Below are 46,969 nucleotides of genomic sequence, written 5' to 3'. Positions count from 1 at the left end.
TACGACGGCATGATGGTGATACCGGCCGACGACGCGGGGACATCCCCTCGTGGTGCCGGCTGGGCGGAGGCATGGCGATGCTGCGCTCGGCCGGTTGATGTGCCGGGCGTGTTCGATTCGTTCATGTACGACGGCATGATGGTGATACCGGCCGACGACGCGGGGACATCCCCTCGTGGTGCCGGCTGGGCGGAGGCATGGCGATGCTGCGCTCGGCCGGTTGATGTGCCGGGCGTGTTCGATTCGTTCATGTTCGACGAGGCGGCATGGCGAGCGGGCCGTCCAGCCATGTGACGTTTGCGGTTGCGTCCCAGGGCGTTGTCCCTGGATGGAGCTTTCAGACGTTCAGGCTGCCGGAGAACACCGTTACGGCCCGGCCGGCCAGGTGGACGCGGTCGCCGTCGTGGGTCACGTGTACGAGGCCCCCTCTGGCCGACACCTGGGCGCCCACCAGGGAAGGGCGGTCGAGGCGGGACGACCAGTACGGAGAGAGCGCGCAGTGGGCCGAGCCCGTCACCGGGTCTTCTGGGACGCCGACATTGGGGGCGAAGAAGCGGGAGACGAAGTCGGTCTCCGTGCCCCGCGCGGTGACGATGACGCCTCGCGCGTCGATGGCGGCGAGAGCTGAAATATCGGGGGTCAGTGACCGTACCGATTCCTCTGAGTCGAGCTCGACCAGCAGGTCGAGGTGGCTTTTTCCGACCTGAACCGGGGTCGCACCCAGCGCTTTCTCCAGGCCCGCGGGAACGGTGGAGGGGGTCACCTCCTTCGCCGGGAAATCCATGGTGATCATGCCGTCGGAGCGGCGATTCACGGTAAGCGTCCCGCTGGCCGTGGTGAATTCGACCCGGCCGCTCGCCGCTCCGGTCGAATAGAGGACGTGGGCGGTCGCGAGGGTGGCGTGACCGCAGAGCGTGACCTCGACCACGGGCGTGAACCAGCGCAGAGAATCTCCGAGCAGGTAGGCGGTCTCGGAGAGGTTCATCTCGGCGGCTACGCTCTGCATCCATCGGTCAGTAACCGGAGAGTCCAGCAGGCAGACCGCTGCGGGATTACCCTTGAAAGCTGTGTCCGTGAAGGCGTCGACAGTGAAGAGGCGCATGTGCTCGATGCTATCCAGGGGTCGGATATCCAGCTGCAACCGGGCTGCAAGCCGTACAAAATGGAATTAGTCCTGGGCGTGTCGCGTGGCGAATGCGGAATCGTCGGTTACCGTCCAATGTGTAGGGACGTGCCGATTACGGTGAGTTCCTGAGGAAAGGACAAGCCGATGGGGGCAGTGCGCAAGGTGGTGAGCTACCTTGGCCTGGGCGGAATCGACCAATACGACGAGGGCTACGACGACGACGGGCACTACGAGGACGAATACGTGCCTGCTACGGAGCGTGCCGCCAGACGGTGGCGCGCGAACGTCGACTCGTCACGCATCGTGATGGTCCAGCCGCTCAAGTACAACGACGCGCCGATGATCGGTCAGCACTTCCGTGACGGGCAGACGGTGATCATGGACGTCACGGGCATGCCCATGCCCGAGGCGACGAGGATGGTCGACTTCGCCGCAGGGCTGGCCTTCGGGTGTGAGGGAAGGATCGAGCGCATCGCCGACCGCGTCTTCCTGCTCGCGCCGGCACACGTGGAGATCGAGGTTTCGTAGGAGACCCGCTGTGATGCGGGCTGCGGGTCTCCAGGCGGGACGAGGGCTCCTTGTCGCGTGCGGGCGCGACGGGACGGCGGCCGGGTCACTCCGGGAACGGGCTGCGATGCGGTCGCGCGTACAGCCCTGCAGGTCAGGCCGCGATGGCGGGCCGGTGAAACCTTACGTGCGGGTCTCGACCCCACGTGCGGGCGGGAAGCCCGATGCGGGCCCTGAGACTCCGTACGAGCAGAGAAGCCTGCTGCGGGCCCATGAACCTCCGAGCGGCCGAGGACGGCATGTCCACTACGGGCAGGTAAGTCCGGTGCGGGCGGGAAGTCTGGCTCGGTCGGGAAACCCATGTGAGGCGCGAGCCCCGGAATGCGGGGCGGGAAGCCTGTGTACCGAGCGTGACGGGTCCGTTGACGAACTCCCTCGTACGGGCAGGCAAGGTGGTGTACGGAGCGTGATGGATCCGGTGGTGAACTCCCTCATAGGGGCCTTGGGTAGATCGTGTACGGAGTGTGACGGGTCGGTTGGCGAACTCCTCGCACGGGGCTGGGAAGGGCGTGTGCGAGGGCGGAGGGTCAGCCTGCGCGCGGGCCGCGGCGGATCAGCCGGGCCAGCTCCACCGCGTCGTCGGCGGCCTGCTTCGCGCGGGCGTCGGCTTCGCGGGCGTAGGCGTGCAGGGCCCACACCGCCCCCTCGGCCAGCTCTTTCAACTCGCCCACCTGGGCCGTCACGTAGCGGGCGTCGGCTTCGACGAGTTTGCGGCGCAGCCAGAGTTGCCAGCCGGCCAGGCCGATCATGGCCACAGCCGCCGCAACGAGCAGGTTGTTGAGGAAGACCGCTCCGACGAGGCAGGCGACGCCGGCGACGATCAGCACCATGGCGGCCCAGGGCCGGCCGCGGGGCACGACCCCGTCTGCGACGATGGCGTCCTCGGCGGCGGTCATCGACAGCTCGTCGGGGCCCTCGGGCCGCAGGTGGATGCGGTGGCCGAGCAGCGGCACAGTCAGCGTCTCCGGCGGCTCCAGGCGGCTGTCGGCCTCCAGCTCCTCGGCGACGCCCCGCAGGATGGGCGCGGCCACGTGGAGGGCGATCGCGGCCAGGTGCGGGTCGGCGCCGGGGCGCAGGTCGTCGATCAGGTGTGAGCTGAGCGAGGCCATCGGGCCTGCCGGTCCGCTCTGGCCGATCAGTGAACGCAGCACGGCGAGTGGTTCGTCCTCGGCCCAGGACGTGGCGGGGCTGCCGGTGCTGTTGTCGAGCGGGGCGGAGGAGTCGTGGTCGGACTGCCGGGCCGAGGTGATCTCGGAGACCCGGCCGCGCAACCTCGCCAGGCGGGCGGCGGCCACCGCGGGCCTGGCCAGCTCGGGAATCTCTGCCATCTCGGGGAAGTCGACGAGGGACGGCGGCACCACGACCGACGGCTCGTCCGGCACCAGCGCCTGCATCCACTGCTGCGGGTCGGCGTGTTCCTGCACGGCCAGAACGTCGAGCTTGCGCAGCACGAAGATCTTGCCGGCGGGGCCGTAGGCGCCTCTGGCGGCGGCCAGCCAGAGCGAGCGCTGCCCGTGGGTGACCGGCCGGTCGAGGGACAGTTCGCCGAAGGCGGTGCCGAGCCATGAGGCGTGGATGCGGCTGCCCTGCCCTGACACGGCCAGGGCCAGGCAGAGGAAGAGCGCGGTCTGTTGCTGGTCGCGCCCCGCCGCCCTGCTCAGCGGCTCAAGGGGGTCGTCGCCGGCGAGGATGGCGACCAGCGCCTCGACGGCCGGAGGCAGCCAGTAGCCGGGGATGTCGCGGAAGCCCGGTGCGGCGGGAGGTGCGGAGCCGTTGGCGGCGAGGTGTGCCAGCAACGCCTCCGCGTAGCGATGCACCTCCGTCGCTGCTTGGGGGCTCGCAGTCAGGTCCGTGCTCAAGGCAGAGAACTCCCCCATTTCGGCCTCAGTTCATGACCGCGTAAAGCCTAGCCGCTGGGGCGCGCCAACTCGGTGAAGGCGCGCCCACGACGGAACGGGAGCTTTGGGTCAACTGCGTGTCACATGCGCTCGGGGACAGGGACGCCCAGAAGGTCGAGCCCGGTCTCCAGCACGGCCATGGTCAGCGCGCACAACGCGAGGCGGGAGGTGCGCGTCTCCGGCGGCACGTCCGGCCGGAGCACCGGGCACTGCTCGTAGAAGGTGCTCAGCAGGCTGGACGTCTCGTAGAGGAAGGCGCACAGCCGGTGGGGCTCGGACTGCTCGGCCGCCTGCTCGACGAGCGAGCCGAAGCTGAGCAGATGGAGGGCCAGGGCGCGCTCGGCGGGGTCGCCCAGCAGGATCGGGCCCTTCGCGTCGGAGGGCTCGATGTCGGCCCGGCGGAAGATGGAGCGGATCCGGGCAGTGGCGTACTGCATGTAGGGCCCGGTGTTGCCGGTGAAGGCGAGCATGCGGTCGAAGTCGAGGACGTATTCGCTGTCGTGGCTGACCGACAAATCGGCATATTTCACTGCGCCCATGCCGACGGCACGCGCGATCTCGCTCTTGGTGGCCTCGTCGTAGCCCCGGTCGGAGATCGCCGCCGTGGCCCGGTCGATGGCCTCCTGCAGCAGGTCCATCAGCTTGACGGACTCGCCGGAGCGGGTCTTGAACCGGCGGCCGTCCTTGCCGAGCATCATGCCGATCTGGACGTGCTCGGCCGAGACCGTGTCGGGCAGCCAGCCCGACATGCGCGCCCCCGCGAACACCATGCGGAAGTGCAGCGCCTGCTCGGAGCCCACGACGTAGAGGATGCGGTCGGCCTTGAGGTCGTGGACGCGGTAGCGGATGGCCGCCATGTCGGTGGAGGCGTAGCCGTAGCCCCCGTCGCTCTTTCTGATGATGAGCGGCAGGGGCTTGTCATCGGAGCCGGTGAAGCCGGGCGGGAACACGCAGAGCGCGCCGTCGCTGATCACCGCCGCCCCGGAGACCTCCAGGTCGTCGCACGTCTTCTGGAGCATGGGGTTGTACATGCTCTCGCCGGCGAGGTCGGCGTCGGTCAGCGTGACGCCGAGCAGTTGGTAGACCTTGTTGAAATAGCGGACGGTGGCGTCCATGAACACGTGCCAGAGCCGCATGGTGTCGGGGTCGCCCGACTGCAGTGTGGTCACCCGCACCCGGGCCCGCTGCTTGAACGCATCGTCGCCGTCGAACTTGACCCGCGCCGCCTGGTAGAACTCGGTGCCCATGCCGGCCTCGAGCTGCTCGACCGCGGTCTCCTCGCCGATGTCGAGCAGGTGCTCGATGAGCATGCCGAACGGGGTGCCCCAGTCGCCCAGGTGATTCTGCCTGATCACGGTGTTGCCAAGGTGCTCGTGCAGGCGGGCCAGCGAGTCGCCGACGATCGTCGTGCGCAGGTGGCCGACGTGCATCTCCTTGGCCGCATTGGGCGCGGAGTAGTCGATCACCACGGTCTGGGAGGGTGTGATCGAGCCGACGCCCAGCCGCGGGTCGGCCAGCACGCGCTGGGCCTCGGACTCGATCCACGAGTCGTCGAGGGTGATGTTGAGGAAGCCGGGGCCGCTGACCTCGACCGTGCCGGGGAAGTCGGACAGCGCGCCCTCGATCGCCTCGGCGACCTCCCGCGGCGCCCGTCGCAGTCGCTTGGCCAGGCTCATCGCGACATTCGCCTGGAAGTCGGCGAACTGGGAGGGCCGGATCAGCGGGTCTGCGTCGGCGTGCTCGGGGCCGAACGCGTGCGCCAGCGCCTGCTGGACGCGCTCGGTGAGCACAATCTGCGGGTCGGTCATGCTTTAAGGGTACCGGCGAGCCTGACCGCGACGCTGATCGCCGCGGCCGCCACGACGGAGATGCCGACGGCCGTCAGGTCTCTGGCCACGTCGCCCGGCTGGAGCGCGAAGAACTCCCTGACGAAGGGCAGCGTCAAGCTGATGGCGAACAGCACGGCCATGGCGGCGACGAGGACCGTACGCCACCAGTTGAGCGGCCTGGCGATCAGCACGAGCACCCACCAGGTGGTGAGGAAGAGGGCGATCACCGCGGACGTCTGGGTCTGGACGAGCGTGGTCGTGCTGTCGTGCGCGACCCAGAACGCCAGCAGCACCGCCGCCGCGCACAACACCCCGGCGGGTACGGCGAAGCGCAGCACCCGGGGGACGAACCCCGGTCTGGCGCGTTCGAGCGTGGGTGTGAGCGCGAGGAAGAGCACGGGGATGCCGATGGTGAGGGCGTTCGTCAGGGTCGAGTGGCGCGGCGCGAAAGGGAACATCATCCCGGCCAGCCCGACGACCACCGACAACACGATCGCGTAGAAGCTCTTGGTGAGGAACAGGTGGGAGACACGTTCGATGTTGGCCAGCACCCGGCGGCCCTCGCCCACGAGGTGCGGCAGCGTGGCGAACTTGTCGTCCAGCAGCACCACCTGGGCGACCGCCTTGGTGGCCGGGCTGCCCGCGCCCATCGCGATGCCCAGGTCGGCGTCCTTCAGCGCTAGCACGTCGTTGACGCCGTCGCCGGTCATGGCAACGGTGTGGCCGCGAGACTGAAGAGCGGCGACGAACTCGCGTTTCTGCCTCGGGGAGACCCGCCCGAAGACCGTGTGAGAGTGCAGCAGCTCGCCGAGCTTGTCCGGGTCGTCGTGCGGCAACGTCCTGGCGTCGATCGAGTGTTCGCCGCCGGGGATGCCCAGGCCGGTCGCGATCGCCGAGACCGCGTCGGGGTTGTCTCCGGAGATGACCTTGACCGTCACGCCCTGCTCGCCGAAGTAGCGCAGGGTGTCTCGCGCGTCGGGCCTGACCCGCTGGGTGAAGGTGATGAGCGCGACGGGCTCAGGCTCTTCTAACGACGCGTCCGCCGGCAGGCCGTCCGTACGGCACAACAGCAGCACGCGGGTGCCGGCGGCGGCCAGCTCGGCGGCCCTGTCGTAACAGTCGCCCCCGTCGAGCAGCACGTCGGGAGCGCCCAGCACCCAGGTGCCGCGCTCACCGAAGTCGGCGCCGCTCCACTTGCGCGCTGAGGAGAACGGCACGGTCGCGCGGGCCACCCACCCGTCCTCGACCTCGGGGCAGCGGGCGCGGATGGCCCGGGCGGTGGCGTTGGGCTGCTGGTCGAGGTGGGCGAGGGCGGCCAGCGCCGCCTCGGCCGGCTGGTCGTCGCGCAGCGGCAGCACCTGGTCGAGGTCCATCCCGCCGGAGGTGAGGGTGCCGGTCTTGTCCAGGCAGAGCACGTCGACCCTGGCCAGCCCCTCGACCGCGGGCAGCTCCTGGACCAGGCACTTGCGCCGCCCGAGGCGTACGACGCCGACGGCGAAGGCGATCGAGGTCATCAGCACCAGGCCCTCGGGGATCATGGTGACGATGCCCGCGACCGCGCCGGTGACGGCGGTGCCGATGTCGGCGGAGTTGCTGAGCTGGCTGTAGAGCAGCAGGCCGCCCACCGGGATGAGGAGCCAGGAGACGTACTTGATGAAGCCGGCGATGCCGTCCCGGAGCTCGGAGCGGGCGAGGTGGAACGTGCTGGCCTCCTCCGCGAGCCGCACGGCGTACGCGTCGGTGCCGACCTTCGTGGCCACGAACGCGCCGGAGCCCGCCACCGCGAAGCTGCCCGACAGGACCTCGTCGCCCGGCCGCTTGTGCACGGGGTCGGCCTCGCCGGTCAGCAGGGACTCGTCCACCTCTAGCCCGTCGGACTCGACGACCTCGCCGTCGACCAGCAGGCGCTCGCCGGGACCGAGCAGGATGAGGTCGCCCAGCACGATCTGGCGGGGCTCGATCCGCTGCTCCCCGCCGTCGCGGCGGACGCGTACGGGCGCTTCGTTGATCACGGCGAGGCGGTCGAGCGTGCGCTTGGCGCGCAGCTCCTGGACGATGCCGATCAGCGCGTTGGCCACGATGATCAGCCCGAACATGACGTCCTGCCATTCGCCGAAGACGAGCACGAGGACGCTGAGCACGCCGATGACGAGGTTGAAAAGGGTCAGGACGTTCGCCCTGAGGATCGCGCTCAGCGACCGGCTGGAGCGGCGCGGGACGTCGTTGGTCTGCGCCCGCGCCACCTGTGCGGGAGTCAGGCCCCGCATCGTTGAGGCAAGCCCGTCCACCTATCCCCCTGTAGCTGTGGATCGGTCTCACACCCTAAAGGGTCACCACAACCTGTGGGAGCGATGCGTGGCGGCGATCCGCTCGCCGACATCGGTCACGATGCCGCTCGACGACAGGTCGTCCGCGAGCCGGCAGGCCGCGCTGATCCCCTGGGCCCTGGACGAGCCGTGGGCGATGACGACGGTGCCGTTCAGTCCGAGCAGGACGGCTCCGCCGTACGCCTCAGCATCGAGGCGGCGGCGCAGCTCACGCAGGCGCGAGCGTTGCATGGCGGCGCCGAGCCTGGCCAGCCTGCTGTCGCCGATGCTCTCCTGGAGCTCGGTGAACGCGTAGCGGACGGCGCCCTCCATGGTCTTGAGCGCCACGTTGCCGGTGAAGCCGTCGGTGGTGATCACGTCCGCCTGGCCGGTCAGCAGGTCGTAGCCCTCGACGTTGCCGGTGAAGTGGATGCCGGGTGAGCCCTGCAGCAGCTCGTGTGCGCGTTTGACGAGCTTGTTGCCCTTCTCGGCCTCGCTGCCGATGGTCAGCAGGCCCACCCTGGGCTGCTCGACGCCGTGGGCCAGCTCGGCGTACGCGGCGCCGAGATGGGCGAACTGGACCAGCATCTCCGGCTTGGCCTCGGCGTTGGCCCCGGCGTCGAGCAGCAGGGTGGGGTGCGGGAGCGTGGGCAGGGCGACGGCGATGGCCGGCTTGAGCACGCCCTGCTGGCCTTTGAGCCGGAGCCTGCCGGTGGCCACGATGGCCGCGGTGGAGCCGGCGGAGACCACCGCGCCGGCGTCGCCGCGGCGTACGAGGTGGCAGGCGACCGCGAGGCTGGAGCGGGGGCGGCGCAGGCTGGCCAGCGCGCCCTCGTCCATGGCCAGGGCCTCCTCGGCCCGGACGATCGGGATCTCCTTGGTCGCGTCGTGGTCGGCGAGCGCTTCGTAGAGCACGCGGGGCGAGCCGACGAGAACGACGTGCAGGCCGCGCTCGCGTACGGCGTGGACCGCTCCCGCCACGATCTCGTGCGGTGCGTGGTCGCCGCCCATGGCGTCGAGCGCGATGGGCCTGCTGTCGGACAATGATCACCTCGTACGGCATCGAGCCCGCCGTCATGGCTTGGCCGGAACGCGGGTTCGGATGTCCGCATCGTAGGCACGGCAGGTGCCAGGTTAACCGGCGGGTAGGCCCTCTTGGTTCCCGCATGGGCGGGTTCCAGTCGTGCCAGTCCCGCTCGCCGTCGCGGGGAGGTGCGGCGTTCGAGGATTCTTCCGGCGAGAGCCGTCAGCGCAGGTTCCAGTCGGACATTCCGCGCGACACGATCACCTTGGAGAACTTCGACGCTCCCGTGACCCGGATCAGCGGACCGTCGGCCTCGGAGCCGCCGGTCACGTTGCGCTTGCCGAACATCGAGCTGCCTTCGTCGATCACGTGGGCGTTTTCAGGGACGCGTACGATCATCTTGCTGAACCAGGCGTTCGTCTCGATCGTGATCTCGCGGCCGGGCAGGACGGCGTCAGACAGGTCGATGATCAGTGCGCCGAACCGTGCGGACAGCCTGGTGTTCCTGGAGGCGACCCAGCGGCCCTTGCGCACGACCTTGCTGAATTTCGAGTCGATGACCTGCTGCTCGATGGCGGTGGGCACGCCGGCCGCGGACACGTCAGGCAGGTCTTCGGTGATGGGGACGAGCTCACCGACCGTTTTCGCGGTGTAGGCGAGATCGAGGCGGTCGGCGTGCTCGACGCTGGTGAGTCTTCCTGCGGCGAGCGCTTCGGACAGCACGGCGGCCACGCGGTCGCGGTCGGCATCGGAGGCACGAAGGTCCGGATCGTCGGTCACAAGAGGAGTGTATGCCTATTCGCGATATGTCGCGAGTGCCGTCAAACCTCCAGAGAAACTTGGAGCCCGGTGGAACCGGTGACGCGGCTGGGAGCGTCCGGGTATTAAGAACCGTAGACGCGCGACAGGGTCGTGAGGTTTACATCAGATCGAACAAAAAAGATGGGACAGGCCTAGTGATCTTGAACCAGGCAGGCACCCGACGCTTCAAGGCGTACACGTCCAAGCATCTCGACGAGCTCCTGCAGCGTGCGGGGCTCGGCGATGAGGAGCGGCTGAAGGTTCGCGCCGTGGCCACGGTGTTGCCGTTCCGGACGAACGCCTACGTCGTGGAGGAACTCATAGATTGGTCGGCCGCGCCCGACGACCCGATATACCGGCTCGTCTTCCCCCAGGAGGACATGCTGCCCGCCGAAGACGTCGCCCGGCTGGCCGACCTGCTCAAGGCCGAGGCGCCCAATGCCGAGATCCAGGCTGAGGCCAACCGCGTCCGCGCACAGCTCAACCCGCATCCCGCGGGCCAGAAGGAGCTCAACGTCCCGAAGATCGACGATGAGCCGGTACCTGGCTTGCAGCACAAATATCCAGAGACCGTGCTGTTCTTCCCCAAGCAGGGGCAGACCTGTCACGCCTACTGCACCTACTGCTTCAGGTGGGCGCAGTTCGTCGGTGACGCGGACCTGAAGTTCGCCTCTGACGACATCGGCCAGATGGTGGGCTACCTTCGCAGCCATCCCGAGGTCACCAGCGTCCTGATCACCGGCGGCGACGCCATGATTATGGGCGAGTCCGTCATCAGGCGATATATCGAGCCGCTGCTGGAGCTGGAGCAGCTCGAGTCCATCCGCATTGGCACCAAGGCGCTGGCCTACTGGCCGCAGCGCTTCGTCACCGACCCCGACGCGGACGCCACGCTCGGCCTGTTCGAGGAGGTCACGAACGCCGGCAAGAACCTCGCGTTCATGGCCCACTTCTCGCACCCGCGCGAGCTAGAGTCGCCGCTGGTGGAGTCGGCGGTCAAGCGCATCCTCGGCAGCGGCGCCACGATCCGCACCCAGGCGCCGCTGATCAGGTCCATCAACGACGATCCCGCCGTGTGGACCCGCATGTGGCGGCGGCAGCTCAGGATGGGGCTGATTCCCTACTACATGTTCGTCGAGCGCGACACCGGTCCCCAGGACTACTTCGCGGTGCCGCTGGCCCGTGCGTACGAGATCTTCCGGGACGCCTACGCGTCCGTCTCCGGGCTCTGCCGCACGGTCCGCGGTCCGTCGATGTCCGCCACGCCTGGAAAGGTGTGCGTCGACGGCGTCACGGAGATCGCCGGGGAGCGGGTCTTCATGCTCCACCTCATCCAGGCGCGCGACCCCTCGCTGGTGGGGCGGCCGTTCTTCGCGCGCTACGACCCGACCGCGGTGTGGCTGAGCGACCTCCGGCCGGCCTTCGCCGATCGTTTTCCGTTCGAGCAGGAGGAAGCCCTGCTGCCCGTCTGACGGTCGCGCGCGTCCAACGCGACCGGAAAATTACGCCCCGGCCCGTGACATTTGTTTTCGCGACCCATTGTTCACGGGCCGAAGGGTGGTTATGAGGCGGCCCGCGCGAAGTTCACCGCGCGGGCGTGCACTATCAGAAACAAGACCCTCCTATTTCCGTTTTGTCTTCCCGCTCAACGCTCCCCCCTCACTCGGTAACCGTGCTGCAAACCCCTTCTACATGGGCATTCATGAGCCTGCGGCCAGTCACAGTGAGTGATAGAACTGCTGGCGTAGCTCAGCCGTGACGGCACGCCCGATGTGGTGCCCATAGCGCGTACGCCACGGCATTCGGGGGTTATCGATTCGCATTTCCATCGCATTCGAGAGCGATCGATCACGAGCCGGGAAGGCAATCATGAATCGAGTAGTCAAGGCGGCGGTAGCCGTCACAACATTTGGCTTGGCAGCGGCTTTGGCCGTGCCGGCCCAAGCGGACGTCCACTCCGGCAGCCGGAGCGGAGGCACCACCACCGCGACGAGCCCGATCGGCGGGATCACCGCTGATCTGGTGGGCGCGCTGTTCGGCGCCCCGGCCCTGCAGGAGCAACTGACAGAGGCCGAGAAGGACGCCCTGGCCGAGGCCAGGAGGAGGGCCGACAACCAGCGGCGGACCATGGGCACGCCCAACTCGGCAGAGGACGTCACCAAGCTGGGCGACCCGCTGCCCGAGCTGTCGCCGATCGTCGGCGGGATCCCGCTCAGCAACGGCCGCGACGTGACGTCGTCGCTGCCCCTGCTGTCGGGCGCGGCCCGCATGGCGGAAGCGTCGACCCCGTCGGTCAAGACGTTCAGGCAGGGCAGGAGCGAGGTCGCCACCCAGGCCGCGGCCGTGCACGGCGTCGTCGCCGCCATGGCCGCCCTGGCCGAGTCGTCCTTCGGCAGCGCGCTGGTCAAGCTGCCGGCCACCGACGGCGCACCCGTCAAGGGCGTCGCGGCGCAGACCTCGATGTCCGGCCTCACGCAGGCCGCCAAGAACGCGCTGCCGGGCATCCCCGGCGGACGGCTGTCCACGGTGATCGGGAAGGTCGCGCCCGCCGAGGCGGCCCCGGTCGCCGAGGCGCTGCCCGGCCTGACCCAGGCCGCCACCCTGGACGAGCTCACCCCCCTGGTCGAGGAGGCCGCGGGCACCGTCGAGGCCGGCGGCACCAAGGCCGCCGCGTCCCACCGCGACGTGGTGACCGCTCTCGGATGGTCCACAAGCGCGCTGACGAGTTCGGTGCGGCAGTCCTGGGACCGTGACTAGCCACGACGACTAGTCACGACGGGGCCGCCGGCGAGCGTGGCTCGCCGAGGGCCGGCATGAGGGTTCGCGGGCGTCACAGGTGCCGACGCAGGGAACCAGGTCGTGCCGGTGACCCGTACGCCGTCTCCCTGGCCGGAGGAGTGGCCTCCGGCGGGGACATCGCCGTCCACGGGCCGGGATCTCACCGTGGCCGGGACGCCGTCGCGCTGATGTGCCAGGTCGGTGGGGCGCTCACAGGTGCCGAGCGCTCCGGGCCGGCCGCGCGTGGGTCGCGAGGCGTCGCGCGTACGGGCCGCGCACGCGGTCTCATGACGGGCAAGGGCGGACGCGCCCGCGCCCGGGGGTGAGCTCGCGCACCGCGCCGCCACTGCAGGGCGCCGGCGCCGCACGAGCCGCCCGCCGCCGGCCCCACCCCGGGGTCGGCGGCATGCTTTTTCCTTCCTTCTTCCACGGCAAGGTCACCCGCCCGACGCACGTGGCTGAGGGTCTTCAGGGAGACGCCCTCTGACCGCCACGTGGCGGGCTGCCGACACGCGCGCGTCGCCGGCCGTCCAAGGACGGACCTGTCAGCCCGCACGAGCCCCGGAGCACGTTCACGACGGGAACGGCTCGATGAGCGGCGAGGGCATGAAGTGAGGGCACGTGTGGGCCCTTTCCCCTGACGTGGCGGACTCCTGGCATTCGTCTCGGCGGGACGGCGTGTCGCGGCGGGTCAGGTGAGACGGGCAGAGTGCGGGGTCAGGGGAGGCGGACGCCGGTGCGGCGGGCTATCTGGGCCTGCAGTCTGGCCATCTGCCAGTGCAGCTCCAGGAGTTGCTCGGCGAGCTGCATCCGCGGGATCTCGGACACGTCTTCGGTGGCCAGGTGGTCAATCGCGGCCGAAAGCTCTCCCATCGCGCGCTCCCACTCCATCGCCGTTCCCCAGATCGAATTGGCGTTCGAATTCTATCGGAACGGCAGGCTCGCTGTCAGTCATTAACCCCTCCTGTCGCCCGTGTTTCGCACACGAGATCGAAGCCTGGGCACGGCGGAAGGCGCCACGCCGGGGGGTCGGTGCGGCGGCGAGGTGAGAGCGGGGTCAGCCCTTGTTGTAGGCGGCGATGACCTCTTTCGGGTCGCCGTCCATCTTGATCTTGCCCTTGTGCAGCCAGATGACGCGGTTGCAGGTCTCCTCGATGACCTTGAGGTCGTGGGCGACGAGGAAGACCGTGCCGGCCGACTCGCGGATCTTGCGGATGCGCTCCTGGCTCTTCTTGCGGAACTCGCGGTCGCCGGTCGCCAGGGCCTCGTCGATGAGCAGGACGTCGTGGGTCTTGGCGGAGGAGATGGCGAAGCGCAGGCGGGCGCCCATGCCGGAGGAGTAGGTGGACATGGGCAGCTGGACGAACTCGTCGATGCCGGAGAAGTCGACGATCTCCTGGTATTTCTCACGGACCTCGGCGGGCGTCATGCCCATGGCGTAACAACCGAGGACGATGTTGCGCTCGCCGGTCAGCTCGCGCATGAGAGCCGCGTTGACGCCGAGCAGTGACGGCTGGCCGTCGGTGTAGACGGCGCCTTTGTGCGGCGGCAGCAGGCCCGCGATGGCCCGCAGCAGCGTGGACTTGCCCGAGCCGTTGCGCCCCACGATGCCGATGGCGTCGCCGTGGTAGGCCACGAAAGTGAGGCCCTTGACCGCGTGGACCTCTTTCATCTGCGGGCGCCCCTGGCGCTTCAGAAGGCGCGTGAGGGCGTTGACCGCGTTGCCCTTCTCGCCCTCCGAGGCCGCGCCGTAGACGCGGTAGACGATGTGGAGGTCGTCGACGATGACGGTCGGAGTGCCCGTGGGGACGTCAAGAGGCCGCTTGCCCGAGGGCTCCGGGTCGGGATGCACCTTCGCATCCTTGCCCGGGACGGCGGGCTTCTCGCCCTTCACCTGTGACAGCTCCTTGGTCAGTTCAGCCACGCCCGTACCTCTCCTCGGACCGCCAGAAGTACCAGAAGCCGAAGCCGAGAGCGAACACCGCCCAGAATACGCAAGACAGCAGCACCATCGCCGGGGGGTGGTGGCCGTACTGCTGGTTGTGTGACCCGATGAGGATCTCGCGCATCCACTCGATGTAGGAGGCGGCGGGGTTGAGGTACATCGCGTCCGCCACCCACTGCGGCAGTTTCGCGGCCCCGACGACCTTGTCCTGGATCGAGAAGAACACGCCCGAGGCGTAGAGCCAGGTGCGGGAGATGAACGGCAACAACTGGTTGAGGTCACGCATCTGCGCGCCGAGCCGGGCGACCACCAGGCCCGTCCCGACGTTGAACATCGTCTGGAGCAGCAGCACCACCGGGATCATCAGCCAGTACCAGGTCGGCGACTCGCCGGTGGCCCAGACGATGGCAAGGAGCACGCCCATGGAAATGGCGAGCTGCTGGAGCTCCTGGATCGTGTAGGCGAGCGGCAGCGAGGCCCTTGGGAAGTGCAGGGCCCGGATCATCGACAGGTTGCCGGAGATCGACTTGGCGCCGGCGGTGACCGTGCGCTGCGTGTAGGTGAAGATGAACATCCCGGTCAGCAGGAACGCCGGGTAGTTGTCGATGCCGTCTCTGCCGCCGAGGACGACGCCGAACATCACGTAGTAGATGGCGGCGTTGAGGAGGGGAGTCAGCACCTGCCACAGCTGGCCGAGCGCCGAGCTCGAGTATTTCGAGACGTTGCGCGAGGTCGCGTATGTCAGGATGAAGTGGCGCCGCTGCCACAACTGGCGCAGGTAGACGGGAAACCTCGGCCGCGCGATGGCACGGCGAAGCCCATAGCGCTTGGCGAGCTTGGCCAGCGGCTCCTGCCCGCTTCGGCCGCCCGCCTGGGCGTCCGCGACAGCGGATTCCGGCTGGCTCATGGCAAGGACTCTATTGGATCCCGGTCGGTGAGGTGCCTGTCGCACGTGTCGGCGACAGTCAGTTGGACGGAGTCTCGGGACGCTGGGTTCCAAGGCGTCGTCAAGACCCGCTCAACCGTAGCCCAGCCCGGCGGGGTGTGGCGGCAAGGGCGCGAGCGCCTTCGTGTAGGGGGTAATTTTCATCGACAATTCATGTCCCTGCAGTGCCTGCTTGGGACGTTCTGTACCGTTTCATGCTGATAGGGCTAAATGTCTGTGACGGTGGATAGGCGTACGTGTGACCGAACTGCAACGCGCCAGAGACGTCCTGGTGGCAAGTAGTGAGGGATAGTCGCGATCGACTGGCAGGGCGTCGGCTGGTTTGACCATGTCAGCCAAACTCGGGGGGATACCAGGACCCCCCCGTCAGGCTGCTCACGATCACCGCAGCTCAGCGCTTACGCCCACCTGTAGAGGGAGGAATTCTTTCACCATGCGTGTTACTAAGGGCGCACAGATCGTCGCCGGTACCGCGCTGCTCGCCCTCGCGGTTGCCGCGTGTGGCGGCGGTGCCTCGGACAGCGGTGGCACTGCCGCGGGCGGCGGGGACTCCACGCCGGTCCGCATGGAAATCGGAGAGCCTCAGGAGCTCCTGGTTCCGCAGAACACCACCGAGACCGAAGGCTCCGAGGTTCTCGCCGCGCTTTTCTCTCCGCTTGTCAGCTACGACGAGGAAAAGCAGCCAGTCGAGGAGGCCGCCGAGTCGGTCACGACGGAGGACAGCAAGGTCTGGACGATCAAGCTGAAGTCCGGCTACACGTGGCACGACGGCACCGCCGTGACCGCGGCCGACTACGCGCGCGCGTGGAACTATGCGGCACTCCAGGACAACGCCATGAGCGCGTCCTATTTCTTCGGGCGCATCGACGGTTATGAGGACGTCCACCCGGGCGAGGGCAAGAAGCCGACGGCCAAGGAGATGAAGGGCCTCAAGGTCGTCGACGACCTCACGCTCGAGGTCACGCTCGCGGCGCCGTTCTCGCAGTTCAAGACCATGCTGGGCTACACCGCCTTCTACCCGCTGCCGGAGTCGGCCATCGGCCCCGACGGCAAGGTGACCCAGGCTTACGGCGAGCAGCCGATCGGTCAGGGCATGTTCAAGCTGGACAAGCCCTACAAGAAGGGCACCGACGCGACCATCGAGGCGTCGGTGTACGACAAGTTCCCCGGCAAGAAGCCCTCGAACTGGACCAAGCTCCAGTTCAAGGTCTACACCAGCGCCGAGACCGCGTACAACGACCTCCAGGCCGAGAACCTCGACGTCGACGACTCGCTGCCTCCCTCCGCGATCGCCAGCGCCAAGGCCGCGCTCGGTGACCGCTACTTCGACGAGGCCGACGCCTCCATCGGCTACATCGGCGTCCCGCTGAAGTACAACCCCGACTTCCAGGACGTGCAGGTCCGCCGGGCCATCTCGCTGGCCATCGACAGGAAGACCATCGCCGAGACGGTCTTCTCCGGCACCCGCGCGCCCGCCGACGACTTCATCAACCCGGCCATCCCCGGCTACCGCGCGGGCGCCTGCGACGCCTGCACGTACAACCCGGCCGAGGCCAAGAAGCTGTACGACGAGGCCGGCGGCCCCAAGACCATCGAGATCGGCTACAACGCGGACGGCGGCCACAAGGAGTGGATCGAGGCGGTCGCCAACAACCTCCGCGCCAACCTGGGCATCGAGGTCACGCCCAAGCCGTTCGAGAAGTTCCAGGGCATCCTGGACGCGCTGGACGCCAAGGAGTACAAGGGCCTGTTCCGCATGGGCTGGGCGATCGACTACCCGGCGGCCGAGAACTACCTGACCCCGATCTTCGGCACCGGTGCCATCACATCCGGCTCCAACTACGGCGGCTACTCGAACAAGGAGTTCGACGAGCTGATCAAGAAGGGCGACCAGGCGACGGACGCCGCCGAGGGCCTGAAGTTCTACCAGCAGGCCGACGACATCCTGATCAAGGAGCTCCCGTACATCCCGGTCTACTTCTACCGGAGCAACTTCGGACACTCCACTAAGGTGAAGAACGTCAAGCTCAACCTGCTCAACCAGATTGACTGGGCAGACGTCGAGAAGGCCTGACGTCGTTCGCCGGGGTGGACGGCCTCGCCGTCCACCCGTCGGAGGGCTGAACTTGGAGGCAGCCACTCGAGCCGGGTAACTCACGGACTCCGAGGGCTGCCTCCAAGCGTGTACCGGAGGGCTTGAATGGGCCGTTATGTCATCAGGCGCTTGATCCAGGCGATCCCCGTCCTGTTCGGCGCCACGCTACTCATTTTCTGCATCGTCTTCGCGCTGCCCGGAGACCCCATCGCGGCGTTGTTCGGGGACAAGCGTCCCGACCCCGCGATCGCCGAGGTCCTGCGCGAGCAATACCACCTCAACGATCCGCTGCTGCTGCAGTACTGGTACTACATCAGCGGTGTGCTCTTCCAGGGCGACTTCGGCGTCAACTTCGCCGACGTCCCCGTATCCCAGATCATGGCGGGCAAGTTTCAGGTCACCCTGAACCTCGCGCTGACCGCGCTGGTCATGGAGGCCGTCATCGGCGTCGGCCTGGGCCTGTGGGCCGCGCTGCGCCGGGGCAAGGCCACCGACACCATGATCCTCGCCTCGACGCTGCTGTTCATCTCCGTCCCCACGCTGGTGACGGGATTCGTGTTGCAGCTCCTGCTCGGCGTGAAGCTCAAACAGTGGACGGGCGCGGACATCTTCCCCGTCGCCGGCACGTTCGCGGGCTGGCGCAGCTACCTGCTGCCCGGCTTCGTGCTGGCGGGAACGTCGATCGCCTATCTGACCAGGCTCACCAGGACCAGCCTCGCGGAGACCCTGAGGGCCGACTACATCCGCACGGCCACGGCCAAGGGCCTGTCGAGACGCCGCGTCATCGGCAGGCACGGGTTGCGCAACGCGTTGATCCCGCTGATCACCTTTCTGGGCGCCGACCTCGGCAACCTGATGGGCGGCGCGGTCATCACCGAGACGATCTTCAACCTGCAGGGAATTGGAAATCAGCTCTTCCAGTCGGTTTACTTGCGGGAACAACCGGTGGTCGTGGGCATCGTCACCATCCTGGTGCTGATCTACATCCTGGCCAACCTGGTCGTCGACATGTTGTACGCCCTGCTCGACCCGAGGATCCGCTATGAGTAACCCAACCCCGCCGGTCGGGCCCGGGCTCCCGGATACGCAGACCTTGGTCACGGAGCCCACCCAGGCGCCGGAACGCGAGGGTAAGAAGGTCAAGGGCGGCAAGCCCGCCAGCCTGTGGACCGACGCATGGTACGACCTCAGGCGCCGGCCGATGTTCATCATCTCGATGATCATCATCTTCGTCCTGCTGGTCATGTCGTTCTGGCCGTCGTTGTTCAGCTCGATCGACCCGTTCAACGCCAGGAGCTGCGACCTGTCGACGGCGCGTCAGGGGCCCAGCCCGGGCCACCTGTTCGGCAGGGACAACCTGGGCTGCGACCTCTACGCCAGGACGATCTACGGCGCGCGCAACTCGATCATCATCGGCGTGTTCACCACGATCGTCACCACGTTGATCGGCAGCCTGCTCGGCATCATCGCCGGCTACAAGGGCGGCGCCGTCGACGCGGTGTCCTCGCGGTTCACCGAGATCTTCTTCGCCATCCCCGCGATCCTCGGCGCGCTGCTGATCGCGGCCACCTTCCGCGGCAAGGCCAACAGCATCCTGCTGGTCATCGTCGCGCTAGGGGTGCTCGGCTGGCCGATGACGTACCGCATCATGAGAGCGGCCGTGATCACCGCGAAGAACCAGGACTTCGTGATGGCCGCCAGGGCACTGGGCGCGGGAGCGGGCCGGATCATGTTCCGTCACCTGCTGCCCAACTCGCTCGCGCCGGTCATCGTCGTGGCCACGATCAACCTGGGCGGTTTCATCGCCGCCGAGGCCGCGCTGTCGTTCCTGGGCGTCGGCGTGCTGTCCCCGGACATCTCGTGGGGTCTGATGATCGCCGACGCGCGCAACAGGTTCCTGGAAGCGCCGCTTCCGCTGGTGTTCCCTGCCGCGTTCCTGTGCGTCACCGTGCTCGCGTTCATCATGATGGGCGACGCGGTGCGCGACGCGCTCGACCCGAAGCTCAGGTAGAAGGGGGGATCACGTGAAGAAGACGTCAGCGGACGTGCTGCCTGGGCTCTCCGAAGGAGGGGCGCTGGGCGACCATCCACTGCTCGCGGTCGACAACCTGCACGTGGAGTTCCGCACCCGCGCCGGGATCGTACGCGCGGTCAACGGGGTGAGCTACACCGTCAACCCCGGCGAGACGCTCGCGGTGCTGGGCGAGTCGGGTTCGGGCAAGTCCGTGACCGCGCAGGCGATCATGGGCATTCTCGACATGCCGCCCGCGGTGATTCCCAAGGGGGAGATCCGCTTCAAGGGCACCAATCTGCTCCAGCTGTCGGAGGAGGCCCGCACGCAGGTGCGCGGCCAGCGGATCGCGATGATCTTCCAGGACGCGCTCTCCGCGCTCAACCCGGTGTTCACCGTGGGCTGGCAGATCAGCGAGATGTTCCGGGTGCACCGAGGCATGTCCAAGGCCGACGGGCTGAAGAAGGCCGTCGAGCTGATGGACCGCGTACGCATCCCGGCCGCCGGGCAGCGCGTCCACGACTATCCGCACCAGTTCTCCGGAGGCATGCGGCAGCGCATCATGATCGCCATGTCGATCGCGCTGGACCCCGAGGTGCTGATCGCGGACGAGCCGACCACGGCGCTCGACGTGACCGTCCAGGCGCAGATCATGGAGCTGCTGGCCGAGCTGCAGCGTGAGAGCCAGATGGGTCTCATCCTGATCACCCACGACCTGGGCGTCGTCGCCGACGTTGCCGACAGGATCGCCGTGATGTACGCGGGGCGCATCGTGGAGAACGCCCCCGTGCACGACATCTACAAGGGGCCCGCGCACCCGTACACGAAGGGCCTGCTGGAGTCGATCCCCCGGGTCGACCTCAAAGGCCACGAGCTGTACGCGATCAAGGGGTTGCCGCCCAACCTGCTCGACCTGCCGACGGGCTGCGCGTTCCACCCCCGGTGCCCCTACCGTCAGGACGACTGCGTGACCGACACGCCCCCGCTCCACGAGCTCAGCGGCACGCGGAGCAGTGCCTGCCACTACTGGAGGGAGGTCCTCGATGGCGAGCACCAGTGAGCGCATTCTTGAGGTGCGCGACCTGGTCAAGCACTTCCCGCTCACCCAGGGCATCGTGGTCAAGAGGCAGATCGGCGCCATCAAGGCCGTCGACGGCGTCTCGTTCGACCTGCACAAGGGTGAGACCCTGGGCATCGTGGGCGAGTCGGGCTGCGGCAAGTCCACCCTCGCCAAGGTCCTCATGGCGCTCGAACGGCCCACGTCGGGCTCGGTGACGATCAACGGCCGTGACATCGCCAAGGCCAGGGGCAACGAGCTCAAGCGGATGCGGCGCAACATCCAGATGGTGATGCAGGACCCGTACACCTCGCTGAACCCCCGGATGACCGTCGGTGACATCATCGGTGAGCCGTACGAGATCCACACCGAGGTGGCGCCCAAGGGCGACCGCCGCACGAAGGTGCAGGAGCTGCTGGAGGTCGTGGGCCTCAACCCCGACCACATCAACCGCTACCCGCACCAGTTCTCCGGCGGCCAGCGGCAGCGCATCGGCATCGCCCGCGGGCTGGCGCTGCAGCCGGAGATCATCGTCTGCGACGAGCCGGTGTCGGCCCTCGACGTGTCGATCCAGGCGCAGGTCATCAACCTGCTGGAGCGGTTGCAGAACGAGTTCGACCTGGCGTACATCTTCATCGCCCACGACCTGTCGGTGGTGCGCCACATCTCCGACCGGGTCGGGGTGATGTACCTCGGCAAGTTCGTGGAGCTCGGCAAGGACACCGAGATCTACGACCGGCCGGCGCACCCGTACACGCAGGCGTTGTTGTCGGCGGTGCCGGTGCCCGACCCCGAGGGGCGGGAGCAGCGCGAGCGCATCATCCTCCAGGGCGATCCGCCGTCGCCCGCCAACCCGCCGTCGGGCTGCCGGTTCCGTACGCGGTGCTGGAAGGCGCAGGAGATCTGCGCGGAGGAGGAGCCGCTGCTGCAGATCCGGCCGGGCACGGCGCACGAGAGCGCCTGCCACTTCGCCGAGACGCACGACGTGGTCCATGTCGGCTGACGTCGGCTGAACGATCGGCTGAACGGGTGGCTGAAACCGCCGCCGAAGGCCCTCCGAGCCAGGCTCGGAGGGCCTTCGCGCCGCCTGGGGTCAGAGGGTCGCGATGAGGGCGGAGCCGTGGCCGAAGAGGCCCTGGTTGACGGCCAGTCCGACGCGGGGGCGGAGGACCTGGCGAGGGCCCGCTCGGTCGCGCAGTTGGGTGGTGAGCTCGCAGAGCTGGGCGATGGCCTGGGCAGGGACGGCCTCGCCGAACGAGGCCAGGCCGCCCGACGGGTTGACCGGGACGCGGCCCCCGATGGCCGTCTCGCCCCCGCGCAGCAGTTTGTCCGCCTCTCCTGGAGGGCACAGGCTGGCGTCCTCCATCCAGTCCAGTTCCAGCGCCGTCGACAGGTCGTACACCTCCGCCAGGGAGACGTCCTCAGGCCCCACCCCGGCCTCCTCGTAGGCGGCGTGCGCGATGGCCGCCCTGAACGGCCTCTCGGGCGGCGGCGCGGCGGCCCAGGAGTCGGTGGCGAAGTTCGGCAGTTCCAGGACGGTGCTGGGGAAGGACGGGGTGACGGTGGCCACGGCGGCCAGGCGTACCAGGGGGGTCGTGCCGCGGCGGCGGGCGTACTCCTCCGAGGCGAGCACCACGGCGGCGCCCCCGTCGGAGGTGGCGCAGATGTCCATCAGCCGCAGCGGATCGGCGACCATGGGGGAGGCCAGCACCTCGTCCGCGGTGACGGGCCTGCGGTAGCGGGCCATGGGGTTGAGCGAGCCGGCCCGCGCGTTCTTGACCTTGACGGCGGCGAAGTCGGCAGGGGTGGAGCCGTGGACGGCCATGCGCCTGCGGGCGTAGAGGCCGAAGTACGCGGGGTTGGTGGCGCCGAGGAGCCGGAAGCGCAGCCAGTCGGGGTCGTCGGGCCGGTCGCCGCCCACCGGCGTGAAGAAGCCCTTGGGCGTGGAGTCCGCCCCCACGACCAGGGCGACCTCGCACAGGCCCGCCAGGATGCGGGTGCGCGCGATGTCGACGGCCTGGGCGCCGGAGGCGCAGGCGGCGTAGCAGGAGGCGATCCTGGCGCCCGACCAGCCGAGCGCCTGGGCGTAGGTGGCGCCCGCGACGAAACCGGGGTAGCCGTTCCTGATCGTGTCCGCGCCGACGAGGAAGTCCACGTCGGTCCAGGCCACGCCGGCGTCGCTGAGGGCCGCGCGGGCGGCCGCCACGCCGTACTCCACGAAGGGACGGCCCCACTTGCCCCAGGGGTGCATGCCCGTGCCCAGCACCACGACGCTCATGACGCCCGCCGCCACATCCACACGTGGGGCCCATCGGCCAGGGGGCCCGAGGTGAGCTCCAGCTCCATGCCCACCTCCAGCTCCGCCACCGTCAGGCCCGTGACCTGGCCGAGCACCACGATGCCCGCCTCGTCCAGCTCGACCGCGGCCAGGGTCACCGGCTCGTACGGCTCCGCCGCCACGTACGGCGCCGGCGGCGGGTAGCAGGCGTTCGTGTACGACCAGACCCGCCCGCGTCCCGGCAGCCTGACCTCGCGGAGCTCCGTGCCGCCGCAGCGGGGGTCGGGGCAGAGGCCGTGCCGCGGTGGGAAGCAGACGGTGCCGCAGTCCGCGCATCTGGTGCCGAGGAGGCGGACGCCGTCGTGGTCGATGGCGAACCAGCCGTCGATCGCAAACGTCATAGCCGGAGTATTACACAAGCGCTTGCTAGGTTACATCCCTTCGCCGCCTGCGCTGCGTCACCAGCACCCGCGCCGACATCGCCGCCACCAGCATCACCATGCCCGCGACCACCGGCGCCCTGGAGGACGGCGGCGCCTCGCAGAAATACGGTTCGGGGGCCGTGCCGCCTGGCGCGGGCACGTCCAGCCGGGCGGCCGCCCGCAGGGCGAGCACTGCGTCGACCACCCCGTGCCCGTAGGCGCGGCTGTGGCCGTCGGCCGGCCGCTTCCTGGTGCCGAGCTCGATGGCCCGCCGCACGTGGTACGGCGACAGGCTCGGATGCGCCGACCTGATCAGGGCCGCGACGCCCGCGACCATGGCCGCGGCCGAGCTGGTGCCGTCTCCGATCACGTACGAGCGGCGCCCGTCGGCCGTCACGATCTCCGTGCCCGGCGCGACCACCGAGACGTAGTCCTGCCTGTTGGAGAACCCGGCCACCGCGAGCCGCCGGTCCACGGCGCCGACGGCGATCACGCCGGGGTAGGCGGCGGGGAAGTTCTTCCTGTTGGCGGCGGCGCCGTCGTTGCCCGACGAGGCCACGAGCACGGCGCCCCTGGCGATCGCGTACTGGACGGCCTCCTCCTCCGTCGCCGAGCCCTCCCAGGCGCCTCTGCCGCCGCCGAGCGACATGCTGATCACTTCGGCGCCGTGGTCGGCCGCGTAGCGGATGCCCCTGGCCAGAGCGTTGCGCCCGCCCGAGCGCTGCTTCTTGCGCTGCGGGTCGCCGTTGTCCAGTGTGACCCTGACGGACAGCACCCTGGCCGCCGGCGCCACCCCGAGTACGCCGCCCTCGCGCTCGTCGCCGTGCCCGCGACCGGCGATCAGGCTGGCCATGGCGGTGCCGTGGCGCCCCCACCGGTGCGGGCTCCCGACCACCCCGGTCAGGTCGGGCCCCTGGATCACGGCGCCCGCCAGGTCGGGGTGGCGGCCGTTCACACCCGTGTCGAGCACGGCCACCACGACGCCCGCGCCCTTGCTCGTCCGCCAGGCATCGGGCAGTCGCATCGCGCCGAGCTGCCACTGGCCGGCCCGCGCGACCCGGTCGACGTCGTTGGAGGCGCTCGGAGCGGCGGCGCCCAGCACCGTGCCCACCGCCAGCGTTGTCACCAGGGCGGGCACGATGATCCTGCTCATCTGGTCAGCGCCCGGTGCAGTGCCGTCGCGAGCCGGCCCGCGGCGGCGCTCAGCCGCGGCTCGACCCCGTCGCCCGGCTGGTACGGCCGCCCGTCGGCGTAGCCCGCGGCCACCGCCACCACGTAGCGCCCGCCGGGCCGCAGCACCATCCCGGTGACGTACTGACGGTCGCCGAACCGCTCTGCCGGGCCGCCGGGGAAGGCCAGGGGCCGCACGGTCGCGGGCCGCCCGGCGCTGGAGGAGAGAGGCGGCGGGCCGTCGACCACGGCGACGCCCACGGTGGCGACGTAGGTGCCGGTGCTGTCGGCGTACGTCGCGCGTAAGGCGGTGCGGCAGCCGGGTCCCACGGCCGAGGGCTGGAACGCGGCCGGGCAGGGCGCCTCGGGGGCGACCCCGGCCAGCACGTACGTGACCCGCGCCCCTGACGGGCTGAGGCCTGGCACGGCGAAGGGGAAGACCCTCATCACCGGCCGGACGGGCCGGCGTTCGGGCGTGGGAGGCTCCGGGGCGGGCAGGAGCGCGGACAACATCGAGAGCAGGACAACAGGAAACTGGTGCACGTCGACCTCGAAGGGGAGGGGGAGGGGACGTTTGACCCGCATTCTGACACGCGACCGCTGAGCCAGCCCGACGCTTCAGTAAACAGACCGATACGCGGAGTAATTCCGATCTGTGGCTTTCGCCCTAAGAGAGGGGGGAAAGCCGGACATGTGCTCCGGGCGGGAGCCCCAGGCGCTGCGCCGCGTCACCGGAGTTCACGGCGATCGCGATCAGCCCCGCCGAGTCCGCGAACGCCACAAGTTCTCCGGGCGGCACGGCCGAGAACGTCTCCCGGTACGGCAGCGAGAGCTGCCGCCGCCCCAGCCGCACCCCCAGCGTGTCGCCCACGCGCACGCCCAGCGCATGCAGGTCGCCCGCCGCGATCGACAACTGTGTGTTGCCGTAGCGGTCGACCGAGACGACCTCGCCCTCCACCGAGCCCTCGCGCAACTGGGAGGTCGGCTCCGGCAGCGAGACCAGCCTGCCGACCGGGATCTCCGGGCCCAGCTCCGCCGGGCTCAGCCCGCCGCACAACCGCGCGGCGACCGGCGCGAACACGTCGCGCCCGGGAAACGTGGGCGAGACCGGCCGCAGGAAGTGCTGCTCGTTGCTGATCTCGTGGGCCGCCTGCGCGCCGCCGCCGGCGTGCACCGCCCACGACAGCAGCCCGTTGTCGGGCCCGATGAACACCCGGCCGCCCGCCTCGACGGCGACCGCGCGCCTGGAGGCGCCCGCCCCCGGATCGACCGCGGCGATGTGGATGCCCGCAGGGAGGTACGGGATGGTCTGGGCGAGCACGGCCGCGCCGCGTCGTACGTCTCCCGCGGGGATCAGGTGGCACACGTCGATCACCCTGGCCTCGGGGGCGATCCCGGCGATCACTCCATGGCAGGCCGCCACATAGCCGTCTTCGAGCCCATAGTCCGTGAGCAGCGTGATTACTGAGGTCACATTTGGTGACTGTACGTCTGTCGAACCGCCATGAACAGCAGCGCGCCGCACATTACGATGGCGACGGGCCGCGTGCGTGCGACATGATCGTCACACGCCCCTTTCGAGGAGGACACCATGGGAGCACCGCTCAGCGGTGACAATGCTGCCCAGGAGCCGTCCCACCGGCAATCACTCTCACAACGCGATCACGAGCTCCTCGCCTTCGAGCGCCAGTGGTGGCGCCACGCGGGCGCGAAGGAGCAGGCCATCAAGGAGACCTTCGGGTTCTCCGCCACGCGCTACTACCAGCTGCTCGGCGAGCTGATCGACAGACCGGAGGCGCTCGAGCAGGACCCCATGCTGGTCAAGAGGCTGCGCAGGTTACGCTCCACCCGTCAGCGTGACAGGGCCGCCAGAAGGCTGGGCATGCGCCCCTGACCGGCTGGGTACGGCAGCCGCGTGAGGAACATCCCTGGAATGGAAGCGATCTTGAGCGATCCGGCAGGCGCCGTGATCGGGCTCGACTTCGACGGGACGCTGTCGCCGATCGTGCCCGATCCCGCCGAGGCCGTGATCCACCCGAAGGCGCCCGAGGTTCTCGCCGAGCTGGGCGCCCACGTCCTCGCGGTGGTCATCGTGACCGGCAGGCCCGCGGCCACCGTGCTGGAGCTGGGGCCAGGGCTGACCGGCGTGCCGGGGCTGGTCGTGCTCGGACACTACGGGTTCGAGCGCTGGGAGCACGGCCGCGTCTCCGCGCCCCCGCCCCCCGCCGGCGTGCCGCGCAGCGAGGCCGAGCTGCCGCTGCTGCTCGACTCGCTGGGCGTCGAGGGCGTGACCGTCGAGGACAAGGGCAGGGCCGTGGCCGTGCACACCCGGCGCAGCCCCGACCCCGACGGCACCCTCGCCAAGCTGCGCGAGCCGCTGGCCAAGCTGGCCGAGAAGCATGGCCTGGTGGTCGAGCCCGGCCGCTACGTCCTGGAGTTGCGCCCGCCGGGCATGGACAAGGGCCAGGCGCTCAGCCTGTTCCTGGCCGAGCGGGTCGCGAGGTCCGTCCTGTTCGCCGGCGACGACCTCGGCGACCTGGCCGCGTACGACGCCGTCGACGCCTCCAACCTGCCCGGCGTGACCGTGTGCAGCGGCTCCGCCGAGGTGACGGCGCTGGCCGAGCGGGCCGACATCGTGGTGGACGGCCCCGACGGGGTGGTGGCGCTGCTCGGCGAGTTGGCGTCCGCGTTCAGCCGTTCGTAAGCGGCCGCCGCTACGGTCGTGCACATGCCGAAACGCCATCTCGCCGTCGCGACCGCGGTCGCCGCCGCGCTCCTCGCCGCTCCGCTGCCCGCCGAGGCAGGCTCCGCGCGGACGCTCACGCTCAGGGGCGGGCTGACGCTCCGGCTGCCCGCCACGTGGAAGGTCCACAAGGTCGAACCCGGCTGGACGCGCGTGGTGACCGGCAAGTGCGCCGAGCCCAAGGGCGGCTACGGCACTCCCGGGTGCGACGGCTTCTGGATCCTCGGTCCGAAGGCCATCGAGAAGGGCGACGAGCTCTTCCGGCCGTACACCGGGGCCTCGGCCTTCTACCCCGCCACCGACGTGCAGCGCTGCCCGCACAACGGCAAGTGGGGGCAGCGGCTCGGCGCGGCCAGGGCGAAGGGACTGCGCCAGGTCGGGCCCGGCCACCGGGCCGCCTACCGCGAGTGGAGGGCCGCCTGCGTCTCCTACTCCAACGGCCAGGTGAGGTCGCGCTACGTGCAGCGCGAGTGGCATCTGCCGAAGACCGGCATCCTGGTCGTCGACCAGTGGAGCACGCCGGGGTTGTCCGGCGTGCTCCAGCGTGCCCGCTGGAGCTGAGCCCTCAGGCGAGGGCGTCGAGCTGGGCCTCCAGCCACTTCTGCGGCGGCAGGGCGGTGGCCGCCGCGTGCAGCTTGTCGCGGCGCGTCCGCCGCTCGTCCTCGGGCATGACGAGCGCGTCGTGCAGCGCGGTGGCGGTGCCGCTGATGTCGTAGGGGTTGACCAGGAGCGCGTGGGAGCCCAGCTCGGCCGCCGCGCCCGCCTCCCTCGACAACACCAGCGCGCAGCGCGGCGACAACACGGGGCCCTCCTTGGCCACCAGGTTCATGCCGTCGCGGATGGGGTTGACCAGCAGCACGTCGGCCATCCGGTACGCGGCCAGCGAGCGCGGATAGTCGTCGTTGACGTTGAGGATCAGCGGGTCCCAGTCTTCCGTGGCGTATGCGTCCTCGATCTGCTGGGCGCAGCGCTGCACCGACGCGGTGTATTCGCGATATTCCGGCAGGTCGTGCCGGCTCGGGTAGGCGAAGGCCAGGTGCACGACCCGGCCGTGCCACTCGGGGTGGGAACCGAGGAACTCTCCGTAGGCGACCAGGCCGCGCACGATGTTCTTCGACAGCTCGGTGCGGTCGATGCGGACGATCAGCCTGCGGTCGCCCACCTGCTCCTTCAGGGCGGTCATGTGCGACTCGACGTCGGGCTCGCAGGCCCGCTCCCAGAGGGCGGCGCCGTCCACGCCGAGGCTGTGCACGCCGATGCGGGTCGTCCTGCCGTCGTGGGTGACGCTGCGCCCGACGCGGTCGGCCTCGGCGCCCAGCAGCGCCTCGCAGCAGTCCATGAACGCCTGCGCCCACCTGTCGGTGAGGAACCCGGCGTGATCGGCCCCCAGAATGCCCTCCAGGACCTCGCGCGCCACCTCGTCGGGCAGCAGGGAGAAGTATTCCGGCGGTGCCCACGGCGTGTGGCTGAAGTGGGCGATGCGAAGGTCCGGTCGCTCGGCGCGGAGCATCGCCGGGGTCAGGGTCAGGTGGTAGTCCTGCACCATCACCCTGGCCTCGTGGCCGGCCTCCTCGGCCAGCGCCAGCGCGAACGCGCCGTTGTAGTCGCGGTAGGACTCCCACTCGCGCCCGAACTTGGTGCCGAAGAGAGGCGCGTTGGGGATGTCGTAGAGCAGGTGGTTGACGAACCACAGCGTGGAGTTGGCCACGGCGTTGTAGGCGCGGTGGAAGGTGGCGGGCGGGATGTCGAGCATGCGCAGCGGGCCGGTGTCGTAGCCGGCCTGGTCGATGCGGCCGCCGGGGGCCAGGTGCACGGCGCTGCGGTCACCGTCGGACAGCGCCGCGCAGACCCACAGGACGCCGTCCTTGGCCACGCCGGACAACCCCGACACCAGCCCCCCGCCGCCGCGCCGCAGGGTCAGCTCACCGTCGTCGGAGACGGTGAAGGAGACGGGGCCGCGGTTGGAGGCCACCAGGACGTTGTTCACCGCGCCCGCTCCGGCCGGGCGGGCCGCCCGCAGGGCGGTGAGCTGGTGTGAGACCTCAAGGAGACTCCTTCCGACTGGCGTGTCGGCGTAGACGGAACCACACTGATCATCGTGGGGATCGGCCCATCGGAAAAGGAAGGATGCCAACAAGGCTCCCTACGACCATAGGATCCCAGCTATGGCGCTTGATGAGCTAACCGAGGAACTCGCCCGCTCCGCCGCGGCCGGAGACCACCGTGCTCTTGGCGAACTGCTGCGGCGGATCGAGCCCGATGTGATGCGTCACTGCGCCCGCATCCTGCCCTACCACCAGGACGCCGAGGAGGCCTCCCAAGACACCCTGCTGGCGGTGGCGCGCAACATCGGGCGCTTCGAGGGACGGGCCAGGTTCAGCACCTGGCTGCACATCGTGACGGCCAACTGCGCGCGGACCACCTACCGGTCGCTCAAACGCCGGGCGGCCGAGCAGAGCTCGGACGAGCTGCCGATGCAGAAGCCCGACGTGCGGCGCGTCAGCGTGATCGCGGGCTCGCGGCTCGACCTGCTCGACGCCATGGAGGCGCTGGAGGCCGACAAGCCGGATCTGGCGCAGGCCCTGGTTCTGCGCGACATCGTCCAGCTCGACTACAACGAGGTGGCCGACCAGCTCGGCATCCCGCTCGGCACCGCGAAATCGCGCATCCACCAGGCGCGCAAATATGTTCAGGGTGTGCTGGGAGACGACTATCGCTGAGATCATCCGTCTCAGGATCTGAGACGGGAGGACGTTTCCGCCACGTGGGCGGGTAGAGTCCGTTGCAACAACTGAATATTGCTCATCCAGAGGGGTGGAGGGACCGGCCCTGCGAAGCCCCGGCAACCCTCCCGGCTTGTGACTCGCGACCTGGCGAGGCCGACCGGGACAAGGTGCCAATTCCGGTCTGAGGTCAAGGTGGCCGCAGACGAAGATGAGGGAAGGCCTCGCTTCATGTCGCTCGATTTCGGTCCCGCCGTCGGTCTGTCCTGCCGCGAGTGCGGCGCGCGTTACCCGCTCGGTCCGAGCTTCGCCTGTCAGGAGTGTTTCGGGCCGCTCGAAGCGGCCTACGAGTTCGGCGAAGTGACCCGCGTGGCCATCGAGTCGGGCCCCGCCAACATCTGGCGCTACCGCTCGCTGCTGCCCGTGCCGGTCGACGTCGCCGACAAGCCCAACATGAACCCCGGGTGGACCAAGCTGGTCAAGGCCGGCAACCTCGGACGGGCGCTCGGCATCAGATCTCTCCACGTCAAGGACGACTCGGGCAACCCCACCCACTCCTTCAAGGACCGCGTGGTCGCCATGGCCGTCGAGGCGGCCCGCAACTTCGGCTTCCACACGCTCTCCTGCTCCTCCACGGGCAACCTCGCGGGCGCGGTGACGGCCGCCGCGGCGCGGGCCGGGCTGGAGGCGTGCGTGTTCATCCCGGCCAACCTCGAAGAAGCCAAGATCGCCATGGCCCGGGTGTTCGGCGGCCGGCTGATCGGCATCGAGGGCACCTACGACGACGTCAACAGGTTCTGCTCCGAGCTGATCGGCGACCCGCTCGGTGACAAGTGGGGGTTCACCAACATCAACCTGCGGCCTTACTACGCCGAGGGCTCCAAGACGCTCGCGTACGAGATCGCCGAGCAGCTCGGGTGGCGGTTGCCCGAGCAGATCATCATCCCCATCGCCTCGGGCTCGCAGCTCACGAAGATCGACAAGGGCTTCAAGGAGCTGGTGGCGCTGGGGCTGGTCGAGGACACGCCCTACAAGATCTTCGGGGCGCAGGCGGCCGGGTGCTCACCGGTGTCGACCGCCTACAAGGCGGGGCACGACGTCGTGCAGCCGGTCCGGCCCGACACCATCGCCAAGTCGCTGGCCATCGGAAACCCCGCCGACGGGCCGTACGTGCTGGACATCGCGCGGCGGACCGGAGGGGGCGTCGAGGACGTCACGGATGCTGAGATCGTGGCCGCCATCAAGCTCCTGGCCTCGGCGGAGGGCATCTTCGCCGAGACCGCGGGCGGCGTGACCGTGGGCGTGCTGAAGAAGCTCACCGAGACCGGGCAACTCGACCCGGATGCCGAGACCGTGGTGCTGAACACCGGTGACGGCCTCAAGACGCTCGACGCGATCAGCGGCGACGCCAGACCCACGGCCGTGATCAAGCCCTCCCTCGACGCGTTCCGCGCGACTGTCTGAGAACCAGGAAAGGCGAGTTAAACCATGAGCGTTTCTGTGCGGATTCCCACCATTCTGCGCACCTACACCGGGGGCAACGCGGAGGTCAGTGGCGAGGGCGCGACTCTTCGTGACGTGCTGGCCACGCTGGACTCTGACTACCCGGGTATCGGCGCGAGAATTCTGGATGAATCGGGCAAGATTCGGCGTTTTGTCAACGTTTATGTGGGGGAAGAGGACGTCCGATTTGCCCAGGGGCTGGACACCCCGGCGCCGGACGGCACCCAGATCTCCATCATCCCCGCCGTCGCCGGCGGGTGAGTGCGGCAGATCACACTTCGGCGAGGGCGCCCCTTGTGGGCGCCTTCTTCTTTTCCCAACAATTCAACGTTGAACCGTCGATGAGAGGAAATGCGCAGTTTGCGGATTGACTCTGTTGCCAAACCCCGTGCCACAGGTATGGTCGAGGGCGATCGCCTGGCTGATTTTCTGTTAAGTCAGGCGATTACGGGTCTCGCGGAGGAATGGGCGAGGTCTGGGAGCCCAGTAAGAGGAGTCGGAAGTGGCGCAGGGCACCGTCAAGTGGTTCAACGCGGACAAGGGCTATGGCTTCATCGCGGTAGACGGTGGTAAGGATGTATTCGTCCATTACTCAGCGATCATGATGGACGGGTATCGCTCTCTCGAACAGGGACAGCGTGTCGAGTTCGAGATCACGCAAGGCCAGAAGGGGCCGCAGGCGGAGTCCGTCAGGACGGTCTGATTCACCGCACTGGTATGCACCGGCGGGTTCGCGCGGCAGCGCAGTCCGTGCGAACCGTCACCTTTCTTTCGTCGATCCTGGTACGGCGAGCCGTGCGCGCGAACCGCGGCCAGCGGTGCGCCCGCGGGGCGGCTCGCCGGACAGACGACTGACCTGGGGGGAAGAGCCGGCACGGGCGAGTTCGCTTGCACTCGGCAGGGTAGAGTGCTAAACAGTTCGTTGGCACTCTGTGCAGCAGAGTGCCAACACCGGATCGAGACGATGGGGTCTGCCGAACGGAGATGCTGACCCATGCCGTCGCGGGCGTCGGCTCGGTCCACGACAAGCCACCCTGCATCTGGGAGGTCTAGCCTTATGGCAGCCAAGATGATCGCGTTTGACGAGGACGCCCGGCGCGGTCTCGAGCGCGGTATGAACCAGCTCGCCGACGCCGTCAAGGTGACCCTGGGCCCCAAGGGGCGCAACGTCGTGCTGGAGAAGAAGTGGGGCGCTCCCACGATCACCAACGATGGTGTGTCCATCGCCAAGGAGATCGAGCTCGAGGACCCGTGGGAGAAGATCGGCGCGGAGCTGGTCAAGGAGGTCGCCAAGAAGACGGACGACGTCGCCGGCGACGGCACCACGACCGCCACCGTGCTCGCCCAGGCGCTGGTGCGTGAGGGCCTGCGCAACGTGGCCGCCGGCGCCAACCCGATGGCTCTGAAGAAGGGCATCGAGGCGGCCGTCGAGCGGGTCAGCGAGGAGCTCTCCAAGCTGGCCAAGGACGTGGAGACCAAGGAGCAGATCGCTTCGACCGCCTCCATCTCCGCCGCCGACCCCGAGATCGGCGCGCTCATCGCCGAGGCGATGGACAAGGTCGGCAAGGAAGGCGTCATCACCGTCGAGGAGAGCAACACCTTCGGCCTCGAGCTCGAGCTCACCGAGGGCATGCGCTTCGACAAGGGCATGACGTCGATGTACTTCGTCACCGACTCCGACCGCATGGAGGCCGTGCTCGAAGATCCCTACATCCTGATCGTCAACGGCAAGGTCTCCGCCAACAAGGACCTGCTGCCGCTGCTCGACAAGGTCGTGCAGTCGGGCAAGCCGCTGCTGATCATCGCCGAGGACGTCGAGGGCGAGGCCCTGGCGACCCTGGTGGTCAACAAGATTCGCGGCCTGTTCCGCTCCGTGGCCGTCAAGGCCCCGGGCTTCGGCGACCGCCGCAAGGCCATGCTCAACGACATCGCGATCCTGACCGGTGGTCAGGTCATCGCCGAGGAGGTCGGCCTCAAGCTCGAGACCGCCACCCTCGACCTGCTGGGCCGTGCCCGCAAGGTGGTCGTGACCAAGGACGAGACGACGATCGTCGACGGCGCCGGTGACGCCGAGCAGATCTCCGGCCGGGTCAACGAGATCCGCGCCGAGATCGAGCGCACCGACTCCGACTACGACCGCGAGAAGCTCCAGGAGCGGCTGGCCAAGCTGGCCGGCGGCGTGGCCGTCATCAAGGCGGGTGCGGCGACCGAGGTCGAGCTCAAGGAGCGCAAGCACCGCATCGAAGACGCCGTCCGCAACGCGAAGGCTGCCGTCGAGGAGGGCATCGTCCCGGGTGGTGGCGTGGCGCTGCTGCAGGCCGGTGCCAAGGCGTTCGACAAGCTGGAGCTCAACGGCGACGAGGCCACCGGTGCGGCGATCGTGAAGAAGGCTCTCGAGGAGCCGCTGAAGCAGATCGCGGTCAACGCCGGCCTCGAGGGCGGCGTCGTGGTCGAGCGCGTGCGCAACCTCACCCCGGGTGAGGGTCTCAACGCCGCGTCGGGCGAATACGTCAACATGTTCGAGGCCGGCATTCTCGACCCGGCCAAGGTGACGCGCTCGGCGCTGCAGAACGCCGCCTCGATCGCGGCGCTCTTCCTCACCACCGAGGCCGTCATCGCCGAGAAGCCGGAGAAGACCCCGGCCGCTCCTGCCGGCATGCCCGGCGGCGGCGACATGGACTTCTAGGTCCTGTTCGCGGCGCACGTCCCAAAAGAGCGGCCCGGTTTTCCGGGCCGCTCTTGTTTTTGTTTCCCTGCCATTACGTTTCGCAATTGAACTGCTACTTCGAGTGAGAAAGGGTGGTCACCACATCACCTCATCGAAGGAGCAGAAAATTGTTCTCCCGCAGTAAGCGCATGCTGGGCGTCGCTGTTCTCGGCCTTGCCTCCGTGACCCTCACGGCCGTTCCCGCGCATGCCAGTGACCCGGTCGTCTTCACCAGCACCGTGACCCGGAGCACGTCGCTGTGCGCGCTTCAGGCATGGGTGCCGCTGCTCGGCAACCTGCAGTCGGTGGTAAGGACCTGCGACTAGCGCCCACGGGAAAGGCGCCCCACCAGCGTGAGGTGGGGCGCCTTTCCCGTCGTCAGACCCCGTAGTGGGGGATGATATGGCCGCGGGCCAGGGTGTTGGCGGTGATGTTGAAGCCCACTACCGCCGGGCTGGTGCCGCTGTCCACGCCGAGCGAGTCGACCCCCAGCGCGTGGACCGTGAAGACGTAGCGGTGCGGGTCGCCAGGAGGCGGGGCGGCGCCGCCGTAGTCTTTGGTGCCGTAGTCGTTGCGGGCGTGCACCGCGCCCGCCGGCAGACCCTTGAACTCCGGAGCCGTGCCCGCGCCCGTCGGCAGCTCGGTGACCGAGGCAGGAACGTCGAAGAGCACCCAGTGCCAGAAGCCGCTGCCGGTGGGGGCATCGGGGTCGAAGCAGGTGACGGCGTAGGAGCGGGTCTCGGCGGGAGCGCCGGACCAGCGTAGCTGGGGCGAGAGGTTCTGGCCGGTCATGCCCCAGTCGTTGAAGACATGGAGGTCGTTGAGCCGCTCGCCGTCCTGGAGGTCGTCGCTCTCCACCACGAGCGCGGGGACCGACGGCAGGTGTTCATGGGGAAGGGGTGCTGGCACGGCATCCTCCTAGGTTGAGAGCTCCTTGCCCAGCCATCCTAGAAGCGGCCGTGCCGGACGCCCGTCAGCCCGCCAGCTGTGGCGGCAGCGCCTTGTCGTGCAGGACCGTCAGCGAGGTCACCGCCCGGGTCAGGACCACGTACAGTCTGGCCAGGCCGCGAGGCTCGGCCGCGACGATGTCGGCGGGCTCCACGACGACGACGTGGTCGTACTCCAGGCCCTTGGCGAGGGTCGCGGGCACGATGAGCAGGCGGTGTTCCTCGGTCGAGTCGGGGTCGAGAACGGCATGGGGGAGGCCGGCGAGGGACTCGGAGACCGCGGCGACCATTGTGTCAGGGGCGATGACGCCGATCGAGCCCTCCCTGGCCAGGGCCTCCCTGGCGGCCTCGGCGACCGAGCCGCCCTCGCGCACGGTGAGAGACCCGGCGCCGGGCCGCAGCGACTGCGGGGCGGCCAGGTCGGGGGCGATCGAGGGGAGCAGGCGGGCCGCGTAGTCCAGGACCTCCCTCGGCACGCGGAAACCGAGCGTCAGCTCCGTGATCTCGCCCTCGCGCTGGCCCAGGTGGTCGAGCACCGAATCCCACGAACGCGTCGACCACGGCGTGGTGCCCTGGGCGAGGTCGCCGAGCACGGTGGCCGAGCCGTTGCGGCAGCGGCGGCCGAGGGCGCGCAACTGCATCTCGGACAGGTCCTGGGCCTCGTCGACCACCAGGTGGCCCAGCGATGGCGTGCGTTCCATCAGGTCGCGGAGCTCGTCGAGGAGCGCGGCGTCGGCGGCCGACCATTTGGCGGACTTCCAGCTCCGGTACGGCTTCCGCCACAGGAGCATTTCCTGCTCTTCAGGCGACAAATCTGATTTAGCGGCTCGCGCCAGGAATTCCGAATCTGACAGCAAGCGGTGGAGGACCTGTTCGGGCGTCAGTTTGGGCCAGACCGCGTCCACGAGTTGTTTCACCGGTTTCGACCGGGCCACCGCGTCCTGCACCCGGTCGTCGGGCGACTCGCCGCGCTGCTCCATGCGTACGAGGACCATGTGGGCCAGCCGCTGCGCCAGCGCCGCCCGGCCGGGGTTGTACCGCGTGGTGCCGCGCAGGGAGGCCACGATCTCGCGTACTTCGTAGTCGGCCACCCGGTGCCGGTAGGCGCCCTTGGTGTAGACGAGGCCCTCTTCCGGTTTCACGATGTGCAGCCAGAGCGCGCGTTCGAGCAGCGCCGCCATCCTGGCGTCGCCCTTCACCGCGGCCACCATCGGGTCCTCGGGCGCGGCGTGCTCGCCGAGCAGGCCGGCCACCGTGGTCTGGTCGACCTTGACCTCGCCGAGCGCGGGCAGCACCGAGGAGATGTAGGACAGGAACGCCCGGTTGGGTCCGACGATCATCACGCCCGACCTGGCCAGCCGCTCGCGGTGGGTGAACAGCAGGTAGGCGGCGCGGTGCAGGCCGACGGCGGTCTTCCCGGTGCCGGGGGCGCCCTGCACGCACACCGTCTGGGCCAGGGTGGAGCGGACGATCTCGTCCTGGTCGGGCTGGATCGTGGCGACGATGTCACGCATCGGGCCGGTGCGGGGGCGTTCGATCTCCTCGGTGAGGATCCTGGACGGGCCGATCTCGACGCCTTCGCGGAGTGGCTCGTCCTCGAACGCGGTCAGCGCCCCGCCGTGGTAGCCGAAACGGCGCCGGCGCGCGATCCCCATGGGGTCGGCGGGACTGGCCTGGTAGAACGCGCGGGACACCGGCGCGCGCCAGTCGATGACCAGCGGCCTGCTGTGGCCGTCGTGCACGTGGCGGCGCCCGACGTAGATCGTGCCGGGCAGGTCGTCGCCCTCCTCCTCGTGCTCATGGTCGCGACCGCTGCGTTGCTCGCCGGCGCCTTCGCCGCTCTCTCGTCGCGAGCTCTTCCGCTCCGCGCGGTCGAGTCGGCCGAAGAACAGCGGGGTGTCGGGATGGTCGGCGAGTGCGGCCACCCGCTGGTCGAGCAGCGACTGGAGGATCTGCTGCGACACCCAGTCGCCGGCCGCGTCGGACGAGAGGGACTGGGCGTGGGTGCGCATGGCTTTGAGCGCGGCTCGGGACTCGGCCAGGTGGGCCTGCTCGGCGGCGAGCACGTCGGTGGGTATGTCGGGGGCAAGTTGGTGTGCGGGCATGCGGAAGCGCCTCCCTGGTTGAAGGACGGAGGTGGTTACAGGCAGCGAATCCGCCAGTTTAGTCGCCACGATTGGGGGCTTCCAAAGCATTTAGCTCCGGCGGTGCGGGTACGCATAGGTGGTGGTGCGGGTCCGGCTCCGCTTCTCGCCGATCATCCCCACGATCGCGAGCTTCCTTCTGGCGGCGTTGTGGGGGCTCTCGGTGTTCGCGGGGTGGGGACTGCAGGCGTTCTGCGCCGGTGGCGAGTCGATGGCGACGTGCTCGCAGCGTCTCGGCACGGTCTCCACGTTGTCGGGGGTGTTCGCGGTGGTCGCAGCGTGCTGCACGGTGGCGGCCTGGCTGCTGCCGTGGTCGCGGCACGACCCGCGGACGTTCGGCCACCTGATGGGCGCAGGCGTGTTGTGCTGGATCGTCGCGGGGGGCGTGCTCTTCGTCGGCGGTCTGCTGGTCAGGTAGGGGGGCAGATCCGCTTGCAAGGGATCAAGCTCGGAATACCGAAATATTCGGGCATATCAGGTGGGTTTGTCGGATCATGGGGGTATGTCGCAGGCGGCGTGATAGTACGCAGGTGAGGGGGGTGGTTCGATTGTCTTCGACCCGCGGAGTCTCGTGGACGTGAAGCCACGCTGATGCCCGGCCGCTCGGGCGAGCGGCTGGGCATGACCGCCGGCATCGCCGTCACACGCCGCCGAGCACGTCGTCGGCGTCGATGATCTGGTATGCGTACCCCTGCTCGGCGAGGAACCGCTGCCGGTGCGCCGCGAACTCCTGGTCGACCGTGTCGCGGCTGACCACCGTGTAGAACCGGGCGCCCCCGCCGTCGGCCTTGGGCCGCAGCACGCGCCCGAGCCGCTGCGCCTCCTCCTGGCGCGAGCCGAACGTCCCCGACACCTGGATCGCGATGGCCGCCTCGGGCAGGTCGATGGAGAAGTTGGCCACCTTCGACACCACCAGCACCTGGATCTCCTTGTCGCGGAAGGCCTGGTAGAGGCGCTCGCGCTCCTTGACCCGGGTCTCGCCTTTGATGACTGGCGCGGTGAGGTGCTCGCCGAGCTCGTCGAGCTGGTCGATGTACTGGCCGATGACCAGCACCTGCTCTCCCAGATGGCGGCGGACCAGCGCCTCGGTCACCTGCGTCTTGGACGGCGTGGTCGCGCAGAAACGGTAGCGCTCCTCCGACTCGGCCATCGCGTACGCCAGCCGCTCGTCGTCCGTGAGCGTGACCCGCACCTCGACGCAGTCGGCCGGCGCGATCCAGCCCTGGTTCTCCATCTCCTTCCAGGGTGCGTCGTAACGCTTGGGACCGATCAGCGAGAACACGTCGCCCTCGCGGCCGTCCTCGCGCACCAGCGTCGCGGTCAGCCCGACCCGCCTGCGCGCCTGCAGGTCGGCGGTCATCCGGAAGATCGGGGCGGGCAGCAGGTGCACCTCGTCGTAGACGATCAGGCCCCAGTCGCGGGCGTCGAACAACTCCAGATGGCTGTAGACGCCCTTCCTCCTGGTGGTCATCACCTGGTAGGTGGCGATGGTGACCGGGCGGATCTCCTTCTTCGTGCCGGAGTATTCGCCGATCTCGTCCTCGGTCAGCGACGTGCGCTTGAGCAGCTCGGTCTTCCACTGGTGGGCGGAGACCGTGTTCGTCACCAGGATCAGCGTGGTGGCCTGGGCGTGCGCCATGGCGGCCGCGCCGACGAGCGTCTTGCCCGCGCCGCACGGCAGCACGACCACGCCGGAACCGCCGTGCCAGAAGGCGTCGGCCGCCTCCTGCTGGTAGGGGCGCAGGGTCCAGCCGTCCTGCTTCAGCGTGATCGGGTGCTGCTCCCCGTCGACGTAGCCGGCCAGGTCTTCGGCGGGCCAGCCCAGCTTGAGCAGGGCCTGCTTGACGTTGCCCCGGTCGCTCGGGTGCACGATCACGGAGTCGGGGCCGAGCCGCTCGCCCAGCATCGGCTGGATCTTCTTGGAGCGCAGCACCTCCTCCAGCACGGCCCGGTCGGTGGAGGTCAGCACCAGGCCGTTGACCGGGTCCTTCTCCAGCCGCAGGCGGCCGTAGCGCGCCATGGTCTCGGCGACGTCGACCAGCAGGGCGTGCGGCACCGGGTAGCGGCTGAAGCTGATCAGCGCGTCGATGACCTGCTCGGCGTCGTGTCCCGCCGCGCGGGCGTTCCACAACGCCAGCGGGGTGACGCGGTAGGTGTGCACGTGTTCGGGGGCGCGCTCGAGCTCGGCGAACGGCGCGATCGCCTTGCGGCACGCGTCGGCCCTCTCGTGGTCGACTTCGAGCAGCAGCGTCTTGTCGGATTGGACGATCAGCGGTCCGTCGCTCACTGGACACCTACGGTGTGGATGGCCCGTTCTTCAGAGCGGGGAGGAAACGCGGAATGGTCGGACATCCTGGTGGTCTCCTGGGTTTGTCGGTGATGATCGGTAGGTCGATCGGTGCGTCTCGCTACCGGCTTCAGCCCTCGCCTGCCCAGGAGGCAGTGTTGCTGGAGCATCGCAGGCGTGCCCGGTTCGCACGCGACTCCCAGCGTATCTCTCCGTGGAGATGGTTCGCGGCGTCGGCTGAAAGGCTGAGCCTGGTCAGTCGTCGAGATAGCCGTTGAGGCCCAGGAAGAGGATCGTGCCGATGCCCAGCACGAAGCCGACCCCGAACAGGACCCAGCTCCAGATCACCATCGTGCGGGCGGTGTGCGGCTCGTTGCGCGCCTTGCTCAGCGCCAGCCCCGCGAGGATCGCGCCCGGCAGGCCCAGGACGTTGCAGCAGGAGACGAGCGCGAGGAGGTTGAGCACGAGCGAGACGATCGCGTTGGCGAGCGGGCCGTCGTTGCGCGGAGGCGGCGGATAACCGTAGCCGTAGCCGTACTGCGGGGGCGGCTGGTCGCCGTAGGGCGCGCCGTACGGTTGGTACGGATAGCCCGATGGGTCTTCCTGGCTCATGGTCACCTCCAGACAGGTCAACACTTATCACGGAATTGAGGCGCGGCTGACCGAGTGAGCGCACTCGGTCAGCCGTGACGTGGTCGCGGCTCCTCAGCCGAGCAGAGCGCGCAGCGCTTTCCGGTCGAGCTTGAGCACGCTCGTGAACGGGATCGAGTCGGCGAACCTCACTTCCCGCGGATGTCTCACCCTGCCGACCCGGTCGCGGGCCCACGCGATCAGCTCCTCGGCCCCGACCTCGGCGCCCGGCCTGATCTGCACGAACGCCACGACCTCCTCGCCGACGCGCGGGTCGGGACGGCCGACGACGCCCGACAGCACCACGTCGGGGTGCTGGTTGAGCGCGTCCTCCACGTCCCGGGGGAACACGTTGAAGCCGCCGCGGATGATCAGGTCCTTCTTCCTGTCGACGATGTAGAGGTAGCCGTCGTCGTCCACGCAGCCGATGTCGCCCGTACGCAGCTCACCGCCGGCCAGCGCCGTGCCCTCGGGGTCGGGCTCGTGCTCGCCCCAGTAGCCGAGCATCAGCGACTCGCCGGAGACGCAGATCTCACCGATGTCCCCGGTCTCCGTGGCCTCGCCCTCGTTGTCGCGGATGGTGATCGTGTAACCGGGCAGAGGCGGGCCGACGCTGCCGACCTTGCGCCGGTCCGGCGGGTTGAAGGTCGTCACGGCGCTGGTCTCGGTCAGCCCGTAGCCCTCCAGGATCTGCACGCCCGGCATCCTGCGCTCGAACTCCGCCAGCGTCCGCCTGCCGAGCGGGGCCGCGCCGCACGTGAGGAAGGCGAGGTCGGGCAGCGGATGCGACTCCAGCGGTTCGGCGAGGAGCATCTGGATCATGGACGGGACGACCGTGCCATACTGGACGCGCTGCTCGGCGGCCAGCGACAGGAACGCCTTCGGCTCGAACCAGCGCATCAGCACCGTCTGCTGCGGCTCCGTGGCGTGCATCGAGGCGACCGAGATGATCAGCCCGTACGCGTGGGACAGCGGTACGGGCACCAGCGCGCGGTTTCTGCCCTCCTGGCGGGACAGCTCATAGACGGCCCTGGCCACCTGCCACAGGCCCCGGTGGCTCAGCATGACGCCCTTTGCCTTGCCCGTGGTGCCGCCGGTGTACATGAGCGCGGCCAGGTCGCCGGGATCCCTGTGCACGAGCCCGTGCTCGGAGGCCCGTTCCAGCTCGGCCGTGTCCACGAAGATCGGGATGTCGACGGCGGCGGCGCGTACGGTCTCCTCCAGCTCGGGCGAGGTGACGATCGTGCGGGCGCCGCTGTCGTGCAGGATGTGCCGCAGCTCCTCGGGCCCCACCAGGAACACCACCGGCGTCACCACCGCGCCCGCCGCCCACAACGCCTGGTAGAGCAGCGGCACCTCGGGGGAGGTCGCCATCATCACGGCCACCCGGTCGCCGGGCCGGATGCCGGCTTCGACGAATCCGCCGCACATGCGGCGCGCGCGTTCGGCGAGTGCGTGGCTGCGGAGCCACGTCCCTTCGTAGAACATCGCGTCGTGGTCGTCGAAGCGGCTCCATGACTCCTCGGCCAGCCCGCCCAGCGTTTGCTCGGTCACATGCCCAACCTGATGCGAATGACGTTGCGCCGTCAACCCTTGATGTCGCGCCGGGCACCCTTGACCGGCCAATGCGGACGATACTCGCTGGGGTCGGTAAAACGATATAAACCTCCGTCTGTGGCCATTTGTGTTTTCTGCTCGACCTCGATCGTTCCATGGTGGAAGATCTAGGCGAAGGGAGTGGTCGAGGTGTCCCCATAAACCCGCGAGTCGCACGTAAGGCCAGCTCAGAGCGCTGTTGTGACGCTCCGTATCGCCTTCGTGGGAAAAGAAAAAAGTTTTTGATCTTCCATCTTTCCTGTAGACAAGTTTCCAGTCAATCACCGAGGTGGCTTCGTGACCGACACGCCTGAACCAGGCGAGATCGACCTCGACACCATAACGTTCAGTCAGAGCGTCATCGCCGTCAACGACCGGCCGCGCGCCACGACCGATCCGGTCACGCGCGACCTCTGCCGGCGGGAGGCCGACATCCTGCTCCGCTCCTACCGGGAGCCGGGCTGTTTCCCCGAGGCGGTGCGCCGCCTGGCCATGCGGCACCTGCTGGTCCTCGTGGGCGCGGAGGAGACCGGCAAACGCTTGGGGGCCATCGCCCTGCTCTCGCGCATGTCGCTGGCCGAAAGCACGATCACGGTGCTGTCGCCGGCCGCCACCGTCCTGGAGCTGCTCTCCGCGACCGACTACGGGCCCGGGCAGGCGTACGTGCTGCACGACTGGACCGCGGCCGGCGCCGAGCGGATCGAGCTGGTCAACCTCGCCCGCAAGCTGGCCGAGCTGGGCTCCTACCTCGTCATCACCAGGAACGGCGGGCCCTCCCAGGCGGTCGAGGTGGAGCAGCCGTGGTGCGTCCCCGACCCCGGCGAGCTGTTCGACCTCTGCCTGAGCACCTACGGGCCGCGCGCGGGCGCCGGCACCGAGCAGCTGGCCGCCGCCAGGAACCAGGCGCTCACCCTGCCGACGCCCGCCGCGGTGGTCCGCCTGGCCACGCGGCTGGTCCGCGACGGCGAGCCGGCGCGCTGATCGGGGCCAGGCGGACCGCCTCGCCGGGGGACGGCTGAGCCCCGCGTCAGAGGCCGGTCACGCCCGTGATGCGGTGGAGGGCGAAGCGGTGCACGGCGGCTCTGGTCTCGTCGTAGGCGGTCAGGTAGCCGCCCTCCATCCGGGCCGGCTCCAGGATGCGCGAGGTCGCGTTGCCCTGGGAGTCGAGATAGCCGATCCACACACGCACGCCCCGCTTGATCGCCTCCTGCAGGGCCGAGATCGTCGCGGTAGCAGGCCCGCGCGGCACCTGGCCGTTGGGCGCGTCGACGGGCTCGCGCCGCGCCAGGTGCGCCGCGTCGCCGGCCCGCAGCGCGCGTACGGCCGCCGCCGCCACTTCGGGGTCGAGGCCGTTCGACGACGCGATGGTGCGCACCGGCGCCGCGCCCTCGGTACGGCGGCTTTCGAGCTGGGAGACGATCACATCGCCCTCGATCGACTCCGCGACCGGGGCGTACCCCATGGCGCGCAACGAGTCGACGAGCGCCGCCCGCGAGGAGCGGGAGGCGATGACGGTGGGGGCGAGCCGGCGCAGCCGCAGCGCGGCGGAGCGGCGGTCGGCGGTGATCTGGTCGAGCAGCGCCGGGTCGTCACACCGGATGTACGCGCTCGCGGTGCCCACGCGGATGCGGCCGTGCCGCCTGGCCACGTCGGTCACCAGGTAGGACAGCGCCTGTGGCACCGGCGTGGCCGAGTGGCGGCCGAGCACCGACAGCAGCTCTTCCGCGCCGTGCCCCGCGTCGAGCGCCCGGCGTACGGAGCCCTCGCTGAACCGGTAGACCGTGGCCCCGCCCTTCGACTCGACGTCGGCGGTGAGCGTCATCCAGCGGTTGAGCTCGCTGGTCAGCGGACCCGGCGCGACGGCGGTGAGATCGGCCTGGAGCAGCACGTGGTCGACGGGTTCCGGCAGCAGCGGCGCGAGCACCTCGGCCGCGTCGTCGCCCTCGATCAGCGCCCGCCCGTGCCCGGCCAGCGCGCCCAGCCCGGTCATGCCCACCTGCTCGGCCTCACGCAGCGCGAACTCGGTGAGCTGCTCGCGCAGCGGCCCCCGGCGGCGCGGCTGCTCCCACGCCAGCCGTTCGAGCACGGAGTCACGCCCGGGTGCGAGGCCGGGAGCGGAGGCCAGCACCCGAAGCGTGGCCTCCCTGACCCCCGCGGCGGACGAACGGCGCAGGTCGGTGTGGAGGGCGTTGAGCGGCCTGTCGCGGTCGTCGCCGCGTTTGACGGTCGCGCCCGCTTCGCCACTCGCCGGCATCGCTCCGACCGCTCTCTCCCGGCGAGCTCCTGCGCTCCGGTCGCCGACCAGCCCGGGCACCCGGTCCATGCGCAGCCAGGTGGCCGCCAGCGTCATCCACCGGTCGGCGGCCGACCTGACCCGCCACAGGTCATAGCCGGAGGTCGGCAGCCACTCGCCGTCGACGCCGCCGCCGGCCGCGATCAGGCCGGCCGCGTGCGCCACCTCGACGACCAGCGCCGTCACCCATTCGGGCAGGTCGAGCTCGCCCGCCGTGCGTTTCAGGTCGCGTACGCCCAGACCGCCGGTGCGCAGCACGCCCGGCGGATCGACGCCCCATCGCTCGCACAGCTCCTCCACGGACCTGACGAACGAGAACGCCTGCCCGGCCGCCGTGCGGTCGGCCAGCTCCGGGTCGCGCGCCATCCCTTCGAGCGGCGGCGGCGTGGCCGGCAGACCGCGGTGCACACGCCCGCCGCGCAGGTAGAGCCCCACCTCGCGGGGCAACGTCACGCTCTCCTCGCCGGTGGCCGCCAGCAGGCCGCGCGCGAGCAGTTCCTCGATGGGCGAACGGGCCGAGGCCACGCGCACCTCGCGTCTGGCGTTGGGCACCCGTCCGGTCGGCGGGCCCCAGACGAGCTGGTCGAGCGCGCCCCTGGCCTCGGCCGAGACGGCGCCGACGAGCGCGGCGGGCTCGGCCAGCGCCGCCGCCAGCCGCTCCTTGCCCGGCCCATCGGTGCCCGGCGCGACGTCGTCGGCCATCTCCTCCAGGTGCTCGGGCGCGTGGTGCCGGAACGCGTCGACGGCACTCGGGCCGAGCCCCGCCGGGTCTTCGAGCACCTTGCGTACGCCGGGGCCCAGGTCGAGGGCGTCGTCGGGGCCGTAGACCAGGGCGAGGTCGGACAGCCTGCCGAGCGCCTCCGACAGCGCCGGCTCCGGGTCGGCCTGCCCCGTCTCCTGGTCGTCGGCCAGGGCCGCGCCGATGAGGTCGCGCAGCTGCTTCCTGGATGTCGGCCCGGGCTGGACGGCGAGCGTCTCGACGACCGCCAGCGTGAACCGGTCGAGCCGGTCGAGCACCCTGCCGATCGCCGAAGGGCTGGCCGCGCGCGACGCCAGGCCCTCCAGATGTGCGGGCACCGGAGTGATCAGCTCGGGACGCGCGGACACGAGCACCCGCAGCTGTCCGTCGGTGCGTCCCCTGATCCACTCCGTGAACTCCATCGTTGCCATGGTATGTCCACCTCGATTGGGGCAGCATTGCTTGACGTGATTGAGCGAGCCGACCAGCAGGTGCTGAACTACGTCTCCAAGGCGGCCGACGCCGCGCACGGCGTGCTCAGAGCCGACCAGCGGCTCGACTTCGCCAAGCGGCTGCGGGCCAGGATCGAGGTCGAGTTGCGCGGCAGCCGGAAACCGCGCGAGGTGTCGAAGGTGCTGGCCAGGTTCGGCGATCCGGTCGCGCTGGTCGAACGCGAGGCCGGCCGGCTGGCGGCGGCCGGGATCGCGACGCTGCGCTCCAGGCCGCCGGCGGCGCCCACCACCGCGCCGACCTCGACCCCCACCATCGGGCCCACCATCGGGCCCGTCACGACCCCCGCGCCAGGCCCCGCCCCGGCTCTCGGCAACCCGCCGAAGGAGGAGGCCGGCGTCACCCTGCGCTTCGCCGCCGTCGCCGACGACCGTGACCTGCCGCCGGGCGTACGCGAGCACCGCAGGATCGCCCAGGAGCGCCTGACCCGGCGGCCCGGCATGGACCTGCCGTTCGCGGGGCTGCGCAAGGTCGCCATGTTCAGCGCCAACCCGCTGGCCACCGACGGCAGGGACGCCAGGACCATCGTCAAGGAGCACCCGCGCGACGCCGCCGCGATGGTGATCCTGGTGATGGCGGCGCTGCTGGTGCCGTTCGACCTGCCGCCCGTGGCGATCTTCCAGGTGCCGGTCATGGTGTGGGCGCTCGGCGCCGCGCTCGTGTTGTTCGGCGACATCTGGACGATCCGCGACAAGGTCCTCGGCATCGGCGCGCCGATGCTCGGCTACTCGGTGGGAGGCGTGCTGATCGGCGGCCTGCGGGTCGGCATGGAGGCCGGGCTGTCGGCGTTCGTGACGCAGTTCTTCGACGTCAGCGGGACCATGTTCATGATCGGTACGGGTCTGGGCGTGGTGTGGCTGGCCTACCGGCTGCTCGACGTCACCTGACGGGCGCCGGGCTGGGGAGCAGGCCGACGGCCAGGCGTACCCACGCGGTGACGAACTGGTCCTTCTCCGCGTGCCCGGGGAGCTCACCCACGGTCTCCTGGAACAGCCGGTAGTGCACGACCGAGCCGCCGAGCACGGCCGCGATGCCCGCCCAGTCGAGATCCACGTCGTGGTACTCGGGCTGAGCCATGAACCAGGTGACGATCGCGTCGAACATGGGCTGCAGCAGCCCCTCCCTGACCACGGCGACCAGCTCGGGGAACTGGCTCAGGTCGCGGAAGAACACCCGGGTCAGCTCCGACTCCTCGCGCACCTTGGCCAGCCCCGCGCGGCACATGTGGGCCAGGCGCTCCTCCAGGTCCGCCGACGCCTCCATGGCGCTCAGCTCGGCCAGGCTCTCCGCCACCTGGCTCCTGGTGCGCGCGGCGTGCTGGTTGATCGCGGCGGCGAGCACTTCGTACTTGGACTTGAAATGCCGGTAGAGCCCTCCGGCGCCGGGGGACAGCCCCGAGGCGGCCTCGATCTCGGCCACGGAAGTGGCGGCGTAACCCCGCTCGGCGAACAGTCGCAGAGCCTCGTCGACGATCCGCTCACGGGTCGATCTGGTCATGTCTATCCTGATACCTCCGTAAGGAGCGTAGCCGTTGCTCAGAGCGGCTCACCGCCGCCCTCACGGAGCGGCGCGCCGGATCAGGCCCGCCAGCGCGGAGCCGATGATCAGCCACACGATCGCGGCGAGGCCGTAGTTGACGAGCGCCGTCCAGCGCGGATCGGCGAGCTGGAACAGGCCGGCCAGCCCCAGGGACAACCATGAGGCGAGCGATTCGACGAACTGGTACCAGATGTTGGCCGGGTTGGCCTTGAACACGGTGAACACCGCGTAGAGCAGCACGGAGAGCGCGGCCACCCTGGAGGTCACCTTCACCAGGTAGGCCGCCGCCGACACCGCACGCCGCCACGGCGTCGCGATCCGGCCGCCGGGCCTGGCGGGCCGGTGGGGGCGGGGC

44 protein-coding genes and 1 riboswitch are annotated in these 46,969 nt (G+C 69.5%); of the genes, 21 read left to right on the top strand and 23 right to left on the bottom strand.

Annotated elements, in window-relative coordinates; genetic code table 11:
* Positions 1 to 294, top strand: a 294-nt coding sequence (locus E1294_RS54705; protein WP_220447908.1) for a hypothetical protein, incomplete at its 5' end; no start/stop codon positions are given.
* Positions 295 to 337: 43 nt separating this feature from the next.
* Here the strand turns inward: E1294_RS54705 and E1294_RS24045 are convergent.
* Positions 338 to 1,102 (bottom strand): PhzF family phenazine biosynthesis protein, encoded by a 765-nt coding sequence (locus tag E1294_RS24045; RefSeq protein WP_132511735.1) that lies wholly within the window; start codon positions 1,100 to 1,102, stop codon positions 338 to 340.
* A gap of 168 nt (positions 1,103 to 1,270) precedes the next feature.
* Between E1294_RS24045 and E1294_RS24040 the strand changes: the two genes are divergently transcribed.
* A complete protein-coding gene (locus E1294_RS24040) occupies positions 1,271 to 1,654 on the top strand; it encodes a cell division protein SepF (protein ID WP_132331033.1) in 384 nt (127 codons plus the stop codon).
* 566 nt (positions 1,655 to 2,220) lie between these two features.
* On the opposite strand, the gene E1294_RS24035 is transcribed toward E1294_RS24040, so the two are convergent.
* The 5 genes from E1294_RS24035 to E1294_RS24015 form a co-directional block, all read right to left on the bottom strand.
* Positions 2,221 to 3,510: a hypothetical protein gene (locus E1294_RS24035; RefSeq protein ID WP_132511734.1), complete on the bottom strand. Its 1,290-nt coding sequence runs from the start codon at positions 3,508 to 3,510 to the stop codon at positions 2,221 to 2,223.
* A 161-nt stretch (positions 3,511 to 3,671) separates the two neighbouring features.
* Entirely contained in the window at positions 3,672 to 5,399 is a 1,728-nt protein-coding gene (argS, locus tag E1294_RS24030) for an arginine--tRNA ligase (RefSeq protein WP_132511733.1), read from the bottom strand.
* Positions 5,396 to 7,708 carry an HAD-IC family P-type ATPase gene (locus E1294_RS24025; RefSeq protein WP_246083230.1) on the bottom strand — a complete coding sequence of 771 codons (2,313 nt, stop codon included), beginning with the start codon at positions 7,706 to 7,708 and terminating at the stop codon, positions 5,396 to 5,398. The genes argS and E1294_RS24025 overlap by 4 nt, the downstream gene beginning before the upstream one ends.
* Positions 7,709 to 7,750: 42 nt before the next feature.
* On the bottom strand, positions 7,751 to 8,770 hold the full coding sequence (gene plsX, locus E1294_RS24020) for a phosphate acyltransferase PlsX (protein ID WP_132511732.1): 1,020 nt from the start codon (positions 8,768 to 8,770) through the stop codon (positions 7,751 to 7,753).
* A gap of 202 nt (positions 8,771 to 8,972) precedes the next feature.
* A complete protein-coding gene (locus E1294_RS24015; protein WP_132511731.1) occupies positions 8,973 to 9,530 on the bottom strand; it encodes a DUF1707 SHOCT-like domain-containing protein in 558 nt (185 codons plus the stop codon).
* A 176-nt stretch (positions 9,531 to 9,706) separates the two neighbouring features.
* Here E1294_RS24015 and E1294_RS24010 point away from each other — a divergent pair, with 176 nt between their 5' ends.
* On the top strand, positions 9,707 to 11,023 hold the full coding sequence (locus tag E1294_RS24010) for a KamA family radical SAM protein (RefSeq protein ID WP_132511729.1): 1,317 nt from the start codon (positions 9,707 to 9,709) through the stop codon (positions 11,021 to 11,023).
* 442 nt (positions 11,024 to 11,465) lie between these two features.
* Entirely contained in the window at positions 11,466 to 12,308 is an 843-nt protein-coding gene (locus tag E1294_RS24005; RefSeq protein WP_132511727.1) for a hypothetical protein, read from the top strand.
* Positions 12,309 to 13,046: 738 nt separating this feature from the next.
* Here E1294_RS24005 and E1294_RS52885 read toward each other — a convergent pair.
* The 3 genes from E1294_RS52885 to E1294_RS23995 all read right to left on the bottom strand — a co-directional run bounded on the left by E1294_RS52885 (position 13,047) and on the right by E1294_RS23995 (position 15,181).
* A complete protein-coding gene (locus E1294_RS52885) occupies positions 13,047 to 13,202 on the bottom strand; it encodes a hypothetical protein (protein ID WP_165977444.1) in 156 nt (51 codons plus the stop codon).
* Positions 13,203 to 13,386: 184 nt separating this feature from the next.
* Entirely contained in the window at positions 13,387 to 14,253 is an 867-nt protein-coding gene (locus E1294_RS24000; protein WP_181958545.1) for an ABC transporter ATP-binding protein, read from the bottom strand.
* Positions 14,246 to 15,181, bottom strand: coding sequence for an ABC transporter permease (locus tag E1294_RS23995; RefSeq protein ID WP_132511725.1), 936 nt, complete (start codon positions 15,179 to 15,181; stop codon positions 14,246 to 14,248). The genes E1294_RS24000 and E1294_RS23995 overlap by 8 nt, the downstream gene beginning before the upstream one ends.
* A gap of 604 nt (positions 15,182 to 15,785) precedes the next feature.
* Here E1294_RS23995 and E1294_RS23990 point away from each other — a divergent pair.
* The 5 genes from E1294_RS23990 (at position 15,786) to E1294_RS23970 (ending at position 21,386) form a co-directional block, all read left to right on the top strand.
* Entirely contained in the window at positions 15,786 to 17,294 is a 1,509-nt protein-coding gene (locus tag E1294_RS23990; protein ID WP_246083229.1) for a peptide ABC transporter substrate-binding protein, read from the top strand.
* A 126-nt stretch (positions 17,295 to 17,420) separates the two neighbouring features.
* Positions 17,421 to 18,365, top strand: a complete 945-nt coding sequence (locus E1294_RS23985; protein WP_132511721.1) for an ABC transporter permease — start codon at positions 17,421 to 17,423, stop codon at positions 18,363 to 18,365.
* On the top strand, positions 18,358 to 19,326 hold the full coding sequence (locus tag E1294_RS23980) for an ABC transporter permease (protein ID WP_132511719.1): 969 nt from the start codon (positions 18,358 to 18,360) through the stop codon (positions 19,324 to 19,326). Before E1294_RS23985 ends, E1294_RS23980 begins: the two co-directional genes overlap by 8 nt.
* A gap of 13 nt (positions 19,327 to 19,339) precedes the next feature.
* The gene (locus E1294_RS23975; protein ID WP_181958544.1) at positions 19,340 to 20,386 is read left to right on the top strand and encodes an ABC transporter ATP-binding protein; all 1,047 of its coding nucleotides are present in this window, start codon (positions 19,340 to 19,342) and stop codon (positions 20,384 to 20,386) included.
* Positions 20,370 to 21,386, top strand: a complete 1,017-nt coding sequence (locus tag E1294_RS23970) for an ABC transporter ATP-binding protein (RefSeq protein WP_132511717.1) — start codon at positions 20,370 to 20,372, stop codon at positions 21,384 to 21,386. The genes E1294_RS23975 and E1294_RS23970 overlap by 17 nt, the downstream gene beginning before the upstream one ends.
* A gap of 90 nt (positions 21,387 to 21,476) precedes the next feature.
* Here E1294_RS23970 and E1294_RS23965 read toward each other — a convergent pair whose 3' ends face one another.
* From E1294_RS23965 to E1294_RS23945, 5 genes are all read right to left on the bottom strand, one after another.
* A complete protein-coding gene (locus tag E1294_RS23965; protein WP_132511715.1) occupies positions 21,477 to 22,661 on the bottom strand; it encodes a lipid-transfer protein in 1,185 nt (394 codons plus the stop codon).
* Entirely contained in the window at positions 22,658 to 23,062 is a 405-nt protein-coding gene (locus E1294_RS23960; protein ID WP_132511713.1) for a Zn-ribbon domain-containing OB-fold protein, read from the bottom strand. Before E1294_RS23960 ends, E1294_RS23965 begins: the two co-directional genes overlap by 4 nt.
* Before the next feature lie 25 nt (positions 23,063 to 23,087).
* On the bottom strand, positions 23,088 to 24,236 hold the full coding sequence (locus E1294_RS23955; protein WP_132511711.1) for a S8 family serine peptidase: 1,149 nt from the start codon (positions 24,234 to 24,236) through the stop codon (positions 23,088 to 23,090).
* Complete coding sequence (locus E1294_RS23950) at positions 24,233 to 24,838, bottom strand: hypothetical protein (protein ID WP_132511709.1); 606 nt, start codon at positions 24,836 to 24,838, stop codon at positions 24,233 to 24,235. The genes E1294_RS23955 and E1294_RS23950 overlap by 4 nt, the downstream gene beginning before the upstream one ends.
* An 82-nt stretch (positions 24,839 to 24,920) precedes the next feature.
* Positions 24,921 to 25,727 (bottom strand): SAM hydrolase/SAM-dependent halogenase family protein, encoded by an 807-nt coding sequence (locus E1294_RS23945; protein WP_132511707.1) that lies wholly within the window; start codon positions 25,725 to 25,727, stop codon positions 24,921 to 24,923.
* Between the two features lie 117 nt (positions 25,728 to 25,844).
* Between E1294_RS23945 and E1294_RS23940 the strand changes: the two genes are divergently transcribed.
* The 3 genes from E1294_RS23940 to E1294_RS23930 are packed head-to-tail and all read left to right on the top strand — an operon-like array spanning position 25,845 to position 27,557.
* The gene (locus E1294_RS23940) at positions 25,845 to 26,147 is read left to right on the top strand and encodes a DUF3263 domain-containing protein (protein ID WP_132511705.1); all 303 of its coding nucleotides are present in this window, start codon (positions 25,845 to 25,847) and stop codon (positions 26,145 to 26,147) included.
* A 39-nt stretch (positions 26,148 to 26,186) separates the two neighbouring features.
* Positions 26,187 to 26,957, top strand: a complete 771-nt coding sequence (gene otsB, locus E1294_RS23935; RefSeq protein WP_165977446.1) for a trehalose-phosphatase — start codon at positions 26,187 to 26,189, stop codon at positions 26,955 to 26,957.
* Between the two features lie 24 nt (positions 26,958 to 26,981).
* Positions 26,982 to 27,557: a hypothetical protein gene (locus E1294_RS23930; RefSeq protein ID WP_132511703.1), complete on the top strand. Its 576-nt coding sequence runs from the start codon at positions 26,982 to 26,984 to the stop codon at positions 27,555 to 27,557.
* 4 nt (positions 27,558 to 27,561) lie between these two features.
* On the opposite strand, the gene E1294_RS23925 is transcribed toward E1294_RS23930, so the two are convergent.
* The gene (locus E1294_RS23925; protein ID WP_132511739.1) at positions 27,562 to 28,983 is read right to left on the bottom strand and encodes an alpha,alpha-trehalose-phosphate synthase (UDP-forming); all 1,422 of its coding nucleotides are present in this window, start codon (positions 28,981 to 28,983) and stop codon (positions 27,562 to 27,564) included.
* Positions 28,984 to 29,161: 178 nt separating this feature from the next.
* Here E1294_RS23925 and E1294_RS23920 point away from each other — a divergent pair, with 178 nt between their 5' ends.
* From E1294_RS23920 to E1294_RS23895, 6 genes are all read left to right on the top strand, one after another.
* Positions 29,162 to 29,716, top strand: a complete 555-nt coding sequence (locus E1294_RS23920) for an RNA polymerase sigma factor (RefSeq protein WP_132511701.1) — start codon at positions 29,162 to 29,164, stop codon at positions 29,714 to 29,716.
* A 79-nt stretch (positions 29,717 to 29,795) separates the two neighbouring features.
* Positions 29,796 to 29,937: riboswitch (SAM riboswitch) on the top strand.
* Between the two features lie 13 nt (positions 29,938 to 29,950).
* The gene (gene thrC, locus E1294_RS23915; RefSeq protein WP_132511699.1) at positions 29,951 to 31,183 is read left to right on the top strand and encodes a threonine synthase; all 1,233 of its coding nucleotides are present in this window, start codon (positions 29,951 to 29,953) and stop codon (positions 31,181 to 31,183) included.
* 24 nt (positions 31,184 to 31,207) lie between these two features.
* Positions 31,208 to 31,483 carry a MoaD/ThiS family protein gene (locus E1294_RS23910; RefSeq protein ID WP_132511697.1) on the top strand — a complete coding sequence of 92 codons (276 nt, stop codon included), beginning with the start codon at positions 31,208 to 31,210 and terminating at the stop codon, positions 31,481 to 31,483.
* Between the two features lie 241 nt (positions 31,484 to 31,724).
* On the top strand, positions 31,725 to 31,925 hold the full coding sequence (locus E1294_RS23905; protein ID WP_106250594.1) for a cold-shock protein: 201 nt from the start codon (positions 31,725 to 31,727) through the stop codon (positions 31,923 to 31,925).
* Between the two features lie 354 nt (positions 31,926 to 32,279).
* Positions 32,280 to 33,908, top strand: coding sequence for a chaperonin GroEL (gene groL, locus E1294_RS23900; protein WP_132511695.1), 1,629 nt, complete (start codon positions 32,280 to 32,282; stop codon positions 33,906 to 33,908).
* A 149-nt stretch (positions 33,909 to 34,057) separates the two neighbouring features.
* On the top strand, positions 34,058 to 34,255 hold the full coding sequence (locus E1294_RS23895) for a hypothetical protein (protein ID WP_132511693.1): 198 nt from the start codon (positions 34,058 to 34,060) through the stop codon (positions 34,253 to 34,255).
* 52 nt (positions 34,256 to 34,307) lie between these two features.
* On the opposite strand, the gene E1294_RS23890 is transcribed toward E1294_RS23895, so the two are convergent.
* Positions 34,308 to 34,838 (bottom strand): YbhB/YbcL family Raf kinase inhibitor-like protein, encoded by a 531-nt coding sequence (locus tag E1294_RS23890; protein WP_246083228.1) that lies wholly within the window; start codon positions 34,836 to 34,838, stop codon positions 34,308 to 34,310.
* 64 nt (positions 34,839 to 34,902) lie between these two features.
* Positions 34,903 to 36,981: a HelD family protein gene (locus tag E1294_RS23885; protein WP_132511691.1), complete on the bottom strand. Its 2,079-nt coding sequence runs from the start codon at positions 36,979 to 36,981 to the stop codon at positions 34,903 to 34,905.
* Positions 36,982 to 37,105: 124 nt separating this feature from the next.
* On the opposite strand from E1294_RS23885, the gene E1294_RS23880 reads away from it, so the two are divergent.
* Positions 37,106 to 37,438 (top strand): hypothetical protein, encoded by a 333-nt coding sequence (locus tag E1294_RS23880; protein WP_132511689.1) that lies wholly within the window; start codon positions 37,106 to 37,108, stop codon positions 37,436 to 37,438.
* A gap of 222 nt (positions 37,439 to 37,660) precedes the next feature.
* On the opposite strand, the gene E1294_RS23875 is transcribed toward E1294_RS23880, so the two are convergent.
* The 3 genes from E1294_RS23875 to E1294_RS23865 form a co-directional block, all read right to left on the bottom strand.
* Complete coding sequence (locus tag E1294_RS23875; protein ID WP_132511687.1) at positions 37,661 to 39,307, bottom strand: DNA repair helicase XPB; 1,647 nt, start codon at positions 39,305 to 39,307, stop codon at positions 37,661 to 37,663.
* Positions 39,308 to 39,562: 255 nt separating this feature from the next.
* Positions 39,563 to 39,919, bottom strand: coding sequence for a hypothetical protein (locus E1294_RS23870; protein ID WP_132511685.1), 357 nt, complete (start codon positions 39,917 to 39,919; stop codon positions 39,563 to 39,565).
* 93 nt (positions 39,920 to 40,012) lie between these two features.
* Positions 40,013 to 41,491: a class I adenylate-forming enzyme family protein gene (locus E1294_RS23865; RefSeq protein ID WP_246083227.1), complete on the bottom strand. Its 1,479-nt coding sequence runs from the start codon at positions 41,489 to 41,491 to the stop codon at positions 40,013 to 40,015.
* Positions 41,492 to 41,830: 339 nt separating this feature from the next.
* Here E1294_RS23865 and E1294_RS23860 point away from each other — a divergent pair, with 339 nt between their 5' ends.
* Positions 41,831 to 42,514, top strand: coding sequence for a hypothetical protein (locus E1294_RS23860; RefSeq protein WP_132511683.1), 684 nt, complete (start codon positions 41,831 to 41,833; stop codon positions 42,512 to 42,514).
* A 46-nt stretch (positions 42,515 to 42,560) separates the two neighbouring features.
* On the opposite strand, the gene E1294_RS23855 is transcribed toward E1294_RS23860, so the two are convergent.
* A complete protein-coding gene (locus tag E1294_RS23855; RefSeq protein ID WP_132511681.1) occupies positions 42,561 to 44,987 on the bottom strand; it encodes a helicase C-terminal domain-containing protein in 2,427 nt (808 codons plus the stop codon).
* Between the two features lie 45 nt (positions 44,988 to 45,032).
* On the opposite strand from E1294_RS23855, the gene E1294_RS23850 reads away from it, so the two are divergent.
* Positions 45,033 to 45,962 carry a hypothetical protein gene (locus E1294_RS23850; protein ID WP_132511679.1) on the top strand — a complete coding sequence of 310 codons (930 nt, stop codon included), beginning with the start codon at positions 45,033 to 45,035 and terminating at the stop codon, positions 45,960 to 45,962.
* On the opposite strand, the gene E1294_RS23845 is transcribed toward E1294_RS23850, so the two are convergent.
* Positions 45,955 to 46,572 (bottom strand): TetR/AcrR family transcriptional regulator, encoded by a 618-nt coding sequence (locus tag E1294_RS23845; protein WP_132511677.1) that lies wholly within the window; start codon positions 46,570 to 46,572, stop codon positions 45,955 to 45,957. The two genes, E1294_RS23850 and E1294_RS23845, sit on opposite strands and share 8 nt — an antisense overlap.
* Before the next feature lie 60 nt (positions 46,573 to 46,632).
* Positions 46,633 to 46,969 (bottom strand): hypothetical protein (locus E1294_RS52880; protein WP_165977445.1); only part of this gene is annotated, 337 nt, incomplete at its 5' end.

This window comes from Nonomuraea diastatica (assembly GCF_004349015.1).
Lineage (GTDB): Bacteria > Actinomycetota > Actinomycetes > Streptosporangiales > Streptosporangiaceae > Nonomuraea > Nonomuraea diastatica.
Note: the sequence above shows the minus strand (reverse complement) of the source record. Positions and strands in the feature narration are given on the sequence as shown.

Bases quoted from the DNA above. Each gene is read 5' to 3' on its own strand.
- E1294_RS23970 (WP_132511717.1), top strand. From the start codon at position 20,370: ATGGCGAGCACCAGTGAGCGCATTCTTGAGGTGCGCGACCTGGTCAAG.
- E1294_RS23855 (WP_132511681.1), bottom strand. From the start codon at position 44,987: ATGGAGTTCACGGAGTGGATCAGGGGACGCACCGACGGACAGCTGCGG.
- E1294_RS24040 (WP_132331033.1), top strand. From the start codon at position 1,271: ATGGGGGCAGTGCGCAAGGTGGTGAGCTACCTTGGCCTGGGCGGAATC.
- E1294_RS23870 (WP_132511685.1), bottom strand. From the start codon at position 39,919: ATGAGCCAGGAAGACCCATCGGGCTATCCGTACCAACCGTACGGCGCG.
- argS (WP_132511733.1), bottom strand. From the start codon at position 5,399: ATGACCGACCCGCAGATTGTGCTCACCGAGCGCGTCCAGCAGGCGCTG.
- E1294_RS23910 (WP_132511697.1), top strand. From the start codon at position 31,208: ATGAGCGTTTCTGTGCGGATTCCCACCATTCTGCGCACCTACACCGGG.
- thrC (WP_132511699.1), top strand. From the start codon at position 29,951: ATGTCGCTCGATTTCGGTCCCGCCGTCGGTCTGTCCTGCCGCGAGTGC.
- E1294_RS24045 (WP_132511735.1), bottom strand. From the start codon at position 1,102: ATGCGCCTCTTCACTGTCGACGCCTTCACGGACACAGCTTTCAAGGGT.
- E1294_RS23845 (WP_132511677.1), bottom strand. From the start codon at position 46,572: ATGACCAGATCGACCCGTGAGCGGATCGTCGACGAGGCTCTGCGACTG.
- E1294_RS52885 (WP_165977444.1), bottom strand. From the start codon at position 13,202: ATGGGAGAGCTTTCGGCCGCGATTGACCACCTGGCCACCGAAGACGTG.
- E1294_RS23955 (WP_132511711.1), bottom strand. From the start codon at position 24,236: ATGAGCAGGATCATCGTGCCCGCCCTGGTGACAACGCTGGCGGTGGGC.
- groL (WP_132511695.1), top strand. From the start codon at position 32,280: ATGGCAGCCAAGATGATCGCGTTTGACGAGGACGCCCGGCGCGGTCTC.
- E1294_RS23990 (WP_246083229.1), top strand. From the start codon at position 15,786: ATGGAAATCGGAGAGCCTCAGGAGCTCCTGGTTCCGCAGAACACCACC.
- E1294_RS23940 (WP_132511705.1), top strand. From the start codon at position 25,845: ATGGGAGCACCGCTCAGCGGTGACAATGCTGCCCAGGAGCCGTCCCAC.
- E1294_RS23980 (WP_132511719.1), top strand. From the start codon at position 18,358: ATGAGTAACCCAACCCCGCCGGTCGGGCCCGGGCTCCCGGATACGCAG.
- E1294_RS23885 (WP_132511691.1), bottom strand. From the start codon at position 36,981: ATGCCCGCACACCAACTTGCCCCCGACATACCCACCGACGTGCTCGCC.
- E1294_RS23985 (WP_132511721.1), top strand. From the start codon at position 17,421: ATGGGCCGTTATGTCATCAGGCGCTTGATCCAGGCGATCCCCGTCCTG.
- E1294_RS23930 (WP_132511703.1), top strand. From the start codon at position 26,982: ATGCCGAAACGCCATCTCGCCGTCGCGACCGCGGTCGCCGCCGCGCTC.
- E1294_RS23965 (WP_132511715.1), bottom strand. From the start codon at position 22,661: ATGAGCGTCGTGGTGCTGGGCACGGGCATGCACCCCTGGGGCAAGTGG.
- E1294_RS23920 (WP_132511701.1), top strand. From the start codon at position 29,162: ATGGCGCTTGATGAGCTAACCGAGGAACTCGCCCGCTCCGCCGCGGCC.
- E1294_RS23960 (WP_132511713.1), bottom strand. From the start codon at position 23,062: ATGACGTTTGCGATCGACGGCTGGTTCGCCATCGACCACGACGGCGTC.
- E1294_RS23950 (WP_132511709.1), bottom strand. From the start codon at position 24,838: ATGCGGGTCAAACGTCCCCTCCCCCTCCCCTTCGAGGTCGACGTGCAC.
- E1294_RS23995 (WP_132511725.1), bottom strand. From the start codon at position 15,181: ATGAGCCAGCCGGAATCCGCTGTCGCGGACGCCCAGGCGGGCGGCCGA.
- otsB (WP_165977446.1), top strand. From the start codon at position 26,187: ATGGAAGCGATCTTGAGCGATCCGGCAGGCGCCGTGATCGGGCTCGAC.